This is a genomic window from Streptomyces sp. NPDC025833 (genome assembly GCF_055558055.1).
On record NZ_JBVHNF010000001.1, the window covers coordinates 168,780 to 226,450 of the forward strand.

The 57,671-nt window shown below is 75.9% G+C and carries 29 protein-coding genes, 1 pseudogene and 1 riboswitch (2 of these 31 cut by a window edge); of the genes and pseudogenes, 7 read left to right on the top strand and 23 right to left on the bottom strand.

Features of this window, described 5'->3' with window-relative positions; genetic code table 11:
* Positions 1–771 carry the 3' portion of an SAM-dependent methyltransferase gene (locus tag ACZ4K2_RS00765; RefSeq protein WP_467477782.1) on the top strand. 60 nt of this gene lie to the left of the window's left edge, so 771 of the gene's 831 nt are visible here — the last part of the coding sequence; its start codon lies beyond the left edge, outside the window; it ends in the stop codon at positions 769–771.
* Positions 772–886: 115 nt separating this feature from the next.
* Here the strand turns inward: ACZ4K2_RS00765 and ACZ4K2_RS00770 are convergent, their stop codons facing one another.
* The 4 genes from ACZ4K2_RS00770 to ACZ4K2_RS00785 all read right to left on the bottom strand — a co-directional run bounded on the left by ACZ4K2_RS00770 (position 887) and on the right by ACZ4K2_RS00785 (position 4,583).
* A complete protein-coding gene (locus ACZ4K2_RS00770) occupies positions 887–1,072 on the bottom strand; it encodes a hypothetical protein (protein ID WP_467477784.1) in 186 nt (61 codons plus the stop codon).
* A 105-nt stretch (positions 1,073–1,177) separates the two neighbouring features.
* Positions 1,178–1,873: a L,D-transpeptidase family protein gene (locus ACZ4K2_RS00775; RefSeq protein ID WP_467477787.1), complete on the bottom strand. Its 696-nt coding sequence runs from the start codon at positions 1,871–1,873 to the stop codon at positions 1,178–1,180.
* Between the two features lie 164 nt (positions 1,874–2,037).
* On the bottom strand, positions 2,038–3,441 hold the full coding sequence (locus tag ACZ4K2_RS00780) for an aminotransferase-like domain-containing protein (RefSeq protein ID WP_467477790.1): 1,404 nt from the start codon (positions 3,439–3,441) through the stop codon (positions 2,038–2,040).
* 347 nt (positions 3,442–3,788) lie between these two features.
* On the bottom strand, positions 3,789–4,583 hold the full coding sequence (locus ACZ4K2_RS00785; RefSeq protein ID WP_467477793.1) for an SDR family NAD(P)-dependent oxidoreductase: 795 nt from the start codon (positions 4,581–4,583) through the stop codon (positions 3,789–3,791).
* 49 nt (positions 4,584–4,632) lie between these two features.
* Between ACZ4K2_RS00785 and ACZ4K2_RS00790 the strand changes: the two genes are divergently transcribed.
* Entirely contained in the window at positions 4,633–5,178 is a 546-nt protein-coding gene (locus tag ACZ4K2_RS00790) for a hypothetical protein (protein ID WP_467477797.1), read from the top strand.
* Here the strand turns inward: ACZ4K2_RS00790 and ACZ4K2_RS00795 are convergent.
* The 4 genes from ACZ4K2_RS00795 to ACZ4K2_RS00810 form a co-directional block, all read right to left on the bottom strand.
* A complete protein-coding gene (locus ACZ4K2_RS00795) occupies positions 5,169–6,083 on the bottom strand; it encodes an SDR family oxidoreductase (protein WP_467477800.1) in 915 nt (304 codons plus the stop codon). The genes ACZ4K2_RS00790 and ACZ4K2_RS00795 overlap by 10 nt on opposite strands.
* Before the next feature lie 126 nt (positions 6,084–6,209).
* Entirely contained in the window at positions 6,210–6,839 is a 630-nt protein-coding gene (locus ACZ4K2_RS00800; RefSeq protein ID WP_467477802.1) for an MBL fold metallo-hydrolase, read from the bottom strand.
* Positions 6,839–7,927 carry an S-(hydroxymethyl)mycothiol dehydrogenase gene (locus tag ACZ4K2_RS00805; RefSeq protein WP_467477803.1) on the bottom strand — a complete coding sequence of 363 codons (1,089 nt, stop codon included), beginning with the start codon at positions 7,925–7,927 and terminating at the stop codon, positions 6,839–6,841. Before ACZ4K2_RS00805 ends, ACZ4K2_RS00800 begins: the two co-directional genes overlap by 1 nt.
* A gap of 218 nt (positions 7,928–8,145) precedes the next feature.
* On the bottom strand, positions 8,146–8,451 hold the full coding sequence (locus ACZ4K2_RS00810) for a hypothetical protein (RefSeq protein WP_467477805.1): 306 nt from the start codon (positions 8,449–8,451) through the stop codon (positions 8,146–8,148).
* 172 nt (positions 8,452–8,623) lie between these two features.
* Between ACZ4K2_RS00810 and ACZ4K2_RS00815 the strand changes: the two genes are divergently transcribed.
* Positions 8,624–8,989, top strand: coding sequence for a nuclear transport factor 2 family protein (locus ACZ4K2_RS00815; RefSeq protein WP_467477808.1), 366 nt, complete (start codon positions 8,624–8,626; stop codon positions 8,987–8,989).
* 156 nt (positions 8,990–9,145) lie between these two features.
* Positions 9,146–9,226, top strand: a riboswitch (ZMP/ZTP riboswitch).
* 26 nt (positions 9,227–9,252) lie between these two features.
* A complete protein-coding gene (locus ACZ4K2_RS00820; protein ID WP_467477811.1) occupies positions 9,253–10,101 on the top strand; it encodes a bifunctional 5,10-methylenetetrahydrofolate dehydrogenase/5,10-methenyltetrahydrofolate cyclohydrolase in 849 nt (282 codons plus the stop codon).
* A gap of 4 nt (positions 10,102–10,105) precedes the next feature.
* On the opposite strand, the gene ACZ4K2_RS00825 is transcribed toward ACZ4K2_RS00820, so the two are convergent.
* The 3 genes from ACZ4K2_RS00825 to ACZ4K2_RS00835 all read right to left on the bottom strand — a co-directional run bounded on the left by ACZ4K2_RS00825 (position 10,106) and on the right by ACZ4K2_RS00835 (position 12,424).
* Positions 10,106–10,537 (bottom strand): hypothetical protein, encoded by a 432-nt coding sequence (locus tag ACZ4K2_RS00825; protein WP_467477812.1) that lies wholly within the window; start codon positions 10,535–10,537, stop codon positions 10,106–10,108.
* Positions 10,538–10,629: 92 nt separating this feature from the next.
* On the bottom strand, positions 10,630–11,655 hold the full coding sequence (locus ACZ4K2_RS00830) for an alcohol dehydrogenase catalytic domain-containing protein (protein ID WP_467477814.1): 1,026 nt from the start codon (positions 11,653–11,655) through the stop codon (positions 10,630–10,632).
* A 106-nt stretch (positions 11,656–11,761) separates the two neighbouring features.
* On the bottom strand, positions 11,762–12,424 hold the full coding sequence (locus ACZ4K2_RS00835; RefSeq protein ID WP_467477816.1) for a TetR/AcrR family transcriptional regulator: 663 nt from the start codon (positions 12,422–12,424) through the stop codon (positions 11,762–11,764).
* A gap of 140 nt (positions 12,425–12,564) precedes the next feature.
* Here ACZ4K2_RS00835 and ACZ4K2_RS00840 point away from each other — a divergent pair, with 140 nt between their 5' ends.
* Positions 12,565–13,818: a YncE family protein gene (locus tag ACZ4K2_RS00840; protein ID WP_467477819.1), complete on the top strand. Its 1,254-nt coding sequence runs from the start codon at positions 12,565–12,567 to the stop codon at positions 13,816–13,818.
* Positions 13,819–14,070: 252 nt separating this feature from the next.
* Here the strand turns inward: ACZ4K2_RS00840 and ACZ4K2_RS00845 are convergent, their stop codons facing one another.
* From ACZ4K2_RS00845 to ACZ4K2_RS00865, 5 genes and pseudogenes are all read right to left on the bottom strand, one after another.
* On the bottom strand, positions 14,071–14,571 hold the full coding sequence (locus ACZ4K2_RS00845; protein ID WP_467477821.1) for a metallophosphoesterase family protein: 501 nt from the start codon (positions 14,569–14,571) through the stop codon (positions 14,071–14,073).
* A gap of 9 nt (positions 14,572–14,580) precedes the next feature.
* Complete coding sequence (locus tag ACZ4K2_RS00850) at positions 14,581–15,591, bottom strand: SDR family oxidoreductase (RefSeq protein WP_467477822.1); 1,011 nt, start codon at positions 15,589–15,591, stop codon at positions 14,581–14,583.
* A 156-nt stretch (positions 15,592–15,747) separates the two neighbouring features.
* A pseudogene (locus ACZ4K2_RS00855) lies at positions 15,748–15,996 on the bottom strand (FAD-binding oxidoreductase); the annotation flags it as partial.
* A 96-nt stretch (positions 15,997–16,092) separates the two neighbouring features.
* The gene (locus ACZ4K2_RS00860; RefSeq protein ID WP_467472812.1) at positions 16,093–16,278 is read right to left on the bottom strand and encodes a hypothetical protein; all 186 of its coding nucleotides are present in this window, start codon (positions 16,276–16,278) and stop codon (positions 16,093–16,095) included.
* Positions 16,279–16,393: 115 nt separating this feature from the next.
* Positions 16,394–16,762: a DUF6479 family protein gene (locus tag ACZ4K2_RS00865; protein ID WP_467472810.1), complete on the bottom strand. Its 369-nt coding sequence runs from the start codon at positions 16,760–16,762 to the stop codon at positions 16,394–16,396.
* Positions 16,763–16,906: 144 nt separating this feature from the next.
* On the opposite strand from ACZ4K2_RS00865, the gene ctaD reads away from it, so the two are divergent.
* Together ctaD and ctaF are read left to right on the top strand one after the other, a co-directional pair.
* The gene (gene ctaD, locus ACZ4K2_RS00870; RefSeq protein ID WP_467472808.1) at positions 16,907–18,589 is read left to right on the top strand and encodes an aa3-type cytochrome oxidase subunit I; all 1,683 of its coding nucleotides are present in this window, start codon (positions 16,907–16,909) and stop codon (positions 18,587–18,589) included.
* The gene (ctaF, locus tag ACZ4K2_RS00875; RefSeq protein WP_467472807.1) at positions 18,586–18,969 is read left to right on the top strand and encodes an aa3-type cytochrome oxidase subunit IV; all 384 of its coding nucleotides are present in this window, start codon (positions 18,586–18,588) and stop codon (positions 18,967–18,969) included. Before ctaD ends, ctaF begins: the two co-directional genes overlap by 4 nt.
* Here the strand turns inward: ctaF and qcrB are convergent.
* The 7 genes from qcrB to ACZ4K2_RS00910 form a co-directional block, all read right to left on the bottom strand.
* Positions 18,905–20,398 carry a cytochrome bc1 complex cytochrome b subunit gene (qcrB, locus tag ACZ4K2_RS00880; RefSeq protein WP_467472805.1) on the bottom strand — a complete coding sequence of 498 codons (1,494 nt, stop codon included), beginning with the start codon at positions 20,396–20,398 and terminating at the stop codon, positions 18,905–18,907. The genes ctaF and qcrB overlap by 65 nt on opposite strands.
* On the bottom strand, positions 20,395–20,667 hold the full coding sequence (locus ACZ4K2_RS00885; protein ID WP_467472803.1) for a hypothetical protein: 273 nt from the start codon (positions 20,665–20,667) through the stop codon (positions 20,395–20,397). The genes qcrB and ACZ4K2_RS00885 overlap by 4 nt, the downstream gene beginning before the upstream one ends.
* 124 nt (positions 20,668–20,791) lie before the next feature.
* Entirely contained in the window at positions 20,792–22,066 is a 1,275-nt protein-coding gene (locus ACZ4K2_RS00890; protein WP_467472802.1) for an MFS transporter, read from the bottom strand.
* On the bottom strand, positions 22,063–22,743 hold the full coding sequence (locus tag ACZ4K2_RS00895; protein WP_467472800.1) for a GNAT family N-acetyltransferase: 681 nt from the start codon (positions 22,741–22,743) through the stop codon (positions 22,063–22,065). Before ACZ4K2_RS00895 ends, ACZ4K2_RS00890 begins: the two co-directional genes overlap by 4 nt.
* A 143-nt stretch (positions 22,744–22,886) precedes the next feature.
* Complete coding sequence (locus tag ACZ4K2_RS00900; RefSeq protein ID WP_467472798.1) at positions 22,887–23,090, bottom strand: MbtH family protein; 204 nt, start codon at positions 23,088–23,090, stop codon at positions 22,887–22,889.
* A gap of 146 nt (positions 23,091–23,236) precedes the next feature.
* The gene (locus ACZ4K2_RS00905) at positions 23,237–43,117 is read right to left on the bottom strand and encodes a non-ribosomal peptide synthase/polyketide synthase (RefSeq protein WP_467472797.1); all 19,881 of its coding nucleotides are present in this window, start codon (positions 43,115–43,117) and stop codon (positions 23,237–23,239) included.
* A gap of 13 nt (positions 43,118–43,130) precedes the next feature.
* A protein-coding gene (locus ACZ4K2_RS00910) for a non-ribosomal peptide synthetase (RefSeq protein WP_467472794.1) crosses the window boundary here: on the bottom strand, positions 43,131–57,671 show its 3' portion. Its footprint extends 4,221 nt past the window's final position; the window shows 14,541 of its 18,762 coding nt (coding positions 4,222–18,762); its start codon lies off the right edge, out of view; the stop codon is at positions 43,131–43,133.

Consider the following 57,671-nt stretch of genomic DNA (forward strand, 5'->3'; position numbering starts at 1 on the left):
ACCGGCCGGCCGCACACCGCCAGGATCTGGAACTACTGGCTCGGCGGCAAGGACAACTACGAGGTGGACCGGGCGGCCGGTGATCAGATCCGCCGGCTCCACCCGGGTATCGGGGAGTACGCGCGCGCCGACCGGCTCTTCCTCGGCCGCGCGGTGCGCCACCTGGTCCAGGAGGCCGGCATCCGGCAGTTCCTGGACATCGGCACCGGGCTGCCCACGGCCGACAACACCCACGAGGTGGCGCAGCGGCTCGCGCCGGAGTCCCGGATCGTGTACGTCGACAACGACCCGCTGGTCCTGGCCCACGCGCGTGCGCTGCTCACCAGCACCCCCGAGGGCCGCACGGACTACCTGGACGAGGACCTGCGCAACGTCGACGCGATCCTCGAACACGCCGCGCGGACACTGGACTTCAGCCGGCCGGTGGCACTGATCCTGCTCGGCGTGGTCATCTTCGTCGGTGACGACGAGGATCCGTACGCGCTGGTGCGGGAGTTGACGGACCGCCTGCCCCGGGGCAGCCACCTGGTGCTGTCGCACACCATCACCAGCCCGTCGATGCCGGACGTGGACGACGCGGTCAGGTTCTGGAACGAGCACGGCACCCCGAAGCTCACGCAGCGCACGCCCGCGGAGGTGGCCCGGTTCTTCGACGGTCTGGAGCTGCTGGAGCCGGGGCTGGTGTCGTGCTCGCGCTGGCGGCCCGAGCACGACCACGGGGCCGAGCCGGAGGAGGTCGCCATGTTCGGCGGGGTGGCCCGCAAGAACTGAGCGCCCCGAGACCGAACGCCGCCGCGGACCCCGTACGGAGTCGCGGGACGACGGCAAGGGCACCCGTGCGGTGACGGGTGCCCTCGGTGGTACGGCGCGGTGTGCGCGGGGCCGGTCAGGCGGCCCGGTGCGACTGCGGGGTCGCGGCGGCCCACTCCATCACCAGGCGCTGGTACTCGGCGCGCTGCTCGGTGGTCAGTGTCCCGCCCGACCGGCGCCACAGCGCCCGGATCTCCTCGTTGACCTCCGCGGCCGATCGCTCGGAGGCGGCTGCAACAGTGGTGGACATGCTGTGAAGCATATGCCGCCGGACGTGAAGGCGGTGTGAGTAAGTATCCGCAATCCGGACATTACGGACCGTGTCGCTCATCACGTCCAGGTGTCAACCGGAACGAGGAGTACCGCCTCAGGTGCCCGGCTTGCGGCCGTAGACGTAGACGTCGTCGCCGTTCCTCAGCAGCGACCAGTACTTCTTGGCGTCCTTCGTGGTCATGTTGACGCACCCGTGCGAGCCGGGCGGGTTCCACATGCTCAGGCCGACGGAGTGGAAGGCCTGGCCGCCGTCGAAGAACTGGCTGTAGGGCATCGGCACGTCGTACAGGTTCGAGACGTGGTCGATGTCCCGCCAGTAGACCTTCTTCAGGCCGGTACGGGTCTCGAACCCGTCCCGTCCGGTGCGCACGGGCACCGGGCCGTACACCAGCCGGCTGCCGTCCTGGATCCAGGTGAGCTGGAGCGTGAGGTTCACGCAGGCGATCCGGCCCTTGTTCGTCGGGCACTTGCCGGCCTTGTTCGGCTTGTTCCCGACGGCCTTCTGCTTGTTCATCAGATCCATCACGCCCCAGGTGACGGGGCCGGCGTACCCGATGTTCGGCGTGATGCCGTGCTTGTTCTGGAAGCTCCGGACCGCCTGGCAGTCGGCGGCGGACTGCCTGCCGTCGACCGGCCGGCCGAGGAACTTCTCCACCTGCTTCTGGTACGGCCCCGCGGCCGTCGTGCAGCTCGCGGCCTGGGCCGGTGCCGCCGTGAAGGCGAGCGCCAGCGGCGTCACCAGTCCCGTGACGCCCAGTGCGACGACGCCTCGTCTGCGTATGCCCCCCATGCGGCCTCTACCTCTTCCCTTGTCCGGTGGTCCGATCGCGCGGCTGTCCGCCCGGGCCTTCGCCCGGGGTCCTCCCAGCGCGATTCCCGTGGTCTCGGACTACTAGACCCGACAGGGCGGGGGATGGTTGTGTTTCCGGTCAGGCTGTGACGAAACGGTGAAGTTCAGACCGTACAACACGCCCGGAGCAGGCCGACCGCCCGGGTCAGGGTGTCCGGCGTCGCCGTGAACGGCAGGCACAGCCGGCGGGTGAGACCGGCGTGGCCGGTGCCGAACCGGGGCCCGGGACTGATCGTGAGGCCGCGGGCGGCGGCCCGGGCCGCGAGGTCGGCGGCGCCCGGCCCGGCCGCGCCGAGGTGCGGCCACAGGGTCAGCCCGCCGGCCGGGACGGTGTACGTCCAGCCGGTCCCGGCGAGCAGCGCGGCGAGGTGGTCGCGCTGGACGCGCAGCCGGGCGCGCCGGTCGGCTAGCACGGGCGGCAGGGCCTCGCCGAGCAGTTCGGCGGTGACGAGCTGTTCCAGGGGCGGCGGTGCGAGCCGCGCCTGGAGGGGACGCAGCCGCAGCTGTCGTACGAGGTCCGCGGTGGCCCGGAGCCAGCCGACCCGCAGGCCGCTCCAGAGCGTCTTGCCCACGGAGCCGAGCTGGATCACCCCCGCGCCCGCGAGATGGGGTTCGGTGCCGGGCGGTGTCCGCAGGTCCAGGTCGCGCAGGGACTCGTCGGCGAGGACGGTCAGCCCGTGGCGGTCGGCCAGCTCGGCCACCGCGCGGCGGGCGGCGCCGGTCATGTGGGCGCCGGTCGGGTTCTGGAAGTCGGGGACCAGGCAGGCGAGTCGGGGCCGGTGCCGGCGTACGGCCGCGGTGAGCCGCGCGGTGTCCCAGCCGTCCGCGGCCGAGACGGGCACCGGCAGCAGGCGGGCCCGGTGGGCGCGCAGCACGGCGAGGACGCCGGGAGAGGTGGGGCTCTCCACCAACACGGGTGTCCTGCGGTCGGTGTGCAGGTGGTCCAGGAGGAGGGTGAGGGCGGCCCGGGCGCCTGCGGTGACCAGGATCTGCTCGGGGCGGGTGGCGAGGCCGGCCCGGGTGTAGCGGTCCGCGAGGAGTGCGCGGAGCCGGGGCAGGCCGGCCGTGGCGGCGCCGGAGTCCAGGAGCAGCGGGGCGCTCAGTTCGGCGGCGCGGGCGAGGGCGGCGCGGCAGGCCTCGTGGGGCGCGGCGGGTACCGCGAGGGTGAGGTCGAGGGCGGCGCCGGGGGCGCCGCCGCGGTCCAGGGACCAGGGGGCGGTGCGCTCGGTGAGGCGGGCGGGCAGCCGTACGGCGCTGCCGCTTCCGTGCCGGGTGAGCAGCCAGCCCTCGGCGCGCAGCAGGCTGAGCGCGGCGACGACCGTGCCGCGGCTCAGGCGCAGGGTGCGGGCCAGTTCCCGCTCCGCGGGCAGCCGGGTGCCGACCGGGAGCCGCCCTTCGGCGACGGCGTCCCGGACGGCCGCGGCGAGGGCGCGGCCGAGGGGGCCGGAACGGGTGCGCCAGTCGCCGAGCGCGGCGACGAAACCGGAGTCCACCGGTCCAGGGTCCACCTGTCCGGTTCTCCTGGTCCAGTCACCGTGAAGTGGACCAGGAGTTCGGGACCGCCGCCGCCCGCGCCGCGACGCGTGCACCACCCCCTCGCCGGTGTCCCGCCGTACTCCCCCCGCCTGCTCCGGGCCGCCCGTGACGCCGCCACGCGGTGTTCGACCGGATCACCCGGCGGCTGCCACCGCGCGGCGCGGAACAGCGTGGCGGCGGACCTGGCGGACGTCTCCGCGCAGCTCGGCCGAACCCGGTGCCCGCCCACCCGGCGCGGCTCGGCACCGGGGCCGGTGCCGAGCGGGTGCACCGGATACCGGCGGCGGACACCGGCCGACGGTCAGGACGAGCCCGACGGTCAGGACGAGCCCTGGGCGGCGGCCGTGCGGAAGCCGGTGTTGACGGCGGTGAGGCCGCCGTCGACCACGAGGGTGGTGCCGGTGATCCAGGCGGCGTCGCGCGAGGCGAGGAAGGCGACCGCGGCGGCGATGTCCTCCGGCTCGCCGACCCGGCCGAGCGGGTACATGCCCCGGACGGCGTCGAGGACGTCGTCCTTGCCCTCCCACGCCGAGGTGCGGACCGTGCCCGGCGCCACCATGTTGACCCGGACGCCGCGGGCCGCCGCGTGCCCGGCGAGGGTCCGGGTGAGCGAGCCGAGGCCGGCCTTGGCGGCGCTGTAGGCGTGGTTGCCGAAGTCCTGGAGGCCGTTGACGGAGCCGATGCTGACGATCGCCCCGCGTCCGGAGGCGGCGAGGTGCGGCAGCGCGGCCCGGCAGCAGCGGTGGGCGCCGGTGAGGGTGACGTCCAGGTCGCGTGCCCACGCCTCGTCGGAGTCGTCCTCGAACCGCGGTACGTCCGGGGAGCAGTGGGCGGCGCTGTTGACCAGCACGTCCAGCGAGCCGAACGCGGCGACGGCGTGGGCGACGGCGGCCTCGACGGCGGCGCGGTCGGCCACGTCGCAGGCGAACGCCTCGGCGGTCAGGCCCTTTCGGCGCAGGGCGGAGGCGGTGCGTTCGGCCTCGGGCAGGTCCCGGTCGGCCAGCAGGACCCGGGCGCCCTCCCCGGCGAGCCGGCGGGCGACCGCGGCGCCGATTCCGCGGGCGGCGCCCGTGACGAGAACTCCGTGTCCTGCGAAGCGAGTGAGATCGGTCATGGGGAGACGGTACGAGCGAATCGATCACCGGCACAGGTAGCGTGCACCCATGTCCGCCTTCCTGCAGCAACTCCCCGCCCTCATAGGGGTCGTGATCGGTGCGCTCGGCTCGTACCTGGCGGTGGTGCGCAGCGACCGGGCACGGTTCGGACGCGAACGGGCGGCCCGCTGGGAGGAGCGGCGGCTCGCGGTGTACTCCGACTACGCGCGCACGCTGAAGCGGGCGGTGACGCTGGCGTACCGGGTCGCCGCCCACTTCGGCAACGACCCGCACCCGCATCCGCTGTCCCCCGGGGAGGCGGAGCCGCTGCTCGCCCAGGCCACCGCCGACCGGGACCCGGCCGGGGAGGCGCTGCTCCTGCTGGGCAGCCCGGCGGTGGTGGAGCGGGCCCGCGCCTGGGTGGTGGCGGTGATGGAGATGGAGCGGTTCCTGCGGGCGGGGACCCGCGATCCGCGGGCGTGGCAGGAGCTGCTGGAGCGGCAGCGCGCCGGCCGCGAGGGCTACTACGCGGCCGTGCGCGAGGACCTGGCGCTGCCGCCGGGTCATCCGGCCCACTGGCCGCTGCCCGCCGCGCCCGCGACCGGTCAGCGGTAGCCGGTGGTGTCGGCCGGCTTGCCCGGGTCCTGCACCTCGACCAGGTACCGCCAGGCGTCCGGCCGGCTGCCGTCGAGGTCGGTGTAGCCGTACTCCCGCGCGAGGCCGCCGCTGGACAGCGACCGCCCGTTGAAGCGGGAGACGTCGGGGTCGGCGGCCAGGGCGGCGACGGCACGGCCGGTGTAGCGCGGGGTCTCGGAGATCGCGAAGTGCGGTTCCCGGTCCAGCGCGTCCCGCCAGCCGTCCTCGGTCACACCGAACGCCTCCAGCATGATCTCCGACCGCATCCAGCCGGGGGTCAGGGCCACGGCCGTCGCACCGCGCGGGCCGACCTCGTGGGCGAGGGCGAAGGCCATGCGCAGCACGGACGACTTGGCGAGGTCGTAGAAGAAGTTCACGCGGTAGGTGTCGCGGTTGTAGTCGGCCGTGCCGTCGGTGACCTCGACGACGAGGCCGCCGGGCCGGTCGAGCAGGAGCGGCAGCGCGCAGTGGCTGGTCACGGCGTGCGTCTCCACCGCGAGGCGGAGCAGCCTGAGCCCGTTGTCGAGGTCGTGCTCCCACACGGGTGCGTGCCACTCGAACAGCTTCTCGCCGCCCCAGATGTCGTTGACGAGGACGTCGAGGCGGCCCTGTTCGGCCGCGATGCGGGCGACGAGGGCGCGGACGGCGGACGGGTCCAGGTGGTCGACCGCCACCGCGACGCCCCGGCCGCCGGCCGCGGTGACGAGGTCGGCGGTGTCCTCGATGGTCTCGGGGCGGTCGTACTCGGAGCGGCGGGCGCGGGTGCTGCGCCCGGTGACGTAGACGGTGGCGCCGGCCGCGCCGAGTTCGACGGCGATGCCCCGCCCGGCGCCCCGGGTCGCCCCGGCGACCAGCGCCACCTTGCCTTCCAGCGGTCCTGACATGTCCTGCCTCCCGTGTGCGGCGACTGCTGAGGTCCCCACTGTCGCCGGGAAGCCGGACATCTCCTGTCGTCTTTTCCGGCGGCGCGTGCGTGATCCGCCGCACGCGCCGCCGGTGGCCCGGCCGGGTCAGTGTCCGCGCCTGATCCACTCCTCCAGGTGGGGGGCCTCCGCGCCGATGGTCGTGGAGTCGCCGTGGCCGGTGAGGACCTTGGTCTCCGGCGGGAGGGTGAGGAGGCGGTCCCGGATGGATTCGACGATCGTCGGGAAGTGGGAGTACGAGCGTCCGGTGGCGCCCGGGCCGCCCTGGAAGAGGGTGTCGCCGGTGAAGACGGTGCCGAGACCCGGGTCGTACAGGCAGACGGCGCCCGGGGCGTGCCCGGGGGTGTGCAGGACGGTGAGGTCGGCGCCGGCCGCCTCGATGACCTGGCCGTCCTGGAGGTGCCGGTCGGGCTCGCGGTCGGGGTGGGTCTGCCGCCACAACGGCAGGTCGTCCGGGTGCAGCCAGATGGGGGCGCCGGTGAGTTCGGCCAGTGCCGGGGCGGCGTTGACGTGGTCGTTGTGGGCGTGCGTGCACACGATGGCGGTCAGGCGCCGGTCTTCCAGGGCGTCGGCGATGGCCTGGGCGTCGTGGGCGGCGTCGATGACGATCACCTCGCGCTCGTCGCCGACGATCCAGACGTTGTTGTCCACGTCCCAGGTGCCGCCGTCGAGGGTGAACTGCCCGGAGGTGACGAGGCGTTCGATGCGTACGGTCATCAGAGCACCACCACCGAGCGCAGCACGTCGCCCTGGTGCATCCGCTCGAACGCCTTCTCCACCTCGTCCAGCCGGACGGTCTCGGTGACGAACGCGTCCAGCGGCAGGCGGCCCTGGAGGTGCAGGTCGATCAGCATGGGGAAGTCGCGGCTGGGCAGGCAGTCGCCGTACCAGCTCGACTTCAGGGCGCCGCCGCGTCCGAACACGTCCAGCAGGGGCAGTTCGAGCTGCATCTCGGGGGTGGGGACACCGACGAGGACGACCGTGCCGGCGAGGTCGCGGGCGTAGAAGGCCTGGCGGTAGGTCTCGGGGCGGCCGACGGCCTCGATGACGACGTCGGCGCCGAACCCGCCGGTCAGTTCGCGGATCGCCTCGACGGGGTCGGTGTCCTTGGAGTTGACGGTGTGGGTGGCGCCCAGGGTGCGGGCCTTCGCCAGCTTGCGGTCGTCGATGTCCACCGCGATGACCTTCGCCGCGCCGGCCAGGTTCGATCCGGCGATGGCCGCGTCGCCGACGCCGCCGCAGCCGATGACGGCGACCGAGTCGCCGCGGCCGACGTTCCCGGTGTTGATCGCGGCGCCGATGCCGGCCATCACGCCGCAGCCGAGGAGGCCCGCGACGGCCGGGGAGACGGCCGGGTCGACCTTGGTGCACTGGCCGGCCGCCACCAGCGTCTTCTCGGCGAACGCGCCGATGCCGAGGGCCGGGGACAGCTCCTGCCCGGTGGCGGCGAGCGTCATCTTCTGCCGGGCGTTGTGGGTGTTGAAGCAGTACCAGGGCCGGCCGCGCAGACAGGCCCGGCACTGCCCGCACACCGCACGCCAGTTGAGGACGACGAAGTCACCGGGCGCGACGTCGGTGACGCCCTCGCCGACGGACTCCACGACGCCCGCCGCCTCGTGGCCGAGCAGGAAGGGGAAGTCGTCCGAGATGCCGCCCTGCTTGTAGTGCAGGTCGGTGTGGCAGACGCCGCAGGCCTGGATCCGCACGACGGCCTCGCCGGGCCCGGGGTCCGGTACCACGATCGTCTCGACCCGTACCGCCTCGTCCTTGCCCGGTGCGATCACGCCGCGTACTTCCTGCGCCATGCTCTGGTCCCTTCCTCGATTGCCTTCGCCGCCGACCCTACGCGCGCCCGATGGGTAGCGGGACGGACCACGGCGGTGATCGGGGATCTTAACTCCGCCGCCGGCGCGCACCGGCCAGGTACCCCGTCACGGGCGGCGCGACCGCGGGCCCGCCGCACCGCCTCCGAGCAGCACGGAGGGCCGCCCCGGCGGGGGCGGCCCTCGCGTGCGGCGGCGGGTCAGGCCTGGACGGCGGGCAGCAGGCCCAGCACGGGTGCCACCGGAGCGGCCACCTGCCACAGCTCGTTGAGCCGGTTCAGCTCGTTGACCTGGTTCAGCGCGCTCGCCTGCTCGGAGACCCGCGGGACCTGGGCCCGGTACTGCGCGGGGACGTCACTGACGGTGAGCGAGTCGAGCACGGCCATGGGGCTGATCGGCCCGGTGGCCGGTGCGCTCGCGGCGGCCGCGTTCGCCATCGGCGCGGCCAGGCCGGTGACCCCGGCGGCGAGACCGAGGACGGCGACGATACGTCGTGTTGAGATCATGTCCTCAGCAACGGCGGCGGGCCCCCGCCGGACACGGGCGGCGGGCCGCGCTCACCCGTGGGGCGGAGCGCGGCGGCTGCGCTTGCCGACGCCGCCGGGGCGGAGGAGTCTCGGAGGCGGGGCCCGTGCGGCCCGCTCCCGTTCGGGCCGCGGGCGCCTGGAGGAGGTCACCATGGGTACCGCGACGGGATCCGTTTTCGACGCCGAGACACTGCGCCGGGGCATCGAGGGGAACACCGGCAACACCCTTCTGTCGCTCTACGCGGACGACGCGGAGATCCGCATCGTCGACCGCGACAACTCGCCCAGCCACCCCACGGTCCTGCACGGCCGGGGACAGATCGCCGAGTTGCTCGACGATCTCTACAGCCGGGACATGACACACAAGCTGGACCGGTGCGTGGTGCAGGGCGACCACGCGGCCTACAGCGAGTCCTGCGAGTACGAGGACGGCACCCGGGTGCTGGCCGAGTCGATGGTCACCCTGCGGGACGGCAAGATCACCGACCAGATCGTCGTCCAGGCCTGGGACGAGTAGCCCCGGCCGCGGAAGGAGATCGGCACGGGTCCAGGTCGCCGTGGCCCGGCTGACCTGGGCCTTCCCGGCACGGGCCGCGCTCGTGCGGGCACAGCCGGCGGCGACCGGCGCCGGTGCCGGGGCGTCCGCGGGCCGTACGGTCCCTCGGCTACGCTGTGCCCGGGCCGTGACTGGCGCTGAGGTGGAGTACCACCGGGGAGCGGCCCGTGCCGGCTGCCGCGCGCCTGGGCGAGGAGATCCGATCCCGTTCAGGAGTGTGCAGCATGACCCAGGCCCGTTCGATGGACGGCACCGCGCCCGCCCGCCGCATCGTCGAGGACGCCGCCCGGCGGGCCGCCGACCTCACCGCACGGACCGGCACGGCCCCGTGCCTGGCGACCGTCCTGGTCGGCGAGGACCCGGCGTCCGTGACGTACGTGCGGATGAAGCGGAACCGCTGCCGCGCGGCCGGCGTCGAATCCCGGCACGTCGCGCTGCCCGCCGGCACGACGACCGGCGAACTCGTCGGCACGCTGCGGGAGTTGTCTGCCGATCCGGGCGTGCACGGCATCCTGTTGCAGCACCCGGTGGGCGACCACGTCGACGAGCGGGCCGCGTTCGAGGCGATCGCGCCGGAGAAGGACGTGGACGGTGTCACCTTCGCCTCGTTCGCCTCGATGAGCTTCGGTCTGCCGGGCTTCGTCTCGTGCACGCCGGGCGGGATCATGCGGCTGCTGGACGAGTACGGCGTCGACCCGGCCGGGAAGCGGGCCGTGGTGGTGGGCCGCAGCGCGATCCTCGGCAAGCCGGCGGGGATGCTGCTGCTGGCCCGGGACGCGACCGTGACGTACTGCCACTCGCGCACCCGGGACCTGTCGGCGGCCGTCCGCGAGGCCGACATCGTGGTCGCGGCGGTCGGCCGCCCCCGGCTGATCCGCGGGCGGGACCTCAAGCCGGGCGCGGTCGTGATCGACGCGGGCTACAACCCGGGGAACGTCGGCGACGTCGACTTCGACTCCGCCGTGGAGCGGGCCTCCCTGATCACGCCGGTGCCGGGCGGGGTCGGCCCGATGACGATCGCCACGCTGCTGGAGCAGACCGTCCGGGCCGCCGCCCGGCAGCTCGGGGTGTAGCGGCTCAGCGCATCGAGGCCTCGTACCGCATCACGTCCCCGGCCCGCGGGCCGTACCGGGGGCCGGGCCTGGTGGCGGTCGTCTCCAGGCCCGGCACGGCTCCCGTGGCCGGGTCCGTGATCGGCAGGCGCCGGGTGCCGAGGGGGTCGCCGGGCGCGTACGCCCGGCCGGTGCGCCCGAGCCGGTCCGCCACCCGGTCGGCGGGGCGCAGTCCCGGGGTGTCGGCCAGGAGCCGGGCGAGGGCCGCGGTCTCACCGGTTCCGGGGGGCCAGGCGTCGAGCAGGATGCCGACGGCGTCCGGGAGTTCGCCCGTGTCCCTCCCGGTGTCCCGGTCGGCGGCCTCGCGCGGATGGGCGCGCAGCCGGGCCACGTCGCGCGGCGGCGCCGCGGGCGGCGCGTCGCTCCAGCTCGGCGGACAGGTCCGCCGAGTGATCACACCGCCGTCCGCGACCGGGCTCCCGCGTACCACCCGGACCGGCCCGGACCCGGGTGATGCGCGGCCGGCCGGTCCCGCCGTGTGCGGCGGGCTCAGGCCGTCGTGAGGACCATCCGGAAGCGGGCGCCGCCGGACAGCATCTTCCGGTACGCCGCGTCGGCGTCGGCCAGCGGCACGGTCTCGGTCATCGGGCGGATGCCGTGCAGCGCGCTGAAGGCCATGGTCTCCTCCACGTCCCGCGCGGTGCCGGAGGGATGGCCGCGCACGACGCGTCCGCTCATCAGAAGCTGGTTCGGGTTGATCCCGAGCGGTGTGGTGTCGGCTCCGATGACCACCAGCTCGCCCCGGGGCGCGAGGCCCTCGACGGTGGCGGTGATGGCCTCGGAGCTGCCGGCGGTGGCCAGTACGACGGCGGCGCCGCCGAGGGACCGCAGGGCCTCGGCCACCGGGGTGCCGGAGGTGCTGTCGACGTAGTGGTGCGCGCCGAGCTGCTGGGCGAACCCGGCCTTCTCGGCACCCCGGGCGATCGCCACGGTCTCGAAGCCCATCGCCACCGCGTACTGCACGCCGAGGTGGCCGAGACCGCCGATGCCCAGCACCGCGACCAGGTCGCCCGGCTTCCCCGAGCTGCGCCGCAGCCCGTTGAACGTGGTCACGCCCGCGCAGGCCAGGGGGCCCGCGTCGGTCGCGCCCAGCGCGTCCGGGATCCGTGCCAGGGCGTCGACGGGCACGATCACCCGGTCGGCGAAGCCCCCGTCGTAGGTCCAGCCGGGTACCTGGAGGCTGGTGCAGACGACGAAGTCGCCCCAGCGGCAGGGCGTGCAGTGGCCGCAGCTCCCGCCGAACCAGCCGACCGCCACCCGGTCGCCGGTGCGGTACCCCCACTCCTGCGCGCCCTCGCCCAGCTCCTCGACGCGGCCCGCGATCTCGTGCCCGGCGACGACGGGGAAGTCGACGCCCGGGAGCGCGCCGTCCACGAAGAGGGTGTCGCTGTGGCAGATGCCGCACGCCTCGACGGCGATCCGCACCTGCCGGGGCCCCGGCCGGGGCACCTCCCGCTCGGCCAGTTCGAGGGCACCGCCCGCGGTCGTCACCTGCGCAACTCGGTACGTGCTCATCTGTCTCTCCGGTGGACGGGTACGACGGTCCTCGCCACCAGCAGACCAGCTCGGGCCCGATCCCGCGCGCCGGACCGGCCGGGCCCGGGCCGCCCCGGGGCGGCCGTCAGGGAGCGGCGGACCGCCAGCCCTCCGGGCGGAGCATGCCCAGCAGCAGCCGGACCAGCTCGTCCACCGTCTCGTCCAGCGTCGCGTCCACCCATCCCGCGGTCCAGTCGTGCAGCAGTCCGTTGACGCCGCCGATGAAGGCCGTGGCCGCGAGGCGGTAGTCGCGCGGCGCCGCCTCCCCGCGGGCCACGGCCGCGTCCGCCTCGGCCCGGATGAGGTCGACCCAGCGGGCCCGGCGGGCGAGGCGCTGCTCCTCCATGCGGGGGCTGACGCCGACGATCTCCACGAACGTGACGCGGATGCGGCGCGGGTCGCAGGTGACGCCGTGGGCGTAGGCCCGGAAGAGGACGGTGGCGCGGTCGGCCAGCGGCAGGCCGTCCGCGTCGGCGAGCGCGGCCACGACGGCCTGCTCGGCCCAGTCGTTGACCTGCAGGTGGAGCGCGGCGAGCACGTCCTCCAGGGTGCGGAACTCCTCGTAGAACTGGCGGGTCGACAGGCCGGCCGCCTGGCTGAGGGCGGCGACCGTGGTGCCGCGGTAGCCGGGGCGGTCCCCGAACAGCCGCAGCGCCGCGCCGAGGAAGCGGCGGCGCCGCTCGGCCTGCCGTTCCGCGGCGGACCGGCCGCCGTAGCGGCCCGTCGGCGCCCTGAGCCTGCCCTCCACGCGTCTCCCTCCGTCGCCGCACCGTCCACCCATTCTTGTCGTGCACACGTCTTGTCGAGAAGGCCGACCCTTCCTTACTTTGCAGTAAGTCCACTCTGAAAGCGCCCGTGTTCAGATTCCCCCGAGGAAAGAGAGCCGTCATGGCCGCCTCCAGAACCAGGCACCTGTGCTTCCTCACCGCCGCGCTCACGCTGGCCGCCGCCGTCCCCGCGGCCACCGCCTCCGCCGAGCCCGCCGCACCCGGCGGCCTGCGCGAGGTGCTGTTCGTCGGCAACAACTGGGACGGCACCGCCGACGTCATCGGATCGACCGGCGACTTCGCCAAGGTGGGCCGGATCGGCGTCGTCCCGGACAAGGACGCGCGGATGGCCGAGATCAACGCGGATCCGATCAAGTGGATCTACTTCCAGGCGATCCGGGGCAGCGTCGGCGAGGGCCACGACCAGTTCGCCGACGACATGTACTCGACCCCGGACGGCGGGTCGGTGGTGGTGTCCCGGCCGAGCTTCGCCGACGTCGTCTCCATCGACCTGGCCAGCGGAAAGGTCAACTGGCGCTTCCCCGTGGCCGGTTACCGCGCCGACCACATGGCCGTCTCCCCGGACGGCACCCGGGTGGCGGTCTCCGCCTCGACCGCGAACACCGTGCACGTGCTGGACATCGTCACCGGCAGGCAGCTCGGGTCGTTCAAGACCGGCGACAAGCCGCACGAGAACGTCTTCAGCAAGGACGGCAGGTACATCTGGAACATGTCCATCGGTGACGTCAACACCGCGCTGGACGACCCGGGCTGGGACTGGACCAAGGGCGACCGGCACATCACGGTCGTGGACGCGACGACGTACCAGCAGGTCAAGGTCGTCGACATGCGGCAGCGGCTGGACGCGTTCGGGCTGCGGGACTTCTCCGACGCGGTCCGCCCGGCCGTGTTCTCCCCCGACGAGTCGAAGCTGTACTTCCAGGTGTCGTTCTTCAACGGCTTCCTGGAGTACGACGTCGCCACCGACCGGATCACCCGGCTGAAGACCCTGCCGAAGAACCCGGCGACCAGCGAGGACCGCACCACCTGGGTCAACGACTCCCGGCACCACGGCATCTCGATGAACCCCGAGGGCACCAGACTGTGCGTCGCGGGCACCATGGACGACTACGCGACCGTGGTCGACCGCGCCACGCTCCAGGAGGGTCCGTTGGTCACGGCGTCCAAGCCGTACTGGGCGACGGTCAGCGGTGACGGCAGGGACTGCGTCGTCTCCGAGAGCGGCGCCGACCGGGTGACGGCGATCGACTTCGCCACGGGACGGAAGGTGGCGTCGGTCCCGGTCGGCGACCATCCGCAGCGCGTCCGGCTGGGACACGTGCGGGCCGGCTGGACGGGCCCGGACGCCGGCTGAGCGGCGGCCGGACGGCGGGCGCGGCCCACGAGGTGCCCCACTCACCCCGCGGGCCGCCCCCGCCCGGTCAGCCCGGCCGCCGGCCCCTGGTCGCGGCGCCGCACCGGCGCTGCCGGCCGCGGAGGTACGGCACCGCCCGCGCCTCCGGCCCGGGCGGCCCGCGCCCCGCCCGGCGAAGCGGCGTCCGGGCCGCACCGCACGCCCCGGGCACCGGCGGTCCCGCCGGCCGGCCGGGGGTGACGTCGCGGCCGGCTACCGCCGGGGCAGGCGGTGCAGGGTGACGTCGGTGAGCGTTCCGTCGGCGACCGTCGCCGTGAGGTAGGTGCAGTACGGCTGGCGGCGCCGGTCGGTCGGGGAGCCGGGGTTGAGCAGGCGCGGGCCGCCGGGGGCCGTGGTGTCCCAGGGGATGTGGCTGTGCCCGAAGACCAGCACGTCGAGGTCGGGGAAGCGGGCCGCGCAGCGGGCCTCCCGGCCCCGCGCCGGACCGGTCTCGTGGACGACGCCGAAGCGCAGGCCGCCCAGGTCGGCGCGGGCCACCTCGGGGAGCCTCGCCCGCAGTTCCGGGCCGTCGTTGTTGCCGTACACCCCGATCAGCCGGCGGCTGCGGCTCTCCAGCAGGTCGAGGGTGGCGGTGTCGACCCAGTCCCCGGCGTGGAACACGACGTCCGCCGCGGGGACCTCGTCGAGCAGTTGCTCCGGCAGCCGCTTGGCGCGCCGGGGCAGGTGCGTGTCGGACATGAGCAGGAGGCGCATCCGGCCGGCCTAGGCGCCGCGGGACGTCAGCCGGCCGAGGCCGCGGACCAGACCGAGGGTCAGGGCGCCCGTGCCGAGGGCGGCGGCGACGGGGTGCCGGACCACGGCCTCCTGCCAGGAGCGGGCGTGGGCGATGTCGTCGAAGGCGCCGTGCGCGCCCTGGTCGCCGTCGGACGTGCGGTCCACCGGTTCGAAGAGGTTGTCCAGGCCGGCCGGCGGGACGCCGTCGGTCTGCTGGGAGTCGAAGCCGGTCCGGGCCAGGTACCGGTCGAGCAGCGCCGGGGCGAAGCGGTTGGCCCACAGGGTGGCCACGGTGCCGGCGCCGATGTAGTACTGCTTGCGGCGCGGGTGGTCGGCCGCGTACAGCACGCCCCGGGCGGCGACCTCGGGCTGGTAGATCGGCGGGACCGGCATGGGGTGCTTCGGCAGCCGTGAGCGGACCCACTGGAACTGGGGCGTGTTGACCCCGGGCATCTGCGCGACCGTGACGTGCACGCCGCTGCGGCGGTGCAGCAGCTCGGTGCGCAGCGAGGAGGTGAAGCCGTTGATCGCGTGCTTGGCCCCGCAGTACCCCGACTGGAGGGGGATCGACCGCTCGCCGAGTGCCGAGCCGACCTGCACGATCGTGCCGCGGTCGCGGGGCAGCATGCGCCTGAGGGCCGTGCGGGTGCCGTTGACGAAGCCCAGGTAGGTCACCTTGGTGATCCGTTCGAACTCCTCGGCGGTGATCTCCTCGAAGGGCGCGAACACGGTGGAGAACGCGCAGTTGATCCAGACGTCGATCGGGCCGAACGCCTTCTCGGCGGCGTCGGCGACGGCCTCCAGCCGCGCGGGGTCGGCGACGTCGGCGACCTGTACCAGGGGCCGTCCGCCGAGCGCCGCGACCTCGTCGGCCGCCTCCCCGAGGCCGCCCTCGCCGCGCGCGACCAGGACGACGTCGGCTCCGCGCCGGGCGTACAGCCGGGCGGTGGCACGGCCGATGCCGGCGCTGGCACCGGTGATGACGACGGTGGGCTGCATGGTCCTCTCCTCGGGGTGACGCGGTTCTTCTGGGTCCGTTCTTCCCGGTCCGGGCGGCGGGGGGCCGCGCTGCGGCGCGGACGCCGCTCAGGGGCCCGGTGCCCCGGGGCCGGTGGTGGCCGGCCGGTCGCCCGCGGTCATGTCCTCGCCCACCGCAGCGGCGACGGTCCGGGCGCGCTCGTCGGGCGGGGTGGGGCCGACCCAGGCGCGCTGCCCGTCGTAGGTGAGGATCTCCAGGGCCCGGACATTGTGGACGGTCTTGTCGTACGCCTGGGCGGAGGCGCCGCAGGAGTTGTTGCCGATCATGCCGCCGAGCGCGCAGTGGCTGTGCGTGGAGGGTTTCGGGCCGAACTGGAGGCCGTGGCGGGCGAGCCGGTCGTTCAGCTCGCCCAGGACGAGGCGTGGGGGGGGGGGGGGGGGGGGCCCCCCCCCCCCCCCCCCCCCCCCCCCCCCACGCCTCGTCGGACACCGCGCCGGGACGGCCCGCCGCCCGTCGGTCCGTCAGTCCTCGCCGCGCACTATGTGCTCCTCGGCCGCGGCGCACCGGCCCTCACCGGACGGCCGGTCCAGGACGGCCGGGAGGCAGGTGCGCACGCCCCGCCCCCGCCGGCGCCGGGCCTTCGCCCAGCCGGTCTCGGCGTAGGGCAGTGCGGTCTTGTCACTGGTGTGCGCGGTCACGTCGCTCATCTTCCTTCTGCGCCCTGGGGTCTGGGGTCTGGGGTCTGGGGTCTGGGGTCTGGGGTCTGGACACCCCGGGTCCCCGGGCCCCGGCGGGGGCAAACCCGGGCGGCCGGGCCGCGCCTCAGGTACGGCCGCCGCCACCGCCGCCGAACGAGCCGCTGGAACCGGACGACCACCGCGCGCGGCGCTGGTCCTCGGCGCGCTTGCTGCCCGCGTTGCCGACCTGGTGCGGGGTGAGCCGCTCGCCGTCGCCGTCGGCCCGGGGCACCTCGTCGGGCTCGCGCACCTCCAGGGTCTCGCGGACCGGCCCGGACGCGGGCATCCGCGGCTGCTCCTCCGGCCTCGGCGGGGCCGGCTCGCCGCGGCGCACCTTGAAGCCCATCCGGAAGGCCCAGATCAGCCCGGCGACACAGGCCAGGCCGGCGACCAGGATGGCGATGTACCCGAAGACCTGCACTCCGCCGGCTGCTTGATACGTGACACTGTCCATGTCCTTCGGGTACCCGGGCGATTCCCGGGGATGCCCGGTGACCTGACCGTCAGCCGATCGGCGCATCCGCCCGCACCTGCCCCGGCGGGTGCCCAGGGCGTGGCGTGGGCCCGCCTCCGGTCGCCGGGAGTAGCGTCGGCCGCGATGACCGAATCACCCCAGATGTCAGAGATCACGGAGATCACCGCCCGGTATTCGGCGCCCGCCCCCCGCCCCGGGCGGTCCCTGCTGCGCTGGGTCTCCACGACCGACCACAAGGTGATCGGCCGGTTCTACATGGTCACGGCCTTCTCCTTCTTCATGCTGGCCGGGCTGCTGGCGCTCGGCATGCGCACCGAACTGGCCGAGCCCGGTCTCCAGGTGCTGAGCAGGCAGAGCTACAACGAGTTCGTCACCGTCCACGGCACGATCATGATGCTGCTGTTCGCGACGCCGATGTTCGCCGGCTTCGCCAACGCCGTCATGCCGCTGCAGATCGGCGCGCCCGACCTGGCGTTCCCCCGGCTGAACGCGCTGTCCTACTGGATGTACCTGTTCGGCGGGCTGATCGTGGTGTCCGGCTTCCTGGTGCCCGGCGGGGCCGCGTCCTTCGGCTGGTTCGCCTACGCCCCGCTCAACAGCTCCTATCACTCCCCCGGCGCGGGCGGCGACCTGTGGGCGATGGGGCTGGTGGTGTCGGGCGTGTCGACGACGCTGACCGCGGTGAACTTCATCGCCACGATCACGTCCCTGCGCGCGCCCGGCATGACGATGTTCCGGATGCCCATGTTCACCTGGAACGTGCTGTTCACCTCGATCCTGATCCTGCCCGCGTTCCCGGTCTTCACGGCCGCCCTGCTGGCGCTGGAGGCCGACCGGAAGTTCGGGGCGCACGTCTTCGACGCGGCGAACGGGGGCGCGCTGCTGTGGCAGCACCTGTTCTGGTTCTTCGGGCACCCCGAGGTGTACATCGTGGCGCTGCCGTTCTTCGGGATCGTCTCGGAGATCTTCCCGGTCTTCTCCCGCAAGCCCCTGTTCGGCTACCTGCCGATGATCGGGGCGACCACGTCGATCACCATGCTGTCGGCGGTGGTGTGGGCCCACCACATGTTCGCCACCGGGGCGGTGCTGCTGCCCTTCTTCTCGATCATGTCGTTCCTGATCGCGGTGCCCACGGGCATCAAGTTCTTCGCCTGGATCGGCACGATGGTCAACGGGTCGCTGTCGTTCGAGACGCCGATGCTGTGGTCGCTGGGATTCCTGGTGTCGTTCCTGCTCGGCGGGCTCAGCGGGGTGCTGATCGCCTCCCCGCCGCTCGACTTCCACCTCACCGACTCGTACTTCATCGTCGCGCACCTGCACTACGTCCTGTTCGGCACGGTGGTGTTCGCGATGTTCGCCGGCTTCTACTTCTGGTGGCCGAAGTTCACCGGGAAGATGCTGGACGAGCGGCTCGGCAAGGTGCACTTCTGGCTGCTGTTCCCGGGGTTCCAGCTGACCTTCCTGGTGCAGCACTGGCTCGGGGAGCAGGGCATGCCCCGGCGGTACGCGGACTACCTGCCCGGGGACGGCTTCACGCTGCTCAACACGCTGTCGACGGCGGGCGCGTTCCTCCTCGCCCTGTCCACGCTGCCGTTCCTCTACAACGTCTGGCTCACCGCGGCCAAGGGCGAGAAGGTCACGCTGGACGACCCCTGGGGATGGGGACGCGGACTGGAGTGGGCGACGTCCTGCCCGCCGCCCCGGCACAACTTCGTCGCGCTGCCCCGCATCCGGTCCGAGTCCCCCGCCTTCGACCTGCACCACCCCGAGATCGAGAGCCCGGCCGGAGAGGACCTGGTGCGGTGAAGGCGGAGGCGATGCTGTTCGGCGGGGTGGCGCTGTTCTTCGCCGGGACCGCCGCCCTGTACGGCGTGTGGTCGCGGGAGGAGACGGGCACGACCGCGCTGGTCGTCGCGTCCGGGATGGCGGCGCTGGTCTCCTTCTTCTGCCTGGTCCAGTACCGGCGCCGGGGCTCGCGCGCCCAGGACCGCACCGACGCGGAAGTCGCGGACGGAGCGGGGCCGGTGGCGTTCTTCCCGGACGAGAGCCCCTGGCCGATCGTCACCGCGCTCGGCTTCGCGGTGACGGCCACCGGGGTCGTCTACGGGCTGTGGCTGTTCCTCATCGGCTTCGCCGTCCTGGCTCGCGGGGTGTGCGGGCTGGTGTTCCAGTACGCGCGCCGCTGAGCGGCCTGCGGGGAGCGCCCGGCCGGAAGTCCCGCACCGGCTCGTGGTCGCTCTCGTACCCGCCGGCGAGGGTCTGCCGGATGTCGCCGGTGGGCACGCCCTCGGCGAGCCGTTCGCGCTCGGCCGCCGTCAGGGCGCGGCACAGCCACCGGGTGACCAGGAACGCGACGACGGGCGCGACCACGAGGGCGGTGCGCAGGATCCAGGTCAGGGCGTCGACGGAGACGCGGAAGGTCAGGGCGATGATGTCGTTGCCGCCGGCCAGCAGCAGCACACCGTAGAAGACGGCGCCCCCGACGCCGAGGCCGGTGCGCACGGGACGCTCGCGGGGCCGGTCGCACAGGTGCTGCTCGCGGTGCCACTCCCCCGTCAGCCGCTGCTCCACGAACGGGTAGGCGTAGAGCACGGCGAACAGCAGGGCGGGCAGGACGACCGCCGGCAGCAGCACGTTCCACATGAGCGTGTGCCCGGCCACGTTCGTCTCCCACGGCGGTACGAGCCGCAGCGCGCCCTCCAGGAACCCGACGTACCAGTCGGGCTGGGAGCCGGTGGACGCCTGGTCCGGCCGGTACGGGCCGTAGGTCCAGACGGGATTGATCTGGACGAGGCCGGCCAGCAGCGCCAGCACGCCGAAGACGATCAGGGACAGTCCCGTGGAGGTCGCGGTGAACTGCGGGAAGAGGGGCTTGCCCCGGACGTTGCGGTTGGTGCGGCCGGGCCCCCGCCACTGGGTGTGCTTGAGGTGGAAGACCAGGATCAGGTGCACCGCCACCAGGGCGATGAGCAGGCCCGGGAGCAGCAGGATGTGCAGCGGGTACAGGCGGGTGACGAGCACGTGTCCGGGGAAGGGGCCGCCGAACGCGAAGAAGGCCAGGTACGTGCCCGCCACCGGGATCGACGTCACGATGCCCTGCGCGATCCGCAGGCCCGTGCCGGAGAGCAGGTCGTCGGGGAGCGAGTAGCCGGCGAAGCCCTCGGCGAGCGCGAGCATGAACAGGGTCAGCCCGACCGTCCAGTTCAGCTCGCGGGGCCGGCGGAACGCGCCGGTGAGGAAGACGCGCAGCATGTGCAGGCCGATCGCGGCCACGAAGACGAGCGCGGCCCAGTGGTGGAGCTGGCGCATCAGCAGGCCGCCGCGCACGTCGAAGCTGATGCGCAGGGTGGAGTCGAACGCGGCCGACACGCGTACGCCGCGCAGCGGTGCGTACGAGCCCGCGTAGACGACCTCGCGCATCTCCGGCTGGAAGAAGAACGTCAGCCACACCCCGGTCAGGACCAGCACGAGCAGGCTGTACAGGGCGATCTCGCCGAGGAAGAACGACCAGTGCTCCGGGAACGCCTTGCGCAGCAGCGAGCCGCCCTCCAGGACGGGCAGCCGCGCGTCGACGGCGGCCACGGCCCGCTCGGCGCTCCGGCCGGTTCGGCTCACGGGCCCTCCGCCGCGGCGGCCCGCTCCACCTCGGCCTCCACCTCGCCCCGTGCCCGGCCGGTGTCCTTGGCGTACTCGCTGACCGCGCTCTGCGCCTCGCGGGCCAGGTCCCGCCAGGCGCGCAGGGCGGTCTCGTAGGTGCCCGACTGGGCGCCCGTCATCCGCTGCTCGGCCGGCGGGCCGTAGGTCTCCCGGAGGTCCTGGACCGTGGCGTGGGCCGCCTGGGCCGCACGCTGCTTCTGCACGAGTTCGTCGAAGGTGTGTGCCACATCAACCGACCCTAGGCAAGGGTGCCGCCGCGCGCCTCCCCAGCCTGCCCGAACGGCTGCGCCCCGCACCCGGCCGGCGGTCCGGCCACCGGGTGCGGGGTCCGCCGTGTCCGGCCGCCGCCGGTCAGCCGGGCGCCGTCCGCAGACCCTTGCCGAGGGTGGCGGTCAGCGCGGCGACGGTGACCAGCAGGGGGAAGACCAGCAGGGCCGGTCCCGGGCTCCAGCGGGCCAGCAGGGCGCCGGCCAGCGCGGGCGCCAGGGCGGCGGCCGAACCGGCGGCGAGCAGCACCCCGCCGACCACGCGGCCCTGGAGGTGGTCCGGGGTGACGGCGGCCTGGTGGCCGAAGAGGGCCGCGTTGGCGGTGGGCCCGAGGAACACGGCGGCGGCCAGGGGTACGGCGGCCAGGACCGACCGGGACAGCAGCGCGCTGACCGTCATCAGCGCGACGGTGGCCCAGCACAGCAGCGTGATCAGGACCGGCAGCCGCAGCCGGCGCTGGAGGGCCGGGGCGGCGAACGCGCCGAGCAGGCCGCCGAGCGCGAAGATCGTGCCGGCGACGCCCACCAGGGCCGGTGGCACACCGGCCCGCCGCAGCGCGAGGGTCATGGCGAAGATCATGCCGGTGAAGGCCATGTTCAGCGGGGCGGCGATCACCAGCAGGGCCCGCAGGAACGGGTGCCCCAGCAGGAAGCGCAGCCCCTCGGCGGCGGACGGTGGGGCGGACGGGCCGGCCGGCGCCCCGGTGGCCCCCTCCGCGGGCCGCCGGGGCTCCTGGAGCGGCCGCCGGATCCGGCAGACGGCCACGAGGGAGAGCAGGTAGCTCAGCGCGTTGCCGAGGAAGGGCAGGGCCCGGCCGAGCCCGAACAGCAGGCCGCCCAGCGGCGGTCCGGCCAGCGACACGCCGTACGCGCGGGCCTCGTTGCGGGCGACGGCGGGGACGAGCTGGTCGGGCCGGACCAGGTTGCGCACCGAGGCGTGCTCGGCGGTGCTGAAGACGGCCGTGGCGGCGGCGCCGGCGACCACCACCGCGAGGATCACCGGCAGGCCGGCGGTGCCGGTCACCACCGCCCAGCCGAGCAGGGCGTACAGGACGAGCCGCAGGACGTCGCAGACGATCATCAGCCGGCGCCGGTCGAACCGGTCGGCGAGGACCCCGGCCGGCAGCCGGCACACCAGGGTGGTGACCAGCCCGGCGGTGCCGACGAGCCCGGCCCGCGCCGGCGACCCGGTCTGCTGAAGCACCAGCAGGGGCAGCGCCAGTTCCACCATGGCGCCGCCCAGGTCGGACAGGCACTGGCCGGTCCACAGCAGGTTGAAGTCGCGGTTGCGCCACAGGCCGGGCGGCGGGCCGGTGCCGGCCTCGCCGGCGGCCTCCTCGGTGAGCGGCGGCCCGCTCACACCCGGTCCTCGTCGGCCGCCGCCGCGCCGGCCGCGGCCTGACCGGCCGGCACCCCGGCGGCCGGGACCGCGAGCGGGGTCGCGGGCGAGGCCGGGTCCGGGTCCCGCGGTCCGGCCGCGTCCGGGGTCCCGGCCCCGCCGGGGGTGTCCGCCGGGGCCGCGGGCGCGGGCGCCTCGCGGGTGGGGATGACCAGCAGCCTGGTGACGGTGCCGTCGTCGTCGACGACGTCCCGGACGTGGCGGAAGCCCAGGCGCCGGCACATGGACAGGCTGGCGGTGTTCGCGGCGCCCACCATGCCGTACGCCTCGCTGAGCCCGAGGTTGTCGGCGGCGTGCCGGAGCAGACCGCGGACGACCTCGCCGCCCAGCCCGCGTCCCCAGTACCCGGGGGCCAGCGCGGTGACCAGTTCGTGTCCGTCGACGTTGCCGGTCGGCTTCACCTCGGCGTGGCCGACGTAGTCGCCGTCCAGCCACAGGCCCCAGACGTCGAAGCGGCCCTGGGGGTAGACGTCTTCGAGGATGGCGTGGAACAGCTCGCGGATCTGCGGTTCGGGCACGAGGTCCTGCCCCATCCAGCGGCACACCTCCTCGTCGCGCAGCAGGGCGACGAAGACGTCCTCGTGTTCGGGCCGGTAGGGGAGGAAGTGCAGGCGTTCGGTGCGCAGGGCGGGGGTCATGGCGGGCTCCTCGGGAGTGAAGCGGGTGCGGTGGGGGCCGAGGGCGGTGGGGCACCGGGACGGCGACGCGTGGGGGGAAGGGGGCCGGGCGTGCCGGGCCGGCGCGGGTGCGGCCGGCCCGGCTGCGGTGCGGGAGCGTCCGGTCAGGCGCCGGTGTTCTCCATGCGCTCGCGCAGGCTCCGGGGGCGCATGTCGGTCCAGACCTCGTCGACGTACGCGGAGCACTCGGCCTCGGTGCCCTCCTTGCCGACGGGCTGCCAGCCGGCGGGCACCTCGATGTCGGCGGGCCAGAGGGAGTACTGCTCCTCGTCGTTGCGCAGCACCTGGTAGCGGGTGTTCTCGTCCATGTCGGGTTCCTCCGTGGTGCGGTTCGGGTGGGGGCGGGGCGGTCGTGGCGGCCCGGGCGGGCCGGGTCGGGTGGTCGGGGCGCGGGGGGCGCGGGGGCCGCGCCGGGCCGTCGCCCGGCGCGGGGCCTCGCGGGGGCGGCGGGTCCTCACCGGCCTCCCCTGGCGTGCCGGGCGAGGTGGCGCAGGGCCTCGGCGAACTCCTCGGCCACCCGGCGCACGGTCTCCGTGTCGTGGACGGCGGGCCGGTGGTGCCAGGTGAAGGCGAGCCGGCCGTTCTGCACCGCGCCCACCACCTCCACCGGGTGCGAGCCGGGGTCGCGGGGGTCGTGGTCCTGTCCGAGGGAGCCGTGTTCGGCGCGGATGAGGCCGCCGTCCGCGGTCTCGGGGCGGGCGTCCCACTGGCCGAGGTAGTTGAAGACCACCTGACCGTGGGCCCGGGCGCCGCCGAGGCGTTCGCGGACCCCGGGCGGGCCGAAGGTGCGCAGCGCGCCGAAGCCGATGCCGTTGCCGGGGACGGCGCGCAACTGCCGGCGCACCGACTTCACCAGGGACTTCCAGTCGCGGTCCGGGCCGAGACCCCCGGGGTCGGGCACCTGGACGGCGACCGGGTAGACGGTGGTGAACCAGCCGACGGTGCGCGAGAGGTCGACGCCGTCGAGCAGGTCCTCGCGGCCGTGGCCCTCCAGGTCGAAGCGGACCCGGTCGTCCCCGGTCCAGCGGGCCAGGGCCAGGGCGAGGGCGGCCAGCAGCACGTCGTTGACCCGGGTGCGGTACGCGGTCGGCGCGGAGCGCAGCAGGGCCGTGGTGTCCTCCTCGTCCAGTTCCACCCCGACCGTGGCGGCCGGGCCCGCGGCGGGTGCCGGTGCCGGGTCCGCCGGGCCGGTGCCCGCGCTGACCGCCTGCTCCCAGTGGGGCAGTTCGTCGTCGAGGCCGCCGTCGGCGACGTGCGCGGCCAGGCGCCGCGACCACTCGCGGAAGCTGGTGCCGCGCTCCCCCAGCGCCACCGGGCCGCCCTGGCGGGCCTGCCGGTAGGCGGTCTCCAGGTCGTCGCGCAGGACGCGCCACGACACGGCGTCCACCACCAGGTGGTGGGCGACGAGGAGGAGGAACGCGGGACGGTCCGGGTCGCCGGTGAACAGGGCCGCCCGCAGGTGCGGGCCCCGGGCCAGGTCGAAGCCGGCGTGCAGTTCGTCGGCGGCCTTCGCCATGGCCGCGTCGGCGTCCTCGGCGGACAGCCCGGTCAGGTCGTGCCGGACGAGGATGTCCTGGCCGGCGGCGGGCGGCGGGTTGAACTGCCGCCAGCCGTGCTCGTCCCGGGTGAACCGCATGCGCAGGGCGTCGTGGTGGTCGAGCAGCGCGCCGAGCGCGGTGTCCAGCGCCGCGGGGTCGGGGCTGCCGTCGAGTTCCAGCAGCGCCGACTGGTTGAAGTGGTGGTGGGCCGCCCGGGGGGTGGTCAGGAACCACTCCTGGATCGGGGTGAGCGGCACCTCGCCGGTCACCGGGCCGTCGTCGGACCGGCGGGGCGCGGTGCGGACGACGGTGGCGAGTTCGGCGACGGTCTGGTGCGTGAACAGGTCCCGGGTGGCGACGTGCAGACCGTCCCGGCGCAGCCGCGAGACCACCTGCATGCTCAGGATGGAGTCGCCGCCGAGCGCGAAGAAGTTGTCGTCGGCGCCGACCTCCGCGATGCCCAGCACATCGGCCCAGATGCGGGCGACCCGGCGTTCGGTGTCGGTGCGCGGCGCGGTCCGCGGGCCGTCCGCGGTCTGCGCGGGGCCGGGTGCGGGCAGGGCCCGCCGGTCGGTCTTGCCGTTCGGGGTGAGCGGCAGCCGGTCGAGCGGGACGAACAGCGCGGGCACCATGTGCGGGGGCAGCAGCCCGGCGAGGTGCAGCCGCAGTTCGCCGACGGGCAGCCCGGCGGCGGACGGCTGCGCGGGGACGACGTAGGCGACGAGCCGGGCCGGGGCGCCGCCGTCCTCCGCCGGGCGGACGACGACGACCGCGTCCCGCACGAGTTCGCTGCGGCGCAGCGCGCCCTCGATCTCGCCGGGCTCGATCCGGAAGCCGCGCAGCTTGACCTGGTCGTCGGCGCGTCCGGCGAACCGGAGCCGGCCGTCGGCGGTCCAGCGGACCAGGTCCCCGGTGCGGTACATCCGCTCCCCCGGCGCGCCGAACGGGTCGGGCACGAACCGCTGCGCGGTGAGTCCCGGCCGGCCCAGGTAGCCGCGGGCCAGGCCGGGTCCTGCGATGTACAGCTCCCCGGTCACGCCGGGCGGTACGGGGCGCAGGGCGGCGTCGAGCACCCGGACGCGGGTGCCGCCGGAGGGGCGGCCGATGGACGGGGCGCCGGTGCCGGGGGTGAGCGGGCCGGTCCAGGTGGCGACCACGGTGGCCTCGGTGGGCCCGTAGGAGTTGATCATCCGGCGGCCGGGCGCCCAGGTGTCGACGAGGTCGGCGGGGCACGCCTCGGCGCCCACGATGAGGGTGCGCAGGCGGGGCAGGGCGGCGGCCGTGCCGGGCGGGACGGTGGCCAGTGCCGCCGGGGGGATCAGGGTGTGGCTGATCCGGCGTTCGGCGAGCACCTCGGCCAGCCTCTCGCCGACCAGCGGCCCTTCCTCACCGGTGACCAGCGCGGCCCCGGCGAGCAGCGAGACGCACAGTTCCAGCACGGAGGCGTCGAAGCTCGGGGAGGCGAACTGGAGCACCCGGTCGCCGGGGCCCGCCGCGTACCGTTCGGCGGCCGCCGCGGCGAAGGAGGCGAGGCCGCGGTGGGTGACGACGACGCCCTTGGGGGTGCCGGTGGAGCCGGAGGTGTAGATGACGTAGGCGGGGTGGCCGGGGGTGAGCGCGGTGGGGCGGTCGGCGTCCGTGGGTGCCGTGTCCGGTCCGTCGGCGGCCCAGACCTCGGCCGGATCGCCGAGGACGAGGTGGGCGCCGGCGTCCCGGACCATGAACTCCCGGCGCGGCCCGGGATAGTCGGGGTCGACGGGCAGGAAGGCGCCGCCGGCCTTGGCGACGGCGAGCTGGGCGACCACGGACGCCGCGGAGCGGGGCAGCGCGAGGGCGACCACGCGCTCGGGTCCGACGCCGTCGCGCAGCAACCGGTGGGCCAGCCGGTTGGCGGCCCGGTCCACCTGCGCGTAGGTCAGTTCCCGGTCGCCGTCGACGAGCGCCACCGCGTCCGGGGTGCGGGCCGCCTGCCGTTCGAACAGGGCGGGCAGAGTGGCCTCGGCGACCGGGCGGAAGGTGCCCCGGCCCTGCTCCAGCAGGGCCTTCTGCTCGTCGGAGGAGGTCAGCGGCAGGGCGCCGAGCGGGCGGTCCGGATCCTCGGCGACGGCGCGCAGCAGGGTGCCGAGCTGTCCGGCCATCCGCTCGGCCGTGGCCGGGTCGAACAGGTCGGTGTTGTAGGTGAGCAGGCCGTGCAGGTCTCCGGAGCCGGTCTCGGCGAACTCCAGTGTGAGGTCGAACGCGGCCTGCTCGGAGTCCGGTTCGACGTCGGTGACCTGGAGCCCCGGCAGGTCGAGTGCGGCGGCCGGGGTGTTCTGGAGGACGACCATGACCTGGAAGAGGGGGCTGCGGCTGGTGTCGCGGACGGGCTGCACCTCGTCCACGACCCGCTCGAACGGCACGTCCTGGTGGGCGAAGGCATCGAGCACGGTCTGCCGCACGGTGCGCAGGAACCCGGTGAACGGCTGCTCCGCGGCGGCCCGGGAGCGCAGCACCAGGGTGTTGACGAAGAACCCGACGAGGTGCTGGATCTCGGGCCGGTCGCGGCCGGCGGTGACGGTGCCGACGGCGATGTCCTCGGTGCCGGAGAGCCGGGCTAGGTAGGTCTGGGCGGCGGCGACGAGGGTGGTGAACAGGGTGGTGCCGTGGTCACGGGCGAGCCGGGTGAGCCTCCGTACGGTGCCGGCGGGGACCAGCAGCGGGGTGCTCGCCCCGGCGCTGGTGCGCACCGGCGGCCGGGGCCGGTCGGTGGGCAGTTCCAGCGGGGCGGTGTCGGCCAGCCGCTCCTTCCAGTAGGCGAGGTGGGCGTCGGCGTCGGTGTCGCCGGTGGTGCGCTGCCAGTGCGCGTAGTCGGCGTACTGCACCGGCAGGGGCGGCAGTTGGGGTTCCGTGGCGCCGAGTCCGGCGCGGTAGTGGTGGGCGAGGTCGCCGAGCAGGACGGAGGTGGACCAGCCGTCGGTGACGATGTGGTGCAGGGTGAGGCCGAGCACGTGGTCGTCGTCGGCGAGCCGGACCAGGGCGGCCCGCAGCAGCGGGCCCTCGCGCAGGTCGAAGGGGCGGGCGCGGTCCTCGGCGAGCAGGCGGCGCAGCGCCGTCCCGCGGTCGGCGTCCGGCAGCGGGGACAGGTCTCGCACGGGCAGCGGGACGTCGTGCGGCGGGTGGACGATCTGGACGCCGTGGCCGTCCACGCTGTCGAAGGTGGTGCGCAGGGACTCGTGCCGGGCGACCACGGCGTCGAGGGCGGCGCGCAGCACGCCGGTGTCCAGGGGGCCGTGCAGCCGCAGGGCGAGCGCGGTGGTGTACTCGGCGCCGTCGGGTTCGAACTCCTGTAGGAACCAGAGGCGTTGCTGGGCGTGGGACATCGGTGCGACCGCGTCGCGGGCGACCGGGACGAGCGCCGGGCGGCCGGAGCCCTGCCGGTCGCCGAACAGCCGGGCCAGCGAGGCCGGTGTGGGGTGGGTGAACACCGCGCGCGGGGTGACGTCGGCGTCGAAGGCCTCCGCGAGGCGCGAGGCGAGCCGGATGCTGAGGATGGAGTCGCCGCCGAGCTGGAAGAAGTCGTCCTCCACGCCGGGCGGTTCGCTGCCCAGCACCTCCGCGAAGACGGCGGCGGTGCGGCGCTCGGCCTCGGTGCGGGGTCCGACCCGCGGGCGCCGGGACTCGGCGTCCGGTGCGGGCAGGGCGGCGCGGTCGACCTTGCCGTTGCGACTGAGCGGGAGGGCGGCGAGCGCGACGAAGGCGGTGGGGACGAGGTAGTCGGGCAGGGTGCGGGCGGCGAAGGCGCGCAGCCCCTCCTCGTCGGTGCCCGCCGGTCCGACGACGTAGGCGACGAGCCGTTTGGCGCCCGGCCGGTCCTCGCGGGCCAGGACGGCGACGTCCACGACGTCCGGGTGGGCGGCGAGCGCGGCCTCGACCTCGCCGGGCTCCACCCGGAAGCCCCGGATCTTCACCTGGTCGTCGGCGCGGCCGAGGAACTCCACGGTGCCGTCCGGCCGCCGCCGGGCCAGGTCGCCCGTGCGGTACATCCGGGTGCCGGGCGGGCCGAGGGGGTCGGCGAGGAAGCGGGCCGCGGTGTCGCCGGGTCGGCCCAGGTAGCCGCGGGCGACGCCCTCGCCGGCCAGGTACAGCTCGCCCGGGCAGCCGGGCGGCACGGGCCGCAGCCGGGCGTCGAGGACGTGGACCCGCATGTCGTCCAGCGGGCGTCCGATGGGCACGGTGCCGGGTACCGCCGCCGGGTCGGCGAGGGCGTGGGAGGTGGCGAAGGTGGTGGTCTCGGTGGGCCCGTAGCCGTCCACGACGGTCAGGCCCGGGCAGGCGGCGAGCACCCGGCGCACGGCCGGGGCGGGGACGACGTCGCCGCCGGTCCACACCTGGGCGAGGCCCCGGAAGCAGTCGGGCGCGTCCTGGGCGAGCAGCCGGAACAGCCCGGCGGTGAGCCACAGCGCGGTCGGCCGGTCCGGGCCGGCCGGCCGGCGCAGCAGGGCCGCGTCGACTCCGTCGCCGGGGGCCACGAGGACGCATCCGCCGTTGAGGAGCGGTGCCCACACCTCGAAGGTGGCGGCATCGAAGGCCACCGGGGAGTGCAGCAGCACCCGTGCGCACACGTCGCCGGTGAACCGGCTGTCGGTGGCCAGCGCGGCCACGTCCCGGTGCCGTACGGCGACGGCCTTGGGCAGGCCGGTGGAGCCGGAGGTGAACATCACGTAGGCCAGCCGGTCCGGGTCGGCGGCCGCCGGCTCCGCGGTCCCGGTGTCCTCCTGCCCGGGGCGGGCGGCGGCCACGTCGGCGGCGGTGAGGACGGTCGTGGCGCCGGCCTGGGCGAGCAGGGTGCGGCGGCGCTCCTCGGGGGCGCGGGTGTCCACGGGGACGTAGGCGCCGCCGGCCGTCAGCACCGCGAGTTCGGCGACGACGAGTTCGGCGGAGCGGTCCAGCAGGAGCGCCACCCGGTCCTCGGGGGCCAGCCCGCCGTCCCGCAGGCGCCGGGCCAGTGCGCCGGCCCAGTCGTGGAGCTCGCGGTAGGTGAGTTCGCGGTCGCCGTCGCGGACGGCGGGCGCGTCCGGGGTGCGGCGGGCCTGCTCGGCGAACAGGTCCACGGGGCTGCGCGGGGCCGTCCGGCGGGCGGTGGTGTTCCAGCCGGCCAGCAGTTCGCGGTCGGCCGCGGTGAGCAGGTCCAGGTCCGCGAGGTCGGCGTCGAACCCGTCGGCGAGGGCGGTGAGCAGGGCGGCCAACCGGTCGGCGGCCCGCCGCGCGGTGCCGGGGTCGAACAGGGCGGAGTCGTAGGCCAGGTCGAAACCGAGCCGGTCGGCCAGGTGGGCGCGCAGGCACCAGGGGAAGGTGGTGGCGTCGTCGGCGCGGACCTCCTCGACCCGGACGCCCGTGCGGGCGGTGGCCGACTCGTCGACGGGGTAGTTCTCGAACACCACCATGCTGTCGAACAGCGCCTCCCCGGCGGGGACCTCGCTCGCCGCCTGGATGCGGGGCAGGGCGAGGAAGTCGAAGCGCCGGGCGTCGGCCTGCCGTTCCTGGAGCCCGCGCAGCCAGGGCAGCACCGGTCCGGCGGGGACGCGGACCCGGGTCGGCACGGTGTTGATGAACATGCCGATCATGCCCTCGACGCCGGGCAGTTCGGCGGGGCGGCCGGAGACGGTGGTGCCGAACACCACGTCGTCCCGGCCGCCGGAGCGGGCCAGCAGCAGGGCCCAGGCGCCCTCGACCACGGTGTTGACGGTGAGTCCGGCGCGGGCGGCGGTCTCCCGCAGCCGCCGGGACACCTCCGGGTCCAGCTCGTGGTGGACGGCCGCGGCGGAGCGGGCGCGGTGGGCCTCGGCGGGGGTGCGGTCGTACGGCAGCGGGGTGCGGGCGGTGAAGCCGGCGAGCGCCTCGGCCCAGTGCCGTTCGGCCGCCGTCTCGTCCTGGGCGCCCAGCCAGTGCAGGAAGTCCGCGAAGGGGCGGCGGGCCGGCGGCGCCGGGTCGGGGCCGCCGGTGAGCGCCGCGTAGCGTTCGCAGACCTCGGTGAGCAGCTGTCCGGTGCTCCAGCCGTCGAGGACGATGTGGTGGGTGGACCACACCAGCAGCACCTCGTCGCCGGGCAGGGCGGCCAGGGTGAGCCGGGTGAGCGGCGCGGTGCCGAGGTCCAGGCCGGCCTCGCGGTCCTCGGCGAGCAGCCGTTCGGTGGCCTCCGCGCGCCGGTCCGGGGTCAGGGCGCGCCAGTCGAGGTGGGTGACGGGCAGTTCGGCGTGATGGTGGACGAGTTGCACCGGGTGGGGCAGGCCGTGCCAGTGGACGCTGGTGCGCAGGGCCGGGGTGCGGTCGGCGACCTGCTGCCAGGCCGCGGCGAAGGCGTGCGGGTCGGCCACCCCGGACAGCCGTACGGCGGTGCGGTCGAAGTAGGCGTGCTCGGTGTCCACCAGGCCGTGGAAGAGCATGCCGGACTGGAGCGGGGTGAGCGGCAGGACGTCCTCGATGTGCCGGCCGGTGCCGACGAGCCGGTCCAGCGCGTCCTGGCCGAGTCCGGCCAGGGGGAAGTCGGAGGGGGTGCGGCCGCCCGCGCCGGGGCGGGCGCAGTGGGCCACGATCTCCCGCAGGGCGGTCAGGGTCTCCTCGGCGAGCCGGCGGACGGTGTCCTCGTCGTAGATCTCCGCCGGGTAGGTCCAGCCGAGTTCGAGCCGGCCCTGCTGGACCACGCCGGTGACGTCGAGCAGGTAGGGGCGGGTCTCGTCGGGGTCGGTGTCCCGGCCGGCGGGCGGCAGGGAGCCGCGGATCAGGCCCGCGCCGCCGTCGCCCGTGTCCCACTGGCCGTGGTAGTTGAAGCCGACCTGCGGGGCCGGTGCCCCGGCGAGCGGGCTGCCGGGCACGAGGTGGCGCAGGGCGCCGTGGCTGAACCCGCGCAGCGGCACCTCGCGGAGCTGCTCCTTGACCGAGCGGAGGGTGTCGTGCCAGCCGGCGTCCGGGTCGGTGCGCAGGGCGAGCGGGAACTCGGCGGTGAACCAGCCGACGGTCCGTGACAGGTCGACGTCCTCGAACAGGTCCTCGCGGCCGTGGCCCTCCACGCCGAGCAGGATCCGGTCGCGTCCGCACCAGCGGGCCAGGGTGCGGCCGAGGGCACTGAGCAGGACGTCGTTGACCTGGGTGCGGTAGGTCTCCGGGACCGCGCGCAGCAGGGCGTCGGTGGTGCCGGCGTCCAGGGTGACCGTGAGGGTGGCGGCGGTGCCGTGGGTGTTCGGGCCGGGCCGGCCGGCGGGCAGCGCGGCCGGGGTCCGGGTGGCGCGCGTCCAGTACGCCAGGTCGGCGTCGAGGGCGCCCGCGCGGGTGTGCCGGTCGAGCCGGTCCGCCCACCGCAGGTAGGAGGTGCCGGTGGCGGGCAGCCCGGCGGGGCGGCCGGCCGCCGCCGCGCGGTGGGCGCTCTCCAGGTCCGCCAGCAGGATGCGCCAGGAGACGCCGTCGATCACCAGGTGGTGCGCGGTGACGACGAGCTGGCCCGCGCGGTCCGGGCCGCGGTCGAGGAACAGGACGCGGACGACCCGGCCGGTCGCGGGGTCGAGGGCGGCCTGCGCCCGGTCCGTGAGCCGCTGGGCCTCGGCCTCCAGCGCCGTGTCGTCGAGGCCGGAGAGGTCGTGCCGGGTGAAGACGCCGTCCGGCGCCTCGGGCAGCACGTCCTGGCGCCAGCCGTCGGCGGTGCGGCGGAACCGGGTGCGCAGGGCGGCGTGATGCCGTACGACGGCGTCGGTGGCGTCCCGGAGCGCCTGCGCGCCGGTGTCCGGGGCCAGTTCCAGGCGCTGGGTCATGGAGAAGCGCAGTCCGCGCGCGGGGTCGCGGCCGTCCAGGTACCAGTGCTGGATCGGGGTGAGCGGCGCCTCGGCGGGCTCGGTGTCGTCGGCGGTGCGGGTGCCCGGCGCCGACTCGCGGACGCTCAGGGCGAGTTCGGCGACCGTCTGGTGGCGGAAGACGTCCTTGGTGGTGAGGGCGAGTCCGGCCTGCCGGGCGCGGGAGACGATCTGGATGCTGAGGATGGAGTCGCCGCCGAGCGCGAAGAAGTTGTCGCGGGCGCCGACGCGTTCGGCGCCCAGCACCTGCGCCCAGATCTCGGCCAGGCGTTCCTCCGTGCCGGGCCGGGGGGCGACGTAGGGGGTGGTGCTGTCGGGCTGCGCCGGCGGGGCGGGCAGGGCGCGGCGGTCGGTCTTGCCGCTGGTGGTGCGGGGGATGCGGGCGAGCGGGACGAACGCGGCGGGCACCATGTGGTCGGGCAGGGTGCGGCGCAGCGCGAGGCGCAGGGCGTCGGCGGACGGGGTGCGGCCGGGGGCGGGCACCACATAGCCGACGAGCATGAGCCGGCCCGCGTGCTCCCGGGCGGCGACGGCGGCGTCGGCGACGTCCGGGTGCTCCAGGAGGGCGGCCTCCACCTCGCCGGGCTCGATGCGGAACCCGCGGATCTTGACCTGTTCGTCCACCCGGCCGAGGAACTCCAGCAGCCCGTCCCGGTCCCAGCGGGCGCGGTCCCCGGTGCGGTACATCCGCTCCCCCGGCACCCCGAACGGGTCGGCGAGGAAGCGGGCGGCGGTCAGGCCCGGCCGGTTCAGGTAGCCGCGGGCCACCTGCGCCCCGGCCAGGTACAGCTCGCCGGGCACCCCGGGCGGCACCGGGCGCAGGGCGCCGTCGAGCACGTAGGCGCGCAGGTTGCCGCCGGGGCGGCCGATGACGGGCCGGTCGGGCCGGTCGGCGCAGCGGCCGTAGACGGCGTCGACGGTGGTCTCGGTGGGCCCGTACATGTTGTACACGGCCACGCCCAGCTCCCGGTCGGCGCGCACGAGGTCGCGCCAGTCGGCGGGGGTGACGGCCTCGCCGCCGACGAGCAGCAGGCGCGGGTGGTGGCGGCCGGGGGCGAGCAGTCCGGCCGAGGTCAGTTCGCGCAGGAAGGTCGGGGTGACGTTCACCAGGTCGAGGCGGTCCCGGGCGATCCGGGCGCAGAACGCCTCCGGGTCCAACCGGACGTCCTCGTCGATCAGGTGGACCTCGTGGCCGAGGGCGAGGAGCAGCGGGCCCTCCCACGAGGTGTCGAAGGAGAAGGAGGCGCTCAGCGCGGCCCGCAGCCGCCGTCCGCCGCCGGTGTGCGGGGCGAGCAGGCCGGTGCGGTGGTCGTGGCAGAGGTTGACGAGCTGCCGGTGCTCGACGGCGACGCCCTTGGGGCGGCCGGTGGAGCCGGAGGTGTAGACGATGTACGCGGTGTGTCCGGGCAGCAGGGGGCGGACGCGGTCGGCGTCGGACGGGTCGTGGTCGGGCAGCCGGTCCCAGGGCACCGCGCCGAGGTCGGTCAGCAGGGTGTGCGGCCGGGCGTCGGCGAGGAGGAGGTCGGCGCGCTCCGGCGGGAGGCCGGGGTCGAGGCAGAGCAGCGCGGCGCCCGCCTTGAGGACTCCGAGGAGCGCCACCACCAGGTCGGAGGTGCGCGGGAGCCGTACGGCGACCACGTCCTCGGGTCCGGCGCCGCGGGCGGCGAGGTGGTGGGCGAGCCGGTTGGCCCGCCGGTTCAGCGCGGCGAAGTCGAGGGTGGTGTCGCGGGCGGCGAGTGCCGTGCGGTCCGGGGTGCGGGCGGCCTGCGCCTCGAACAGGGCGGGGAAGGTGGTGCCGGGCTCGGGCAGCAGGGCGCCCCGGCCGTGGCGGAGCACCTGCCGGCGTTCGTCGTCGGTCATCAGCGGCAGCGTGCCCACGGGCCGCCCGGGGTCCTCGGCGGCGGCCTCCAGCAGGACCCGGAGCCGGGCGGCGAGGCGTTCGGCGGTGTCGGCGTCGAACAGGCCGGTGTCGTACTCCAGGTAGCCGGTGAGGCCGTCGTCGCCGGTGATGAAGTCGAAGGCGAGGTCGAAGGTGGCGTTCCGGACCGGCGGGGTCACCGGTTCCACCGCCAGGCCGGGCAGCTCGGGCGGCTCCGCGCCGAGGTTGTGCAGGGCGACCATGACCTGGAAGAGCGGGGTGCGGCTGGTGTCCCGTTCGGGCTGGACGGCGTCCACCACGCGCTCGAAGGGCACCTCCTGGTGCGCGAACGCGTCCAGGACGCCCGCGCGCACCTCGGCCAGCAGGTCGCGGAAGGGCAGGTCGGGCCGGACCCGGGCGCGCAGCACCAGGGTGTTGACGAACATGCCGACGACGTCGTGCAGTTCGGGCCGCTCCCGGCCGGCGGTGACGGTGCCGACGGTGACGTCCTCCTGGCCGGCCCAGCGGGCGAGCAGCACCTGGCAGGCCGTCACCAGGGTCATGTACAGGGTGGCGTCGGCCTCCCGGCCGCGTGCGCGCAGCCGCTCGGTCAGCCCGGCGGGCAGGGTGAACGTCACCAGGGCGCCGTCGCGGCCGCGGACGGCCGGCCGCGGCCGGTCGGTGGGCAGCTCCAGCGGGACCACCCCGTCCAGGGCGCGCCGCCAGTGCGCGAGTTCGGCCTCGGCGCGGTCGGCGCGGGAGCGCTGCCAGGCCGCGTAGTCGGTGTACCGGACGGGCAGTGCGGGCAGCCGCGCGCCGCGGTTCTCCAGGGCCGCCGTGTACAGCTCGCCGAGGTCGCGGGCGAGGACGCCGACCGACCAGCCGTCGGTGACGATGTGGTGGACGGCCAGGACCAGGACGTGCTCGTCCGGGCCGAGCCGGGCGAGGCGGGCCCGCAGCAGGGGGCCGGTGGTGAGGTCGAACGGGGTGGCGGCCGCCTGCTGGAGGAAGCCGTCCAGCGCGGCCTCGTCCGGGAGGCCGGTCACCGGGAGGTCCACGGGCCGCGGCGGTCCGACGACCTGGTGTGCCTGGCCGTCGTGCTCGGCGAAGGTGGTGCGCAGGGCCGGGTGCCGGGCGACCAGTCCGTCCAGGGCGGTGCCGAGGGCGGCGGTGTCCAGCGGACCGCGCAGCCGCAGCACCGACAGGGTGGTGTACTCGGTGCTGCCCGGTTCGAACCGGTCGAGGAACCACAGCCGCTGCTGGGCGTACGACAGGGGCGCCGGGCCGTCGCCGGGGGCGGCCGGGATGGTCGCGGCGCCGTCGCCGGAGCGGGGCTCGCCGAGCGCGGCCGCGAGGCCGGACAGCGTGGGGTGGGTGAACAGCAGCCGGGGCGAGACGTCCGTGCCGAAGGCGGCGCGCAGCCGGGAGGTGACGCGGACGGCGAGGATGGAGTCGCCGCCGAGCGCGAAGAAGTCGTCGTCGGCGCCGACCTCGCCGGTGTCCAGGACGTCCGTCCAGGCGGCGGCGACCAGCCGTTCGGCCGGGGTGCGCGGCGGGGTCCGGGTGCCGTCGGCGGCGAAGCCGCCGGGGCCGGGCGCGGGCAGGGCGCGCCGGTCGAGCTTGCCGTTGACGGTGAGGGGCAGCGCGGCCATCGGGACGTAGGCGGCCGGCACCATGTGCGCGGGCAGCAGTCCCTCCAGGTGGGCGCGGAGTTCGGCGGCGGGCGGCGCGGCGCGGTCGCCGGTCCCGGTGCCGACGACGTGGGCGACCAGCCGGCGGGTCCCGGCGGTGTCCTCGTACACGCCGACCGTGGCCGCGGCGACGCCCGGGTGGCGGTGCAGGGCGGCCTCGATCTCGCCGGGTTCGATGCGGTAGCCGCGGATCTTGACCTGCTGGTCGGCGCGGCCCAGGTACTCCAGGGTGCCGTCGGCCCGCCAGCGGGCCCGGTCCCCGGTGCGGTACATGCGGGTGCCGGGCCGGCCGAAGGGGTCGGCGGGGAACCGGGTCGCGGTGAGTCCGGGCCGGTTGAGGTAGCCGCGGGCCAAGCCCTCGCCGGCGACGAAGAGTTCGCCGACCGCGCCGGGCGGCACCGGCTGGAGCGCGTCGTCGAGGACGTAGAGCCGCAGGTCGGGTATGCCGGTTCCGATGGGGCTCGCGGTGGCCGCGCGGGCCGTGGAGCGGTCGAGCGCGGCGTGGGTGACGTGCACGGTGGTCTCGGTGATGCCGTACATGTTCACCAGGCGGGGCGCGGTGTCGGGGTGGCGGGCGTACCAGTCGGCGAGCCGGGCCACGTCCAGCGCCTCGCCGCCGAAGATCACGGTGCGCAGGGCCAGCCGGTCGCCCACGTCGGGCCGTTCGGCGTCCGCGCGGATCAGCGGGTAGAACGCGGAGGGGGTCTGGTTGAGCACGGTGACCCGCTCGTCGGCGAGCAGGCGCAGGAAGTCCTCCGGGGAGCGGGCCGTGTCGTCGGGGACGATCACGAGCCGGCCGCCGTGCAGCAGCGGGCCCCACAGCTCCCACACCGAGAAGTCGAAGGCGTAGGAGTGGAACAGCGTCCACACGTCGTCGGGGCCGAAGCCGAACCAGTGCCGGGTGCGGGTGAACAGCCGGACCACGTTGGCGTGCGGGACGACGACGCCCTTGGGCCGGCCGGTGGAGCCGGAGGTGAAGATGGCGTAGGCGGGGTTCTCGGGCAGGGAGCGCCGGGCCGGGCCGGCGACCGGCCGCCGGGCCAGGTCGGCCCGCACCTCCGGGTCGTCCAGCAGCAGGACCGGCACGCCGGTCCCGGTGCGGGTGGCGGTGGTGGTGACCAGTGCCACCGGGGCGGCGTCCGCGAGCAGGTCCCGTACGCGTTCCGGGGGCAGGGCCGGGTCGACGGGCAGGTAGGCGGCGCCGGTGCGCAGGACGGCGAGGACGGCCACGACGAGGTCGGTGGAGCGGGGCAGCGCGAGGGCGACGAACGTCTCGGGCCCGGCGCCGAGTTCGGTGAGCCGGTGGGCGAGCCGTGCGCTGCGGGCGTCCAGGGCGGCGTAGTCGAGCCGGTCGTCGCCGCAGGTGACGGCCTCGGCGTGCGGGGTGCGCGCGGCCTGGGCGGCGAAGAGCGCGTCGAGGGTGTCGGCGGGCCGGCCCTCCTCGGTGCCGTTCCAGTCGGTCAGCATCCGCCGCCGTTCCCCGGCGGTGGTGAGGGCGAGGGAGCGCAGCGGCCGGTGCGGGTCGTCGGCCAGCTCGGTGAGCAGCAGGCACAGCCGGCCGGCGAGGTCGGCCGCGGTGGCGGCGTCGAACAGCGCGGGGTCGTAGGCGAGGTCGAAGCCGAACCGCTCGCCCTGGTAGGCCCGCAGCACCAGCGCGTAGTTGGTGGCGTCCCGGGCGGACACGTCCGTCAGGCGGATGCCGGAGCCGGCCGCGGCGGACTGCTCGAAGGGGTAGTTCTCGAAGGCCACCATGCTGTCGAACAGGGCGCTGCCGGCGGGCACGTCGCTCAGCGAGGTCAGCTCGGCGAGGGAGACCTCCGCGAACCGGCGTGCCCCGGCCTGGTCCGCCTGGAGTTCCGCGAGCCAGTCGGCGGCGGTGCGGCCCCCGTCCACGCGGACCCGGGTGGGCAGCGTGTTGATGAACATGCCCACCATGGACTCGGCGCCGGGCAGGTCGTCGGGGCGGCCGGAGACGGTGGTGCCGAACAGGACGTCCGGCTCGGCGCTGTACCGGGACAGCAGCAGCGCCCAGGCGCCCTGCACCACGGTGCCGAGGGTGAGCCCGGCCGCCCGGGCCGTACGGGCCAGCCGGGCGGAGACCTCGCCGGACAGCCCGGCCGTGTGCACCGCCGCGGACCTGGTCTCGTGTCCCGGGGGGCGGACGCGGTCGACGGGCAGCGGGGTGGGGGTGGCGAACCCGTCGAGGACGGCCTCCCAGTGCGCCCGCGCGGCGGTGCCGTCGCGGCCGGCCAGCCAGCGCACGTAGTCGCCGAACGGCCGGCGCGCCGGGGGCCGGGGCGTGCCGCCGGTGGTGAGCGCCGTGTACTCCTCGAACACCTCGGTGAGCACCTGGGCCAGGCTCCAGCCGTCCAGGATCAGGTGGTGGGAGGTCCACAGCAGGTGCAGCCGGTCGCCGGGCAGCCGGACGAGGGTGAGCCGCATCAGGGGCGCCGTGCCGAGGTCCAGGCCGCGCCCGAGGTCCTCGGCGCGCAACCGGTCCAGCCGCTCGGCCCGTTCCGCCGGGTCCGTCTCGCGCCAGTCGAGCCGGGTCACGGGCACGGTGACCCGGTGGTGCACGACCTGGAGCGGCACCGGCACGCCCTCCCACACCACGGAGGTGCGCAGGGCGGGGGTGCGGTCGGTCACCCGCTGCCAGGCCGTCGCCAGGGCGTCGGGGTCGGTGACGCCCTCCAGCAGCAGCGCGGCCTGGTCCACGTAGACGTCGTCCGGTCCGCCGACCAGCCGGTGGAAGAGCATGCCCTCCTGGAGCGGGGTCAGGGGCAGCAGGTCGGCCACGTCCCGGCCGTCCCCGGCGAGCCGGTCCACACCCGCCTGGTCGAGGCCGGCCAGCGGGAAGTCGGAGGGGGTGCGGCCGCCCGCGCCGGGGCGGGCGCAGTGCTCGGCGATGGCGGCGAGGGCCTGCGCCATGCCGTCGGCCAGGGCCCGGACGGTGCCGGGGCGGTGCACCTGGTCGCTGTAGTGCCAGGTGATCTCCAGTTCGCCGCCGGCGACGACGGCGGACACGTCCAGGAGGTGGTCCAGCGGGGCGGCGGGGTCCATGTCCCGGCCGGGGACGTCCGCGACGGGGGCGAAGTCGCCGCCGGCGGGCGCCTCCCACTGTCCGTGGTAGGTGAAGCAGACCTCGGGCAGCGGCAGTTCGCCGAGGGCGCGGGCCTCCGGCCGGGGTGAGCCGAGGTGGCCCAGGGCCTGGTAGCCGAGGCCGCGGCGGGGCACGGCCCGCAGGCCTTCCTTGACGGCCTTGAGCGTGGCCCCCCAGTCCTCCGGGCCGGCCGGGACCAGGGTGACCGGGTACTGGGTGGTGAACCAGCCGACCGTGCGGGACAGGTCGGCGCCGTCGGCCAGGTCCTCCTCGCGGCCGTGGCCCTCCAGGGCGACGGTCACCCGGTCGGCGCCCGTCCAGTCGGCGAGGACCCGGCCCAGCGCGCTCAGCAGGACGTCGTTGACCTGGGTGCGGTACGCGGCCGGCACCTTGCGCAGCAGTGCCCCGGTGGTGGCCCGGTCCACCCGGGTGCGGACGGTGCGGACGGACCCGGCGAGCGGGGTGCCGGGGAGGTCGACGGGGAGCGGGGTGCGCGGCTGCGCGGCCTCCCGCGTCCAGTGGGGCAGGTCGTCGTCCAGGTCGCCGGCCCGGACGCGTTCGGCCAGGGTGCGCGCCCAGTCGGCGAACGGGGTGTGCTCGGGTTCGAGCCGGGGCTCCTCGCCGGCCGCGGCCCGCCGGTAGGCGCGTTCCAGGTCCGCGAGCAGCACCCGCCAGGAGACGCTGTCGACCGCGAGGTGGTGCACGGTGAGGAACAGCCGCGGCCGCTCGTCGCCGGTGAGCAGGGCCGCGCGCAGCAGGGCGCCGGTGGCCGGGTCGAGGGCGGCGCGGGCGGCGTCCGCGGCCTCGGCGGGCGGGGTCCCGGGGCCGTGGCGGGTGAGCAGCCCGGTGGCCGGGCCGGTGCCGGGGTGCTGCCGGTGGCCGTCCGCGGTGCGGGTGAAGCGCGCCCGCAGCGCCGGGTGGCCGGCCACGACGGCGTCCAGCGCCCGGGCCAGCGCCGGCTCGTCGAGGTCGTACGGCAGGTCGAGCAGCATCGACATGCTGAAGTGGGCGAGCGGCCCGTGGGTGGCGAAGAACCACTCCTGGACCGGGGTGAGCGGGGCGGGCCCGTCGTCGTGCGGGCGGCGGGGCGCGGGGACGGCGGCGGTGCGGCGGGACGCGGCGGCGGCCAGGTCGGCGACGGTCTGGTGGCGGAAGACGTCCTGCGAGTTGATGCCGAGGCCCGCGGCCCGGGCCCGGGAGACGGCCTGGATGCTCAGGATCGAGTCGCCGCCCAGTTCGAAGAAGTTGTCCGTGACGCCCACCCGGGCCACCCCGAGCACCTCGGCCCAGATGGCGGCGAGGGTCTCCTCGTCCGGGGTGCGCGGGGCGGTGAACTCGCGGTCGCCGTCGCCGCCTTCGGGGTCGGGGGCGGGCAGGGCGCGGCGGTCCAGCTTGCCGCTGGTGGTCAGCGGCAGCGCCTCCAGCGGGGTGAAGGAGGAGGGCACCAGGGCGTCCGGCAGGACCTCGCGCAGGGCCGCGCGCAGCTCGGCCGGGACGGGCCGGGGCGCGCCGGGCGCGGGGACGACGTACGCGGCGAGGCGGGTGTGGCCGTGCGCGTCGGGGACGGCGACGACCGCGGCGGCGGCGGTGCCGGGCAGCGCGAGCAGGGCGGCCTCGATCTCGCCGGGCTCGATGCGGTGGCCGCGCACCTTGATCTGGTCGTCGGCGCGCCCCAGGTAGTCGAGGCTGCCGTCGCCGGTCCAGCGGGCCAGGTCGCCGGTGCGGTACATGCGGGTGCCGGGCGGCCCGTAGGGGTCGGGCAGGAAGCGGGCCGCGGTCAGGCCGGGCCGGCCGGCGTAGCCACGGGCCAGCTGGGCGCCCGCGAGGTACAGCTCGCCGCCGACGCCGGGCGGCACCGGCTGGAGGCGGCCGTCGAGGACGTAGGCCCGCACGCCGGGCAGCGGGCGGCCCACCAGCGGGCGGTCGCCGCCGCCGATGCGGCAGGACAGGGCGTCGACGGTGCACTCGGTGGGGCCGTAGAAGTTGTACGCGGCCGTGTCCGGATGGGCGGCCAGCTCGCGCCAGAGCGCGGGGCCCACCGCCTCGCCGCCCAGCATGAGGACCCGGGGGCGGTGCCGGGGGTCGGTGAGCAGCCCGGCGGGGAGAAGCTGCCGCAGGTAGGAGGGGGTGACGTCGAGGAAGTCGACGCGGTGTTCGACGACGTACTCGACCAGGGCGGCCGGGTCCATCCGGGTCACCTCGTCGACCAGGTGCAGCGGGTGGCCGTCGGCCATCAGCAGCACGCCTTCGAGGGAGGTGTCGAAGGAGAACGACGCGGTGAGCGCGACCCGCAGCGGGCCGCCGCCCGCCTCGGCGACGAAGCCGGCCCGGTGGGCGGCGAGCAGGCGGGACGCCGAGTGGTGTGTCACGGCGACGCCCTTGGGGCGGCCGGTGGAGCCCGAGGTGTAGATGACGTACGCGGTGTGGTCGGGGTCCGGCGGGGTGTGCGGGCCGGTGCCGGGAACGTCGGCGGGGACCGCGCGCAGGGCGGCCTCGTCCAGGACCAGGGCCGGGCGGGCGTCGTCGAGCAGGAAGCGGACCCGTTCGGCGGGCAGGGCCGGGTCCAGCGGCAGGTAGCCGGCGCCGGCCTTCCAGACCGCGAGGATCGCGACGATCATGTCGGCGGTGCGCGGCAGCCGCAGCGCGACCAGGCGCTCGGGTCCGGCCCCCTGGGCTATGAGGTGCCGGGCGAGCCGGTTCGCGCGGGCGTCGAGCGTGCCGTAGTCCAGCCGTTCGCCGCCCGCGACCAGGGCGAGGGCGCCGGGGGTGCGGGCGGCGCGGCGCTCGAAGAGCACCGGGTGGGGGGTGTCGTCCACGGGGAGCCGCGCGGGGGTGTTCCAGTCGTGCAGGACGCGCCGCGTCTCCTCCCCCGACAGCAGCGGCAGGGTGCCCAGCGGCCGGTCGGGGGCGTCGACGGCGCCCTGGAGCAGGCGCAGCAGCTGCCCGGCCAGCCGTTCGGCCGTGGCGGCGTCGAACAGGTCGGTGCGGTACTCCAGCAGACCGGTCAGCGCCGGTCCGTCGGGCACGAACTCGACGCTGAGGTCGAAGGTGGCCGCCTGCCGGGGCACGGTGACCGGGGTGGTGGCGAGCCCGCGCGGGGCGGTCGCCGCGGGCGGGTCGGGGTGCAGCAGCACCATGACGTCGAACAGGGGGTTGCGGCCCGGCTCGCGGGCGGCACCCGCCGCCTCCACGATCCGCTCGAACGGCGTGTCGCCGTGCGCGAAGGCGTCGTTCACCGTGTCGGCGGCCCTGGTCAGCAGCGCGCGGAAGGACCCGGCGGCGTCGACCGGGGTGCGCAGCACGACGGTGTTCACGAAGAAGCCGACGGTGCGTTCGAGGTCGGTGCGGGACCGGCCGGGGGTGAGGGAGCCGACGGTGACGTCGTCCTGGCCGGACCAGCGGGCCAGCAGGGCCTGGGTGGCGGCGACCAGGGCGGTGTGCAGGGTGCTGTGCTGCTCCCGCGCGAGGTCGCGCAGGCGCGCGGTCAGGCCGGCGGGCACGGTGAAGGTGTGCACGGCGCCCCGTCCCGCCTCCTCGCCGCGCCGGGGCCGGTCCAGGGGCAGCTCGGGGGCCACGGCGCCGGCCAGCCGCTCCTTCCAGTGGGCGAGGTCGCGTTCGAGGCGGGCTCCGGAGAGCCGTTCGCGCTGCCACACCGCGAAGTCCGGGTACTGCGTGTCCACCGGGGGCAGTTCGGGTGCCGAGCCGTGCGCGAGGGCGTCGTAGGCGGTGCACAGCTCGTCCAGGACCAGCCCCATGGACCAGCCGTCGGTGACGATGTGGTGGGCCGTCAGCAGCAGGACGTGCGAGGTGTCCGACTCGCGCAGCAGCAGGGCGCGCAGCAGCGGCCCGGCGGACAGGTCGAAGGGGCGGGCGTACTCGGCGCGGAGGTCCGCGTCGAGGTCGTGGGTGTCCCGCAGCGGCAGCGGCACCGGGCCGGCCGGGTGCACCCGCTGCGCGGGCCGGCCGTCGGTCTCCTCGAAGGTGGTGCGCAGGGCCTCGTGGCGGGCGACGACGGCGGCGAGGGCCGCCTCCAGGGCCGCGCGGTCCGGCGTGCCGGTGAGGCGGACCGCGACCGCGCTGTTGTAGCGGGCGTCGCCGGGCCGCAGCCGGTCCAGGAACCACAGGCGCTGCTGCGCGAAGGACAGCGGCAGCGGGTGGTCCCGGCCGGCGCGCGGGATGCCCTGCCGGGCGGCCGGGGCCTTGCCCGCGGTCCGTCCGGCGAGCCGCCGCCGCAGCGCCTCGCGCATCTCCTCGGGCAGGGCTTCGGCGCGGTCCCGCCGGGAGGGCCGGGCGGGGCCGGAGGGGTTCGAAGGGGTCGAAGACGTCATGGTCGTCGGGTCCTCACCGTTCGTGGTCGTGGCCGCCGTACGCGGCGTCTTCGGGGTCGGGTGCGCCGTACGCGGCGTCCTCCAGCTCGCTCAGCACCTGGTCCTCCACGACTTCGGCGAGGACGGCGACGGTGCGGGAGACGAGGACGTCGCGGGGGGTGAGCGTGACGCCGAACGCGTCGTTCGCCCGGGAGGCGATCAGCAGGGCGCGCATGGAGTCGCCGCCGAGGTCGTAGTAGTCGTCCTCGGCGCCCACGGGCGTGTGCAGGGTCTCCTCCCAGATGGCCGCCAGCGCCTCCTCGGCGGGGGTGCGGGGTGCCACGTACGCGGGCCGGTCCCGTTCCCCGGCCGGTTCCGGCGCGGGCAGGGCCGCCCGGTCGGTCTTGCCGTTCTCGGTGAGCGGGAAGCGGTCCAGCACCGCGTACGCCGTCGGGACCATGGGGCCCGGCAGCGAGCGGGCGGCCAGTTCGCGCAGTCCGGCGGCGGTGGGCGGTTCGGCGCCGGGCGCGGCGAGCACGTGGGCGACCAGGCGCGGCAGCCCCGGTTCGTCCTCGCGGACCGTCACCACGGCGTCCAGCGCGCCCGGGTGCCGGGCCAGGGTCGCCTCGACCTCGCCCGCCTCGATGCGGTGGCCGCGCAGCTTGAGCTGGTGGTCGGTGCGGCCCAGGTAGTGCAGTTCGCCCGCGGCGTCCCGGCGGACCAGGTCGCCGGTGCGGTACATGCGGGTGCCGGGCGGGCCGAACGGGTCGGCGGTGAACCGGGCCGCGGTCAGGCCGGGCCGGCCGAGGTAGCCGCGGGCCAGCGCCGGGCCGCTCAGCCACAGTTCGCCGGCGACGCCGTCGGGCACCGGGCGCAGCCGGGCGTCGAGGACGTAGGCGCCGGTGGCGGGCAGCGGCCGGCCGATGGGCGGTGCCGCGCCGTCCGCCGTCAGGGGCGCGGACCAGGTGGCGACGACGGTGGCCTCGGTGGGGCCGTAGGAGTTGACCATGCGGTGGTGCGGGGCCCAGCGGGCGACGAGTTCGGGGCCGCAGGCGTCGGCTCCGACGATCAGGGTGTCCAGGTCCGGCAGCGTGCCGGGGGTGTCGGCGGGCAGGGTGGCCAGCGCGGCGGGCGGCAGCAGGGTGTGGGTGATGCGTTCGGCGCGCAGGACGCCGGCCAGCTCGGGGCCGAGCAGCGGTCCCGGGCGGGGTACGACCAGCCGGGCGCCGTGCGGCAGGGACATGCACAGTTCCAGCACGGAGGCGTCGAAGCTGGGCGTGGCGAAGGCCAGCACCCGGTCCCCGGCGGTGACGCCGTAGTGGGCGGCCTCGGCGGCGGAGAACGCGGCGAGCCCGCGGTGGGTGACGACGACGCCCTTGGGGCGGCCGGTGGAGCCGGAGGTGTAGATGACGTAGGCGGGGTCGTCCAGGTCGAGCGGGCGGGTCCGGTCGGCGTCGGCGGGCCGGTGTCCGGGCGCGTCGTCCGGCGGGGCGGCGAGCAGCCCGGCGACCTCCTTGGCGTCGAGGGTGAGGGCGGGGGCCGCGTCGCGCAGCATCAGCGCGACGCGCTCCTCGGGGTAGGCGGGGTCGACGGGCAGGAACGCGGCGCCCGTCTTGGCCACGGCCAGTTGTGCCAGCACCATGTCCGCCGAGCGGGGCAGCAGCAGCGCGACGAGGCCGCCGGGTCCGGCCCCGCGGGCGATGAGCCGGTGCGCCAGCCGGTTGGCGCGCTCCTCGGCCTCGGCGAAGGTCAGGACCGTGTCCCCCGACTGGAGCGCGGGGGCCGTGGGCCACCGGTCGACGGCGGCCTCGACCAGGGCGGGCAGGGTGGCCGGGGGCACCGGGTCGAGCGCGGGCCGGGCCGGGCCGCGCAGCAGCCGGTCCCGGTGCGCGGGCGGCAGCACGTCGAGGTCGTCGAGGCGGGCGGTGCCGTCCGAGGCGGCCAGGGCGCACAGGGTGTGCAGCAGCTGACCGGCCAGGGACTCGGCGGTGGCCGCGTCGAAGTACCGCGGGTCGGTGCCGAGTTCGACGGCCAGCCGGTCGCCGGGCGAGACGACCACGGTGAGCGGGTAGTTGGTGGCCTCCCGGGCGTCCAGGTCCCGCAGGGCGAGGCCGTGCGCGCCCGCGGTCGTGTCGCCGACCGGGTAGTTCTCGAAGACCACCAGGCTGTCGAACAGGTCGGTGCCCGGGGCCAGTCCGCTGAGGGCGTGCAGCTCGCCCAGGGGGAGGTGATCGTGCCGCCGGTCCTCGGCGCGCGCCTCCTGGAGCGCCCGCAGCCAGGCGGCCGGGGCCGCGCCGCCGTCGACGCCGGTCCGGGCCGGCAGCGTGGTGATGAACAGGCCGGTGATGGTGTCGGCGCCGGGCAGGTCGGCGGGCCGTCCGGAGACGGTGGTGCCGAAGCAGACCTCCCGTTCCCCGCTCCAGCGGGCCAGCAGCAGCGCCCAGGCGCCCTGCACCACGGTGTTGAGGGTGAGGCGGTGCCGGCGGGCGAACTCCGTGATCCGCCGTGTCTCCTCGGCGTCGAGCCGCCGGGACAGCCAGCTGTCGGAGCGGGCCGTGTCGCCCGGGGCGGGCCTGCGGTCGTAGGGCAGCGGGGTCGGGGTGCCGAGGCCGGCCAGGGCTGCGCGCCAGTGCTCCTCCGCCTGGCCGGTGTCGCGGGTGGCGAGCCAGGCGGCGTAGTCCGCGAACGGCCTGCGCTCGGGCAGCCGGGGCCGTTCGCCGCGGGCGAGGGCGGCGTGCGCGGTCATGACGTCGGCCAGCACGTGGAAGACGCTCCAGCCGTCCAGCAGGACGTGGTGGAAGGTCCACACCACGCGGACCGCGTCCGGGCCGAGCCGGACCAGGGCGAGCCGCAGCAGCGGGGCGCGGTCCAGGGCGACGCCCCGGCTCCGCTCGTCGGCGAGCAGCCGTTCCAGTTCCGCGTCGTGCCGGTCCGCGGGCAGTCCGCTCCAGTCGTGCTCGGTGACCGGCAGGGTGACGTCGCGGTGGACGACCTGGAGGGGGACGGGGACGCCGTGCAGGGCGACGGACGTGCGCAGGACCGGTGTGCGGTCGACGACATGCCGCCAGGCGTCGGCCAGGGTCCCCGGGTCGTGGGCGCCGTCCGCGACGAAGGTGATCTGCTCGACGTACAGGCCGTGCCGGGCCTCGTCCAGGCCGTGCATCACCATGCCGGCCTGGGTGGGGGTGAGCGGGTAGACGTCCGTGACGTCCGCTCCGTCTCCGACGAGCCGGTCGACGGCCCGCTGGTCGAGCGGCGCGAGCGGGAAGTCGGAGGGGGTGCGGCCGCCGGCGCCCGGGGTGGCGCAGTGCCGGACGATCTCGCGGAGTTCGCCGGTCAGTTCGGCGGCGAGCCGGGCGACGGTCTCCCGGTGGTGCACCTCCCGGGAGTAGGACCAGGTGAACTCCAGCCGGTCGTCGATGACCTGGCCGAGGACGTCGAGGAGGTGGGGGCGGCCGGCGGCGCGGTCCATGCCGCCGGTGAGGCCGCCGTGCGGGGCGTGCAGCAGTCCGCCCGGTGCGGCGGGCGTCCGGTCCTGCCGGCCCAGGTAGTTGAAGCAGACCGGGGGCAGGGCGGGCAGCTCCGCCCCGGCCGCGGGGTGCAGGAAGCGGAGGGCGCCGTAGCCGAGTCCGCCGTTCGGCACGGCCCGCAGGTTCTCCTTGACGGCCTTCAGGACGGTGCCCGTGCCGGCGTCCCGGGGCACGTCCAGGGCGACGGGGTACATGGCGGTGAACCAGCCGGTGGTGCGGGCGAGGTCGGTGTCCGCGAACAGCTCCTCGCGGCCGTGGCCCTCCAGGGTCACCGCCACCCGGTCCCGGCCGGTCCAGCGGGCCAGGACCCGGCCCAGCGCGCACAGCAGGACGTCGTTGACGCGGGTGCGGTAGGCGTCCGGCACCTCCTGGAGCAGGCGGCGGGTCTCCTCCGCGTCGAGCCCCGCGGTCAGGCTCTCCTCGACGGCGGCGGTGTTGGTGCCGCCGGGGTGGTCGGCCGGCAGGCCCGGGCCGGTGCCGAGGTCCCGCCAGTGGGCGAGTTCGCCGTCGAAGCCGCCCGCCGCGGTGTGGTCGGCGAGCCGGCGCGCCCAGGCCCGGAACGAGGTGCTCTTGGGGGCGAGCGCGGGCCGCTCGCCGCCGCGCAGGGCGCGGTAGGCGGTGTCCAGGTCCTCCAGGACCAGCCGCCAGGACACGGCGTCCACGACCAGGTGGTGGGCGGCCAGCAGCAGTACCGGCCGGCCGCCGTCGGACGGGCGGCACAGCGCGGCCCGCAGCAGCGGCCCGGCGGCCAGGTCGAAGCCGGCGCCGAGCGGGCCGGCCACCTCCTCGGGGGTCCGCCCGTGGTGCACCTCCAGGTGCGGGGCCCGGTCGCCGGGCGGGGTGCCGTACTGCCGCCACCGCCCGTCGCCCTCCCGTTCGAACCGCGTCCGCAGCGCGTCGTGGTGCTCCAGTACGGCGGCCAGGGCGGCCCGCAGCACGGTCTCGTCCGGGTCGGCGGCCAGTTCGTGGGCGACCGTCTGGCTGAAGTGCGCGGGGTCGCCGGTGAGGGTGCCCAGGAGCCAGTGCTGCACGGGGGTGAGCGGCATCTCGCCGGTCACCGGACCCTGCTCGGCGGTGCGGGCGGTCGCGCCGGCGTCCGGCAACCGCTCGGCCGCGGCGGCGAGTTCGGCGAGGGTCTGGTGGGTGAACAGGTGGCGCGGGGTCAGGGCGAGCCCGGCCCGGCGGGCGGCGGACACGATCCGGATGCCGAGCACGGAGTCGCCGCCGAGCGTGAAGTAGTTGTCGTCGGCGCCGATCTCGGGCACGCCGAGCACCTCGGACCAGATGGCCGCGAGGGTCCGCTCCGCCCCGGTGCGCGGCGGCCGGCCGGTCACCCCGGCGGCCGGGGCGTCCCAGCGCGGCGCGGGCAGCGCCCGGCGGTCGAGTTTGCCGGTGGCGCCGAGCGGCAGCCGTTCCAGCGGCACGACGAGGGCCGGGACCAGGTGGTCGGGGAGGCTGCGGGCGAGGAACTCGCGCAGCCCGGCGGTGTCCGGCGGGCCGGCCGGCGCGGACGGCGCCCCGGCCGCGGAGTCCTGCGGCGAGCCGGCCGGGCGGGGCACCACGTAGCCGACCAGGCGGCGGTGCCCGGCGTGCTCGACCACCCGGGCGGCGGCCGCCGCCACGGCCGGGTGGCGGGCCAGCGCGGCCTCCACCTCGCCGAGTTCGATCCGGAAGCCGCGCACCTTCACCTGGTCGTCGCCGCGGCCGAGGTACACGAGATCACCGTCGGCCGTCCAGCGGACCAGGTCCCCGGTGCGGTACATGCGGCCGCCGGGCGCGCCGAACGGGTCGGGCAGGAAACGGGACGCGGTCAGCCCGGGCCGGCGCAGGTAGCCGCGGGCGACGCCGGTCCCGGCGAGGAACAGCTCACCCGGCGCGCCGACGGGCACCGGGCGCAGCCGCCCGTCCAGGACGTAGGCGCGGGCGCCGCCGAGCGGCCGGCCGATCGGCGGGTCGCGGTCGGGGTCGGCCGGGTCGCAGGCGAAGGCGGTGGCGTAGACGGTGGCCTCGGTGGGGCCGTAGATGTTGTACACCCGGCAGCCGGGAACGGCCTCGCGGACCCGGCCGACGGTCCGGGCGGGCAGTCCCTCGCCCGCGAGGACGACGGTGTCGGCCGTGATCAGCGCGGCGTCCTCGGCGAGCAGCCGGTCGAGGGCCGAGGGCACCGCGCTGAGCAGTCCGGCCCGCCAGGGGCCGGGGCGCTCGGTGAGGGCCAGCAGGTCGCGGACGACCTCCACGCAGCCGCCGGACAGCAGCGGCGAGAAGATCTCGAAGACCGACACGTCGAAGTTGAGCGAGGTGGAGGCCACGACGTGGGCCAGGCCCCGGCCGGTGAACTCGGCCGCCGCCCACTCGGTCAGGGCGAGCACGGAGGCGTGGGCGACGACCACGCCCTTGGGGCGGCCGGTGGAGCCGGAGGTGTGGATGACGTACGCCGGGTGGCCGGGCAGCAGGGCGCCGCGCCGCTCGTCGTCGCCGACGGGGGTGTCCGGCACGCCGGTGTCCGGCTCCGCGTCCAGCAGGATCCTGGTGTACGGGCCCTCGGGCAGCCGGCCGGCGGTCTCGGCGGCGGTGACCACGGCGTCGGGGCGTACGTCCGCGAAGAGGAACGCGACGCGCTCGGCCGGGTGGCGGGGGTCGACCGGCAGGTAGGCGGCGCCGCTCTTCAGCACCGCGAGGAGCGCCACGATCAGGTCGGCGGTGCGGGGCAGGCAGAGCGCGACGAAGCGCTCGGGTCCGGCGCCCGAGGCGATGAGCCGCCGGGCCAGCCGGTTGGAGCGGGCGTCGAGTTCGCGGTAGGTGAGGCAGGTGTCGCCGTGCCGGACGGCCGGGGCGTCCGGGGTGCGCTCGGCCTGGCGGTGGAACGCCGCGGGCAGGGTGCCGTACGGCGCCTCGGTCCGCCGCCCGCCGAACCGGTCGAGCAGGGCGCGTCCCTCGGCCGGGTCCAGCAGGGGCAGGTCGCCCAGGCGGCGGTCCGGGTCGGCGGCCATGCCGGTCAGCAGGGTGCGCAGGCTCGCGCCGAGGGCTTCCACCGTGGCGGTGTCGAAGGCGGCCGGGTCGTAGTCGAGGTTCACCGCGAGGGTGTCGCCGGGTGCGACGACCACGCTGAGCGGGTAGTTCGTCGGTTCCAGGTCCCGTTCCTGCTCCATGGCCAGGCCGTGCCGGGCCAGCGCCCCCTCGTCGAAGGGGTAATTCTCGAAGACCACGATGGAGTCGAACAGGGCGGTGCCGCCGGGTACGTCGCTCCAGGTCTGCAACTGGGCCAGCGGGACGAAGTCGTGGCGCCGGGACTCGGACTGGGCGGCCTGGAGTTCGCGCAGCCAGTCCAGCAGCGGGCGTTCCTCGTCGACGCGGGCCCGGGTGGGCAGGGTGTTGATGAACAGGCCCACCATCGCGGTCACGCCCGGCAGTTCGGCGGGCCGGCCGGAGACGGTCGTGCCGAACACCACGTCGGAGCCGCCGCCGTAGCGGGACAGCAGCAGCGCCCAGGCGCCCTGGAGGACGGTGTTGAGGGTGAGTCCGGCGCGCTGGGCGGTCTCCCGCAGCCGGGCCGAGACGTCCGGGCCGAGGGTGGTGCGCACCGACGCGGAGGAGGAGGCGCGGTGGGCCTCGGCGGGCCGCCGGTCCCGGGGCAGTTCGGTGGGGGCCTGGAAGCCGGCCAGGACGGTCCGCCAGTACCGCTCCGCGCCGCCGGTGTCCCGGTCGGCCAGCCAGCGCAGGTAGTCGGCGAAGGGCCGGCGTTCCGGCACCCGCGGGGAGCGCCCGGCGGTCAGGGCGGCGTACCGCTCGCACACCTCGTCGAAGACCTGGGCCGCGCTCCAGCCGTCGAGCAGGACGTGGTGGAACGTCCACACCAGGCGCACCCGGTCGGCGGTCAGGCGGATCAGCGTGAGCCGCATCAGGGGCGCGGTGCCGAGGTCGACGCCCGCCTCCCGGTCCTCGGCCAGCAGCCGGTCGAGCGCTTGTGCGGCGCGGTCGGCGGGCAGGCCGGTCCAGTCGTGGTGGGTGACCGGCACGGTGGCCCGGTGCCGGACGACCTGGAGCGGTTCCGCGGTCTCCTGCCACACCAGGTGGGTGCGGAGGACCGGGTTGGCGTCCGCGGTGCGCTGCCACGCCTCGGCGAGGGCGTGCGGGTCGGTGACGCCGGACAGCACGAGCTGCACCTGGTTGACGTAGGTGCGGCCGTCGGGGTCCAGCAGGCTGTGGAAGAGCATGCCGGACTGCATCGGGGTCAGCGGGTGGACGTCCGCGACGTCCCGGCCGTTCCCGGCGACGCGGTCCACGGCGGCCTGGTCCAGCCGGGCCAGCGGGAAGTCGGAGGGGGTGCGGCCGCCCGCGTCCGGCCGGGCGCAGTGCGCGACGATCTCGCCGAGGGCGCGCAGCATGCCCTCCGCGAGCGCGGTGACGGTCTCCTCGTGGTGTCGTCCGGCGCCGTAGTACCAGGTGATCTCCAGCCGGCCGGCCTCGACCCGGGCCACGACGTCCAGCAGGTGCGGCCGTTCGGTGCCGGTGGCCTCCGCGCCGCCGAGGCCGCCGGGCACCGCCCCGATCAGGGTGCCGCCCTCCGCGCTCCAGTCGAAGCGGCCCAGGTAGTTGAAGCTGATACCGGGCATGGGGGTGCCGGTGAGCCGTTCCTCGCGGGCGAGGTGGCGCAGGACGCCGTAGCCGAGTCCCCGGTCGGGCACGGCCCGCAGCTGTTCCTTCACCGCCTTCAGGGCGGTGCCCCAGTCCCCGGCCGGGACGGTCAGGGCCACCGGGTACAGGGAGGTGAACCAGCCGACCGTGCGGGAGAGGTCGACGTCCTCGAAGAGCTGGTCCTCGCGGCCGTGCCCCTCCAGGCCGACGGCGACGGTGTCGCGTCCGGCCCAGTCGGCGAGGACCCGGCCGAGCGCGGTGAGCAGGACGTCGTCGACGCGGGTGCGGTAGACGCCGGGGACCCGGCGCAGCAGGTCGTCGGTGCGCTCGGGGTCGAGCCGGACGGTGACCTCGCGGACGTCGGCCGCGGTGTTGCCGCCGGTGCCGTCCGCGGGCAGCGGTGCGGCGCAGTGCCGGGCGGTCCGCTCCCAGTGGGCGAGCTGTCCGGCGAAGCGGTCGTGGTCGCCCAGCCGCCGGGTCCATTCGGGTACGGAGGTGGTGCGGGCGGGCAGGCTTACGGGCTGTCCGGACAGGGCCTGCCGGTAGCCGGTCTCCAGGTCCTCCAGCAGGATCCGCCAGGAGACGCCGTCGACCACCAGGTGGTGGGCGACGAGCAGCAGCCGGGCGGGGCCGCCGCCGGCGGTGAACAGGCGCGCGGTGAGCAGCGGGCCGGTGTCGAGGGACAGGCCGGCGTGGGCCGCCGCCGTGACGTCCTCCTCGGCCCGCGGGTCGTGGACTTCGAGCAGTTCGGGGGCCGGGGCGTCGGCGGCGGCGATGTCCTGGTGCCAGGCGCCGTCGCGGTCGCGGGTGAAGCGGGCGCGCAGGGCGTCGTGCTGGGTCCACAGGGCGGTGAGGGCGCGGCGCAGGGCGCCTTGGTCGACGGCGCCGACGGTCTCGACGACGACGGACTGGTTGAAGAAGGCGGGGTCCGCCGGTCCCGGGTCCAGGAACCAGTGCTGGATCGGGGTGAGGTCCGCGGCCCCGCGGACCGGTTCGGTGCCGGCGACGGCGGGTGCGGCGCCGCCGGTGGCGGCGGCCAGCTCGGCCACCGTGGGGTGCCGGAACAGGTCGCGGGGGGTGAGGGCGAGTCCGGCGGCCCGGGCGCGGGAGACCACCTGGATGCTGAGGATCGAGTCGCCGCCCAGCATGAAGAAGTTGTCGTCGACGCCGACCCGGGGCACGCCGAGCAGTTCGGCCCAGATCCCGGCGAGGGCGCGTTCGGTGGCGGTGCGCGGGGCGCGGTGGGCGCGGTCGCCGCCCGCCGACCAGTCGGGGGCGGGCAGCCGCCGCCGGTCGACCTTGCCGTTGGTCGTCAGGGGCAGCTCGGGCACCATGACGAACGCGGCGGGCAGCATGTAGTCGGGCAGTCCGGCCGCCAGGTGGGCGCGCAGTTCCGCGACGGAGGGCACGGCCGCGGTGCCGTCCGGCACCAGGTGGGCCGCCAGCCGCTTGCGTCCGGCGTCCTCGTACAGGGAGACGACGGCCTCGGCGATGCCGGGGTGGGCGGTGAGCCGCGCCTCGATCTCGGCGGGTTCGACGCGGAAGCCGCGGATCTTGATCTGGTCGTCCGCGCGGCCGACGAAGTGCAGTTCGCCGTCGGCGCTCCAGCGCACGATGTCGCCGGTGCGGTACATGCGGCCGCCGGACGGCCCGTAGGGGTCGGCGAGGTAGCGGGCGGCGGTGGCCCCGGGCCGGCCGGCGTAGCCCCGGGCCAGCCCGGCGCCGGCGATGTACAGCTCGCCGGGGATGCCGGGCGGCTGGGGCTGGAGGGCGCCGTCCAGGACGTAGGCGCGGGTGTTGTCCAGGGGGCGGCCGATGGGCAGCACGGCGGGCAGCGGGTCGCCGGACCGGAAGACGCGGCGGGTGGCGAAGGTGGTGGTCTCGGTGGGGCCGTAGCCGTCCACGACGGTCAGGCCGGGGCAGGCGTCGAGGACCCGGCGCACGACCGCGCCCGGTACGGCCTCGCCGCCGGTCCACACCTCGCGGGCGCCGCGCAGGCAGCCGGGGTCCTCCTGGGCGAGCAGCCGGAACAGGCCCGCGGTCAGCCACAGGCAGCTCACCCGGTGCTCGGTGACGGCGCGGCGGACCTGGGCGGCGTCCAGGTCGGTGGGCGGGGCGAGGACGGCGGTGCCGCCGCGCAGCAGCGGCACCCACACCTCGTAGGTCGAGGCGTCGAAGGCGTGCGGGGAGTGCACGAGGACCCGGTCGTGGCTGGCGAAGGCCCGGTCCAGGGCGAGCGCGGCGACGTCCCGCTGGCGCACCGCGACGCCCTTGGGGGTGCCGGTGGAGCCGGAGGTGAACATCAGGTACTGGACGTTGTCGGGATGGACCGCGGGCGCGGGCGCGGCACTCCCGGTGGCGCGGTCGTCCGTGCCGGGGCGGTCGACGCGCAGGACGGCGCCGTCGGGGAGCAGTTCCCGGGCCGTGCGCTCCCGGGCCGCGTCGGTGAGCAGCAGTCCGGCGCCGGCCCCGGCCAGCATCCGGCGCAGCCGGTCGGCGGGTGCCCGGCCGTCCAGCGGCACGTGGACACCGCCGGTGCGGACGAGGGCGAGCTGGGTGACGATCAGGTCGGCCGAGCGGTCCATGAGGACGCCGACCGGGTGTTCGGGGCGGACGCCGAGGCCGGCCAGCCGGGCCGCGAGCCGGGCGGAGCGCTCGTCGAGCTCGCGGTAGGTGAGGTGCTCGTCGCCCCACTCCAGGGCGACGGCGCCGGGCGTGCGGCGCACCTGCGCGGCGAAGAGGTCCGCGACGGTGGCGTCGGGCAGGTCGGTGGCGGTGTCGTTCCAGGCGTGCAGCACCTGCGCGCGGCGGTCCGGCGCGAGCAGCGGGAGCCGGGCGGGCGGGCGGGCGGCACCGGCGGGCAGGCCGGTGAGCAGGACGGTCAGGTACTCGGCCAGCCGCTCGACGGTGCCGGCGTCGAACAGTTCCGGGTCGTAGCCGAGGCGCAGGGCCAGTTCCTCGCCCGGGTAGGCGGTCAGGCTCAGCGGGTAGTTGGTGGTCTCGATGCCCTCCAGGCCGGTCAGGCGCAGGCCGTGGGCGCCGGCGAGGTCGCCGTCCACCGGGTAGTTCTCGAAGACGACGATGCTGTCGAACAGCGCGACCCGGTCGGGGAGCGCGGTGAGCGCCTTCATGCGGGTGAGCGGCAGGTGGTCGAAGCGGCGGTCCTCGCTCTGGTCGTGCTGGAGGGCGCGCAGCCAGTCGAGCAGGGTGCCGTCGCCGGGGACGGTGACCCGGGTGGGCAGGGTGGTGATGAACAGGCCGGTCATCGACTCGGCGCCGGGCAGCTCGGGCGGCCGTCCGGACACGGTGGTGCCGAACACGACCTCGTCGCGGCCCGCCTGCCGGGCCAGCAGCAGCGCCCAGGCGCCCTGCACCAGGGTGTTGAGGGTCAGGCCGGAGGTGCGGGCCAGTTCCTCCAGGGTCCGGGTGGCGGCCGCGGGCACGGCGGCGCGGACCGCGTGCGTGGACTCGGCGCGGTGGGCCTCGCGCGGCTCCCGGTCGTAGGGCAGCGCGGTGGCCTCGGCCAGCCCGGACAGCCGGTCCCGCCAGTACCGTTCGGCCGCGTCCGGATCGCGCCGCCGCAGCCAGGCGACGTACTCGCGGTGCGGCGGGCGGTGCGGGAGGGCGTCGGCCCCGGCGTGCCGGGCGAAGACGTCCGAGAGCACCTGGAACAGGCTCCAGCCGTCCAGGAGCAGGTGGTGGAAGGACCACACCACGCGCACCCCGGTGGCGGAGACGCGGGCGAGGATCAGGCGCTGGAGCGGGGCGCGGCCCAGGTCGACGCCCTCGGCGCGGTCGCGGGCGAGCACGTCCGCCAGCCGGGCGCGGCGCTCGTCCTCCGTCAGGTCGCGCCAGTCCAGGTGGGTGACCGGCACGGCCGCGTGGCGCTCCACGACGAGCAGCGGTTCGGGTACGTCCTGCCAGACGACCCGGCCGCGCAGCACCTCGGTGCGGTCGGTGACGTGCTGCCAGGCGGCGGCGAGCGCCGCCGGGTCGGGCACGCCGTCCAGGACGAACGTGAGCTGCTGGAAGTAGACACCGCGGTCGTCCTGGGACAGCCCGTGGAAGAGCATGCCCGCCTGGGTGGGCGTCAGCGGCAGGACGTCGGCCACCGCGGCCGGGTCGGTGCCGGTGATCCGGTCCACGGCCGCCTGGTCGAGCGGGACCAGCGGGAAGTCGGAGGGGGTGCGCCCGGCGGCTCCGGGGGCGGCGGCGTGCCGGGCGAGGTCCGTGAGCGCGTCGGCGAACCGCCCGGCCAGGTGCTCGACCGTGTCCTCGCGGTAGCGCCCGGCCGCGTAGAACCAGGTGAACTCCAGGGCGTCGTCGTCGAGCCGCCCCACGACCTCCAGGGCGTGCGGGCGCCGCGCCGCCGGGTCGGCGTCCAGTTCCAGCGGCCGTACGGTGCCCCGGAACAGGCCGTCGGGGTCCTCGTCGCGTCCCATCCGGCCGAGGTAGTTGAAGCTGACCTGGGCGTCCGGGGCGGGCGGCGGCGCGCCGGCACCCGCCAGCCGGCGCAGCGCGTCGTACCCGAGGCCGTGCCGGGGTACGGCGCGCAACTGCTCCTTGACCCGCTTGAGCACGGTGTCCCAGCCGGCGTCCGCGGGCACGGCGAGCGCGACCGGGTACCGGGTGGTGAACCAGCCGACCGTGCGGCTGATGTCCAGCTCGGGGAAGAGTTCCTCCCGGCCGTGCCCCTCGACGTCGACCAGGACCCGGTCGCGTCCGCTCCAGTCGCACAGCGCCCGGCCGAGGGCGCTGAGCAGGACGTCGTTGGCCCGGGTGCGGTAGGTGTCGGGCAGGGTGCGCAGCAGTGCCGAGGTCGCGCCGGGGCTCAGCCGTACGGTGACCGCGCGCTGGGCGGCGTAGGTGTCGGGGGCCTCGGGCCGGTCGGCGGGGAGGGCCGGTTCGGTGCCGGGGACCGCCCCGGCCCAGTACTCCCGTTCGTCGTCGAAGCCGCCGTCCGCCGCGTGGGCGGCCAGCCGGCGGGCCCACTGCCGCAGCGGCGAGGACTTCGCGGGCAGCGCCGCGGCGCCGTCCTCGCCGGCGCGGCGGGCCCGGTAGGCGCGGTCCAGGTCCTCCAGCAGCACCCGCCAGGAGACCCCGTCGACCACCAGGTGGTGCACGGCGAGATGGAGCACGGGCGCCGGGCCGTCCGTGGCGTGGTGCAGGACGGCGCGCAGCAGCGGCCCGCGGGCCAGGTCGAAGGAGCCGAAGTGCGGGGTGTCCGTCTCGGGGCCGCTGTGGCGGGCCAGCCGCAGCCGCGGTGCCCGCTCGTCGACGACCCAGCCGGTGCCGTCGGCCGCGCCGTCCGGGATGAACCGGGAGCGCAGGGCGTCGTGGTGGACGGTCAGGTCGTTCAGGGCGTCCTCCAGCGCCGCCGGATCCACGTCCTGCGGCAGCCGGACGGACAGCGCCTGGGAGAAGTGGCCGGCGCGCTCGGCGGCGGCCTCGAACAGCCAGTGCTGGATGGGGGTGAGGGGGGACGTGCCGGTGGGCGCCTCGGCGGCGGGGGCCGCGGTGCGCGGGCCCGCGGCGGCGTCGGCGCAGCGGGCGAGGGCGGCGACCGTCTGGTTCCGGTAGACGTCCCGTGAGGTCAGCTCCAGGCCCTCCTGGCGGGCGCGGGCCACCACCTGGATGCTGAGGATCGAGTCGCCGCCGAGTTCGAAGAAGTTGTCGTCGACGCCGATCCGGTCCACGCGCAGCACTTCGGCCCAGATCGCGGTGAGCGCGCGCTCGGTGGGCGTGCGGGGCGCGACGTGGCGTACCGCGCGGACGGCGGGGCCCGGGTCGGGGAGCCGGCCGCGGTCGAGCTTGCCGTTCGGGTTGAGCGGCAGGCCGTCCAGGACGAGGACGGCCGACGGGACCATGTAGTCGGGCAGGGTGCGGCCGAGTTCCCGGCGTACGGCCTCGGGATCCACCGGCCGTCCGGCGGCCGGGACGACGTAGCCGACCAGCCGCCGGTGCCCGTCGCCGTCGGCGGCGGCGGTGGCCGCGGCCTCGGCGACGCCCGGGCAGCCGCGCAGGGCCTCCTCGACCTCGCCCAGTTCGATGCGGAAGCCGCGCACCTTGACCTGCTGGTCGATCCGGCCCAGGTACTCCAGCCCGCCGTCGGCGCGGCGGCGCACCAGGTCGCCGGTGCGGTACATGCGCTCGCCCGGCGCGCCGAACGGGTCGGCGACGAACCGGGACGCGGTCAGCCCGGGGCGGTTCAGGTAGCCGCGGGCCAGGCCGCCGCCCCCGAGGTACAGCTCGCCGGTGACGCCGACGGGCTGCGGGCGCAGGCGGGAGTCCAGGACGTAGGCGCGGGTGAGTGCCACCGGGTCGCCGATGGGCGGGGCCTGTTCCGGCAGCCGGTCGCCGGCGAACCAGGCGGTGGCGTAGACGGTGGCCTCGGTGGGGCCGTAGATGTT

Coding starts and splice junctions, on each gene's coding strand:
- ACZ4K2_RS00770 (WP_467477784.1), bottom strand. CDS start 1,072: ATGCTTCACAGCATGTCCACCACTGTTGCAGCCGCCTCCGAGCGATCG.
- ACZ4K2_RS00775 (WP_467477787.1), bottom strand. CDS start 1,873: ATGGGGGGCATACGCAGACGAGGCGTCGTCGCACTGGGCGTCACGGGA.
- ACZ4K2_RS00785 (WP_467477793.1), bottom strand. CDS start 4,583: ATGACCGATCTCACTCGCTTCGCAGGACACGGAGTTCTCGTCACGGGC.
- ACZ4K2_RS00790 (WP_467477797.1), top strand. CDS start 4,633: ATGTCCGCCTTCCTGCAGCAACTCCCCGCCCTCATAGGGGTCGTGATC.
- ACZ4K2_RS00795 (WP_467477800.1), bottom strand. CDS start 6,083: ATGTCAGGACCGCTGGAAGGCAAGGTGGCGCTGGTCGCCGGGGCGACC.
- ACZ4K2_RS00800 (WP_467477802.1), bottom strand. CDS start 6,839: ATGACCGTACGCATCGAACGCCTCGTCACCTCCGGGCAGTTCACCCTC.
- ACZ4K2_RS00805 (WP_467477803.1), bottom strand. CDS start 7,927: ATGGCGCAGGAAGTACGCGGCGTGATCGCACCGGGCAAGGACGAGGCG.
- ACZ4K2_RS00810 (WP_467477805.1), bottom strand. CDS start 8,451: ATGATCTCAACACGACGTATCGTCGCCGTCCTCGGTCTCGCCGCCGGG.
- ACZ4K2_RS00815 (WP_467477808.1), top strand. CDS start 8,624: ATGGGTACCGCGACGGGATCCGTTTTCGACGCCGAGACACTGCGCCGG.
- ACZ4K2_RS00820 (WP_467477811.1), top strand. CDS start 9,253: ATGACCCAGGCCCGTTCGATGGACGGCACCGCGCCCGCCCGCCGCATC.
- ACZ4K2_RS00830 (WP_467477814.1), bottom strand. CDS start 11,655: ATGAGCACGTACCGAGTTGCGCAGGTGACGACCGCGGGCGGTGCCCTC.
- ACZ4K2_RS00840 (WP_467477819.1), top strand. CDS start 12,565: ATGGCCGCCTCCAGAACCAGGCACCTGTGCTTCCTCACCGCCGCGCTC.
- ACZ4K2_RS00845 (WP_467477821.1), bottom strand. CDS start 14,571: ATGCGCCTCCTGCTCATGTCCGACACGCACCTGCCCCGGCGCGCCAAG.
- ACZ4K2_RS00850 (WP_467477822.1), bottom strand. CDS start 15,591: ATGCAGCCCACCGTCGTCATCACCGGTGCCAGCGCCGGCATCGGCCGT.
- ACZ4K2_RS00860 (WP_467472812.1), bottom strand. CDS start 16,278: ATGAGCGACGTGACCGCGCACACCAGTGACAAGACCGCACTGCCCTAC.
- ACZ4K2_RS00865 (WP_467472810.1), bottom strand. CDS start 16,762: ATGGACAGTGTCACGTATCAAGCAGCCGGCGGAGTGCAGGTCTTCGGG.
- ctaD (WP_467472808.1), top strand. CDS start 16,907: ATGACCGAATCACCCCAGATGTCAGAGATCACGGAGATCACCGCCCGG.
- ACZ4K2_RS00895 (WP_467472800.1), bottom strand. CDS start 22,743: ATGACCCCCGCCCTGCGCACCGAACGCCTGCACTTCCTCCCCTACCGG.
- ACZ4K2_RS00900 (WP_467472798.1), bottom strand. CDS start 23,090: ATGGACGAGAACACCCGCTACCAGGTGCTGCGCAACGACGAGGAGCAG.
- ACZ4K2_RS00905 (WP_467472797.1), bottom strand. CDS start 43,117: ATGACGTCTTCGACCCCTTCGAACCCCTCCGGCCCCGCCCGGCCCTCC.